This window comes from Nonlabens ponticola, assembly GCF_003966335.1.
Lineage (GTDB): Bacteria > Bacteroidota > Bacteroidia > Flavobacteriales > Flavobacteriaceae > Nonlabens > Nonlabens ponticola.
In genome coordinates, this window is the sequence record NZ_CP034549.1 from 2545344 (window position 1) to 2603014 (window position 57671).

Below are 57671 nucleotides of genomic sequence, written 5' to 3' on the forward strand. Positions count from 1 at the left end.
CGTATGCCTTTTTTACTGTCTGGCTCGTTGCTTTTAAATGATTGGTCTAAATAGGTTGCCATTACCACACCATCATCAGTCGCAATACCGAAAAGGGCAATAAAACCGACCCACACGGCCACACTTAAATTGATGGTTTTCATATTGAACAAGTCCCGTAGGTTCTCGCCAAAAAAGCTGAAATTGAAAAACCAATCTTGACCGTATAACCAAATCATTATAAAGCCACCTGCAAAGGCTACGGCGATTGCTGTAAAAACCATAAGCGACGTAGAAACCGACTTGAACTGGAAATACAAAATCAAGAAAATGACCAGCAAACAAAGTGGCACAACCACCGATAACGTTTTTTCTGCCCGTAATTGATTTTCGTACGTTCCTGTAAATCGGTAACTGATGCCTTGTGGCACGACCAAATCGCCATTATCGATTTTCTGTTGAATGAGTGCTTGTGCATTTTCCACCACATCGACTTCGGCAAAGTCATCAAGCTTATCAAACAGCACGTAGCCAATCAAGAAGGTGTCTTCACTTTTAATGACCTGTGGACCTTGCTCATATCGTATATCTACCAATTCGCCCAAAGGCACCGGACTTCCAGTTGATACAGGAACATAGATACTTTTTAAGTCTTCTGGATTTGCACGCAATTCCCGTGGATAGCGTACACGCACACCATAGCGCTCACGGCCTTCTACGGTTTGGGTAAGTGGCATACCGCCCACAGCAACCTGAAGCACTTCCTGAACATACATAATAGAGATTCCGTAGCGTGCCAGCTGGTCTCGTTTAATATCAATCAGCAAATAAGGTTTACCCACAATTCGGTCTGCAAAAACGGCTTGTTCTTTTACACCTTCGGCTTGCTTTAAAATATCTTCCAATTGCAGTCCAAAGTTTTCTATGGTTTTTAAATCTGGCCCTTTCACTTTTATTCCCATAGGTGCACGCATTCCTGTTTGTAGCATCACGAGTCGCGTCTCGATGGGTTGTAGCTTGGGCGCAGAAGTCACGCCTGGGAATTTGGTCACTTTTACGATTTCATTCCAGATATCATCGGGACTGCTTATTTCTGGTCGCCAGTTTCGATAATATTCCCCATCGTTATCTTTAATCAAATCATTTCGTGTTGCACTTGTTTTGAGTTGTGACGCTTCATAATTTGCATCATCATCGATTTCATTATTGGGGTTAATAATGAACTTGTCATTTTTCAGAACAAATAGACCATCATCGTTCACACGGTAGCGTTGTCTCTCGCCATTCTCATTTCGCATATATTCAGACTTATACTGAATGACATTTTCATACATCGAGAGTGGTGCAGGGTCGAGGGCAGATTCTGTCCTTCCTGCTTTTCCCACAACAGTTTCAATTTCAGGGATGCTTGCCACGGCCATATCCAGCTGTTGCAAGACACGCTTGTTCTCTTCGACACCAGCGTGTGGTAAGGATGTAGGCATTAATAAGAATGAACCTTCATTAAGTGCTGGCATAAATTCCTTCCCTGTGTTACGCATTATGACCACACCTAAAATCAGCACCGTGGTTGGAACAATTAAAAACAGGTATCGGTTTTGCAGTGCCCAGCGTAAAATGCTGTCATAGTATCTTCGGAAAACTGTAAACACACCAAGCAGTCCAAAGCAGATAATCGCTACAAAAATCAAATTCATTAGAATGCTGCGGTCAAAGCCAAGTGGTCGCCAGTATTCGGCTAACAGCACGACGATAGCAATACAGGAAATGATGATATTTACTACATTTTGATTGATGTTGAGCCTGTAGCCAGCAATGGTATGGTTGTATTCCTTTTTCGCTTTAAGCGAAAAGAATAAACCACTACATCCAAAAGCTATCAAAATCAACCCAAGCCAGTAACCAAATACAAGTGCAGTGATGCCGAGTGCGATTAAAAGACCATTCAAAAGCAGTTTAGATCGCTGGCGAACGTTTGTTTTTCTGAAAAGGAAAGCGGCAAATGGCGGTATTAAAAACAGCGCGATTACAAGCGATGCAGAAAGTGCCATTGTCTTTGTAAAAGCCAATGGTCTGAAGAGTTTCCCTTCGGCACCTATCATCGTAAACACAGGTAGGAAACTGATAATCGTCGTGAGCACAGCGGTTAAAATTGCCCCAGAGACTTCCGCAGTAGCGTTGTAGATGATTTCGTTTGTAGTGTATTCTATTCCGCTTTCGCGAAAGCGTAATTTTTTATCTTCCAGATGCCGAATCATATTTTCGGCGAGTATGACGCCCACGTCCACCATTGTACCGATAGCAATGGCAATTCCTGACAAGGCAACAATGTTAGCATCTACATTAAAGAGCTTCATTGTTATGAAAACCATTAAAACGGCAACAGGCAACAAGCCAGAAATTAAAATGGATGCACGTAGGTTAAACACCATTACAATGATGACCAAAATAGTTATCAGGATTTCAAGTGTAAGGGCTTCATTGAGCGTGTGAAGTGTTTCCTGAATAAGTTGCGTGCGGTCGTAAAAGGGAACGATAGTTACTTGTGAAGTACGACCATCTGCCAAGGTTTTTGTGGGTAGTCCGGATGATAATTCGGCTATTTGATCTTTTACATTATTGATGACTTCCAATGGGTTAGCACCGTAACGGGCTACCACGACACCGCCTACCACTTCGGCACCTTCTTTATCCAAAATACCACGTCGCGTTTGTGGTCCCAGATGAACATTTGCAATGTCTTTGATTCGTATAGAAGTAAAATTTTCAGAAGCGACCACCGCGTTTTCAATGTCTGCGACTGATTTCACATACCCCAAGCCACGAACCAGGTATTCGGCTTGATTAATTTCCAACGTCTGTGCACCGATGTCTTGATTGCTTTCCTTAACCGCTTTTACAATTTCACTTAAGCCGATGTTGTACTGCCGCATTTTTTCAGGGTCAACATCCACTTGGTATTCTTGAACATACCCACCAATGGATGCCACTTCGGAAACACCGCTTGCCGAAGACAAACCATATTTTACGTAGTAATCCTGTATGCTTCGTAATTCCTGTAGATCCCAACCGCCAGTTACGTTGCCATCTTTATCACGACCTTCCAGCGTGTACCAAAAAATTTGACCTAATCCCGTAGCATCCGGACCCAATGCAGGGTTTACACCATCGGGCAATAAGTTTGCGGGAAGGGAATTGAGTTTTTCGAGAATACGGCTACGTGACCAATAGAATTCTACATCTTCTTCAAAAATGATATAGATACTTGAAAAACCGAACATTGAAGAGCTTCGGATGGTCTTGACCCCAGGAATTCCCAACAATGAAGTTGTAAGTGGATAGGTAATCTGGTCTTCGATATCCTGCGGTGAACGCCCTTGCCACTTTGTGAAAACGATTTGCTGGTTTTCGCCAATATCTGGTATGGCATCCACTGCTACAGGATCAGTCGGTAAAATACCTGTTTCCCAATTGAAGGGTGCGTTGACAATGCCCCAACCTACAAATAGGGCAAGAAAAAGAACAGCAACAAGTTTATTTTCTATGAGAAATTTAATCGCCTTATTAAGCATACGATATGATTATTAAACAGTTATAGAAATATGCTTTTGTTTGCTCTCAGTAAAGATGAGAACCAACAAAATTTGCCCAAAACGAATGTATCGCTGGGCTTTTCCAGTTGCAATTAGATTGCTACTGGTACTGTTTAATAAATCAAATTAAGAATGTCTGGTGCAATACCTGTAAATCCTGCCTTATAAAAGGTGGCTGGTGATTTGCAAAGGAAACTTCTGTGGATTGAGTTCCTTGAAATAAATTGATGTATGTGTAAGTAAATGAGGCGACAAATATTTGTTGCTCGTAAGAAAGTTGGGTGAAATTTTGTTTGAGGTCATCTTGGCCTTCGATGATAATTTGTTGATCTGAGCAACAAGATTTCTCAGACAGCATTGGATTCTCACAACTTTTAGCTGGTTGGGCATTCTCCATTCCGCAGGTTTTTAACTGCTGCACAAATGAATAATCAACAAGTGTCTCTCCGCAAAAATGCATTTCAACAGCAAACGACATCGTAGTCATAAGGACTACGGCTGCCATAAAAAGCGCCATTGATTTGTTGAAGAGTGATTTCATTTGATACAAAAATACAGAAAATTCATTTGGATAATTACCGTATGAAGTATTTTACACTCTTAGCTACTTCATTATATGCAACTCCAAAGCGTTAAGAATAGCCGGCAACGTCAGACCTATGTTTGCAGAAACGGCTTCCAAAATTAGTAGCTATAACACCAGCCCTAAAAACGAAAAAAACCTACCGATGAGGACATCATTAACGAACTGGTAAAAATGGGTCGCACAGAAAATATTGGTCGATCTACCTTTCGTGATCTAGGTGTGAAAGTGGCGCTAGGTTGGGAAACAATTATCGGTAAATATCGTGTGACCAGGACGAGTGTGTTTAGGTATCGGTATGAGATTGAAAGGATATAGGTTTGTGTGGATCTTTTGGTATTGAGATGGACTGTTTAGTTTGTTTTAAAACCTGATGAATCATTAATATTCCAAACATCCATATAAGACCAGTTTGAAGCTCTTGATAGCCGATAAGATCTTCAATCTGGTTTTCTTCAGTTAGGTCTATATGTGTTATGAGTTTCTTAATCTTTTTAGGACTAATCAAGTTGGGCTGATAGCCTTCTTTTCCCAAAGCCATTTTAAACTCTTCGGCGGTTCGTTCATAATTCTTGTTGTGAAGTACTTCCGAGAGCATTTCTTTTTTCGCTGCTTGCATTCGGCCCCATTTTCCTTCTCCTTGCCAGTACTCTAAAATTTTATAGGTTTCTAAAAGTGTGAAACTTCTACGTCCCACCAAATCATTTTCAATGAAGTATGTAGAGAAGCGTTCATTGAAAGTAGTACGCGAATGAAGTCCGGTAATCTGGTAGAGCATTTTTTTAGGAATACGCTCTGGAAATAAGGGTTGGAAACCAGCAATTATTTGCTCGTTTTTAATTTCTTCGGAAGGAGTTTCCCATAAGTCAATAATCGAACTATAATGAGAAATGTAGATCATAAAACGCCTGAACGATTTAAAATTATAGCTTATCAAACAAGCTGCAATAAACCACCAAGGTACGCTACCATTGTACCTTTCGTGAAATCTATCTATTTTAAAATCTTCTTCTGTCATAGTTAATATATGGTCGCAATCTATTACAGATTGCGACCATTACATTTTTACTTCTTTCCTTTAGAACCAGAATTTCCAGAGTTACCTGAACTTGTTCGAGGTGGATTGTTTCCTCTACCTTTTCCGGATGCGTTTCCTGTTTTACTTGGTCCATTTACTGGTGTGTTTGACTTTGCCATAATTTTGGGTTTTTATATTAATAATGGCTCAAATATATATTGGGTCTTTTGAGTGTATTGTAAACTTTGGACGATAGGGTTTTATGCTATTTCCTTTAAAAAATAATCTCTCAAAATTTCCTTAAATTTTGGAGAGTTTATACCATTCGCTTTCTCCAATATTTTCTGTTTATTAAAATATTCGATACCATACTTTTTCGTTTTGACCTTAGCGTTTGCAAGTTTTTTTTCGGCGGCTTCTGTAAAACCACCAGTACTCCAGATCTCAAACGTGAGTGATTTTTCTGGATAAACATTCATAGCCCATTTTCTTATAATCACAATTTTATTAGAAATATAGTCCTCGATATAATCTATATCAACTGGGTAATTATAGCCTTTACATTCAACGATTTTTACTTCATTTTCAAAAACTGCCAATACATCTATTTCCTTTGATTGGTTGGTTTCTTGTAATGTCACTCTTTTGCTTATATCTAAATTACGGCAATACTTACTATAGTAATATCCAACAGCAAGTTCAAAAAGATCTCCTCTTAAATTGTTGGTTTTTCCATCTACTAGTTTGGTCAATTTCTCCATCAAATTGATGTATTGTTCTGGATCTTTTTTTAGAATAGCTCCAGCATTAGTTACTATATTGATTAGAGATTTTAATAATTCACTATATTCATTTCCAAACAGTTCCCTTATGGAAGCTATCAGCACACCATTACTTTTTAGCTTATTAAGAGCCTTGGTCTTTATACCATCAACAATTATCACAGGAAAAAGATCTAGAACTGGATTTGAAGCTTTTATAGCTGCTATTTTTCTTAGAAAGAAACTAACCGTTTCTTCATTGGTATCATTACCTAACAAAATGTCTGCAATTAAAAAGCCTGGGTTTTTGACATTACCCTTGTATCTGGTTAGTCCATCAATATATGTTGGTGCCGAAAATGCAAATTGAAAACCACCAACAACATTATTATTTTTACCCTTTTTAAAGGATGTCAAGCCTATGTTTTTACTCCATATTTCAAATCTCTGTAAAACAATAGCTTTAGAAAGTTCAATTGCTTTTATATGACTTAAATTAGGATTATGTTTTCCACCAAGCAGCGCATTTAAGCCTAAAGTTTCGTCATCATATTTTCTAACAAAATCATTTTTCAAGAGAAGCTCAATAAGAGTGTCAAATTTCATATGACCATCAATGCGACTTATTGGACTTATAGAATAATTTGCTAATTCCTTCATATTTACAAGCCCGTGATGAAATTTTATCGCCGTGATTATAGCACCTATTCTTTTAGCATCAGACATTATAGCTGCTAGTAAACCATCGTAATATTCTTCGGTCTGATAGTCATCGGAGTGATAAATGAAAGACTTTTTATCACTAAAAATACCTTTCAATTTATGAATTGGACTTTTAAAACGTTCGATTCTCTTTCTAGCCGCTTCCTCAGTAATACCGTACTTTTTTGACATTATACGAGATAAATCTCCCGATAATATTCCGCCGTTTTTTCTAATATGTGTTACTATTTTTGTCACACCACGCTATTTATATAATACTAACTGTCTTCAGCCTTGTCATTTTTTTTTATTTCAATGACGTCCCAAATATTTCGGTCGATTTCTTTTAAGTTTTTGTCAAATCTTGATTTCTCGACCGCAAAAGCTAATAAATGGGTTGGCCTCGAAAACCCAACATACATCATCTTTAAAGTTTGATTTAGTTTAGCGGTGGCGGCCACGGTTAATCCTTTTGATGATACATCAATAGGAACACCGAAAAATTGGTCTTTAACTCTTTCGGATTCATACTTTCCATTCCAAAAAGTTTCTAGATAAAGACTTGCAGTATGAGTTTGCCCCTTAATATTATGTACCGTACCAACTTTGATTTGAAAACCATCGTGATCATAATAGTTTTTAAATTCGTTTAGTTCTTCTTCATCTTTATGAACTGAAGGTGTAGTGATAAATGTATTGGAATTGTTAATTTCAGATCCAAACCAAGAAAGTAGATTTGGTATGAAATCTCTTATTTCAGCTAGAGTATCATTTATGTTTGATTCAGCAAGATAAATACTCCAATTGTAAATTTTATTCTTAAAACCATCATATTCATTGAGGTGCATCTTTTTGATTGTGTGAATTAGACGGTATGGCGTCATATATCTATTATGTTCATCTTTTAAATTTTCAAGTCGAAAGACTTTAGTTAAACAGCTCAATATAGCAGAACGACCAGTCTTTAGAGAACCATTGTGTTTTGGTAAATAAAGTAAATAGTCTTCTAAAGTTTCAAACTCTAATTTACTTTTGGATGTATTACTTTTTAAGCTTGGGAGATAGGTGTTTAGACAAAGCTTATGGTCTTTATCTGTCTCTTTCCGCCATCCAAAAGCGTGGTAGTTTTGTGTAGAGATTGGTAGATATCCTTTTTCTTGATATTCACTTATCGTTTTAGAAAATCTAGGTATTACTTGATGAGCCTCTGTGACCTCAAATACGTACATTATTGGCTTTATATCAATTACACTATCGTCATCGTTATTTCCGCGACCTTCGACTTCTGTTGGTGTTGAAGACAAATTTTGTACAATACTAGCAACGCGAGGACTTAATCTATGACTTCCTTTAAAAAACAACTTATCCAATCTTTGATTCCAAATTTTTTCCGTGCTGATGTCTCCAGAGAAAATACATTGATTTAAATCACCCAGGCGTTGCAATTTTGAAGTACAGCTATGACCTGTGAATAATTTTTCTATCAAACTTATTTGGTGCAGCTCCATATCCTGCATTTCATCTACAAATACATACTGGAATCTTTGTTGTATTAATCGATCATAATCCTTTATTTCATCCAATAGCACATCAGCAAGAAAATAAGCGTCATCGTAGCAAAGCATTCCAGTCTCTAAGGTTTTTTCCTTTGTAATCTTTAACCATTCAGTGATCCTCTCAATTTCAAAAGGCGTGAACTTTACTCTTCTTGGATTTGGTGTTTTTACCTCTAGTAACTTGCCATTCATTTTGTGAACCATCACATAACCGCTTTTACTTTTTTGGAAACGGTAATTATATAATACGTTAAAAACGTTGTTGTAATAAATAGCATTATTCTTTTCTTGTCTTGAAAAGCCTTCTTTTCCGTAGTTGAAAAATTTTAATATTGTTTCATTGTAAATATCATTATCAATACGAGCAGGTTTTTGTTTGTATTTTAAAAGGTATGCAGGGATGGCTAAAAATGTGTCAACAAAACTTTGAATGGTACCAACAAAATTGGGATGAGAAAATAACTTAGGGCAAAGATGACCTATTCTATCTTTTATTTCATCTACAGCGGCATTTGTATGTGATATTACTAATATTCCCTTATTATCAAAAAGTGGTAGTTTTTTCTCTAAAATCAATAGCTTGGCGAGTAGAGCTGTAGTTTTTCCACTACCAGGAACAGCTTGAAGATCAATCGTAGTTAAGTTTTTTATAAAATCCGTACGCTCTTCATCAAAAGACCGGCCATTCTTAAGAAGTATTTCTTCCGCATAATTTATATCTTCCTCTCTAATATTAATCATTGCAAGCGTATTTTATGGCATCAATTAGATATTTAATGCTCTGGTCGGTTTCATCAATAGGTAAAACGCTATTTTTTTCAATACTAGCAGCAACCTCATAGGCTATTTGAGTTTTATGTAAACCTTTATTAATTAATTTTTTTCCTAATTCCTGTTCTATATTTCCTTCATCTATTTGTGGGTGTGATTTCTTGAATGCTTGAAAAAAGAGTTTTGATAATGAAGTAGATTTTGAAAGAGCATATTCTAGAGTCCAATCTACGGCGACGAATGTTTTTACATTTTGAAAATTGAATTTCTGGACTATCTCCTCTCTTTTCATTGTAGATCTTTGCTTGATATCGTCTACATCTTCTTTAGTATATGTTTTTACAATTTCACCTTCTTCATTCTTATCAACATCTAACTTATAAGCTCTGACATCGACATCTGTAATTACTGCGACTGGAATATCAATCTTAGTGGTATCATTTTCTCGAAGGTAAATTCTAGAATATTGTTGAAATGCAGTATTGCCAACATTAACAATGGATACACCTGCTTCCGTCAGATTTTTCGAGATATGGCCTTGCTCTTTGAGACGTTGAGCAATTGCCGGAATAAGTATTTCTTCAGACCAACCTTCAACCATAATAATACCATTAGCAAAAAATAAATTTGCCTTTGTAGCATCTAAGAACCTTTCTAAAAATGAGTAGTCTTCTTTTTTTAATTTTGTATGATTTGGGCCTAATGGGAATGCTGAATCGTTTGAGCAAATAATTAGGTTTTCTAATTTGATTTTTGATCCTAAATTGGGGCTATGAGTAGAGAGAATAAGCTGAATTTGTTTTTGCTTTTGTAATGCCTCAATTATTTGCATCTGAGCTTGTGGATGCAAGTGCGCTTCGAGCTCCTCTATAAGACCTAATCTCAATCCTGACCAATCTCTTTTTTGTAGATGAAGCAATTCAGAAGCCATAAAAAGACGATTTAATGTGCCGAGTCCTGGATTTACTTCATCTTTTATAGACAGTTCTAATTTTTCAAGTATTGTCTTGAGATTATTACCTTTTACACCAAAAGCTGACTCCTTAGAATCATCATAAAAGGATTTAATATAACTGTCAATATCTGTTTTAAGTTCTTTACCTTTCAAATCTTCCTTTGGTAAATCTTCATCATCATTGTTTTTGCCTAAAAAGTATTTTTCTACAGAATTATTAAAATCTTTAAAGAGACCTACAAGTAAGTGATCTAAATCCTTATTCTTAAAAGCTTCGTGTGCCTGAAGAATTTGAGTAAGTCTAGAATTTTTTCTCGGCACCAATTCAGATTTCGCATCTCGCAGTGGTCTGAGATATGTGGTTTTGAGGTAATCTTTTGCTTCTGCATTTAACTGAAAGCCTACTGGGTCTATCCCAGCTTTCACATCTGCTGGAAAAATTCTATTACTTACTATATTCCTCCTTACCTCTAGTATTAACCGTAAATAACATCTCTTTTTACCATCAGCATCTTCAATCCATCCCAGCCATTCCGTAAAGTGTTTTGCTTCTTCAATCTCAAGATTCTCAAATACTATTTCTATTCTTAAATGTTCCGTGTTCAAAAAGAAATCGTCTTGGTCTATTTTATACCAATCATAACTGTGTGTTTTTAAAACAATTTTGATAGCATCGATTATTGCAGATTTTCCTGAATCGTTTTTGCCTACTAAGACATTTATGCCTTCTGTAAAATCGAGATTAAGATTTGGTTTTGCCAAATCGATCTTTTCAGAACTACCAAATTTTCTAAAATTCCAAAGCTTTAAATTTTTTAAATACATATGCTATAATTTACTCTCCAAAAATGTAATCATAAACAGATTTGCTGTCCAATGGACCAGCAAGACCATTCATACCTCTAGGCTTTGGCGCTAGTTTAAAAATGTATACCCATTTAGAAGCGATATTTGCTCCTTGTGGCTGCTTCATATTAAGTGTCCCTTTGTCAGAAAAGAAAGCTTCAACTTCATTAGCTTTCATCATCGTTCCTGCATTAATACATTTCCAATGAAGTATTTTTCCATTTCTGACCGAATGTTCTGCTTTGCGACGTTTTTCGTTATTTGTAATGCCTGCGTACCAACCATTAAACCGTGGGTTTTTACTGCCCATAGTATTTTTTACAAACTTGGTTAGTTCGCTTTTAATTGCTCTTGTTTCCATATTTAAGTTACATCTAAGATTTTGAAGTTGAGTTTTTTAGAAAAATAGAGTTCGTCGAAATAACCTTGTAAATAAGGATCTGGAACCAAATAGGCGTCACTTTCACACAGCTCTTTAAATTTTTGTGGATTTTTTAGAAACATTGCGCAAACATCAAGTTCATCTCTAGATAAAAGACGACCGTGAAGGAGTTCTCTAAATTCTAAATAGTCAATAAATTTCTTGAATCTATTATTATATTCTGCACCCAACGTCTTCAGAAATATTTCTAAATCATCTATGCAAACAGACCAAGGGTAAAAGTCTTCGCTGCTTTTTTTGTTAAGTAAAAGACCTAAATCTATTTGTAATGAAGCAAACCTCTCAGACGTAACAACTATTGTAAAGACATCAATGATTTGCGACGTATTTAAAACTTCGCTGTGATTTTTACTCTTTATAGTTATTGCCTCATCATTTAGAATTGCTTGTTCTACCTCAAAACATTGTTCATACCCTTTTTGAATACAATAATCAAAGTCTGACCTTATTCTCTCTGTAGCTTTTTTAGTGTTTCTCCACGGTTCTCTGCTACGAGAGGCTTTACACTCAATTACAAATGCTATTCTGTTTACTATGTATAGCAAATCCTTTTCAGCGGGATTGCTATTAATATAATAGTTGTTGTATGAAGTGACATTTTTTGCTTTACTGAAAAATCTGTCAAATATGTTTTGAGTTTGAGACTCTAAAATAACCTTTCCTCTTCTTAAATTAAGTTGCTCTTTTTCCTTTTCTGTTTCAGTAAGAACTTGATAGAGCAGTTTGTAAACCGCATTAGGTAATTGCTTTTGAAATACATTCAAAAATGTTTTGTTATTAATTTTTATGATTGGTTTATGCTCTAATGGGTTGGGTTGTGAGTAAAATAAGTTATCAAATGAATCATTAATATCTATGGATAATAATTTACAGAAAACATCTACATCCTTCTTATTGAAAGACTTGTAGTAGTCATCTTTTGTAAATAATAAACAGCTGTGCGGATTCTCAAAAAAATCTAGAAAATTATCTTGTAATTCTAAAGGAAGTTGAGACAGACTTTCTTCAAATTTTCCAGCTTGAGCGTTTTGCACAAAATCTTTCATTCTTGGATCAAAGAGAAAACTTTTTGATGCAATGGCTTTTCTTTGATAATCATCCTCTGAAAACTCACAGAGTGCCATTAATGTTTTTAAGTCAATTCCTAGTCTTTCTTTTATTTTATCTTGATAGGGTTTAAATAAGCGAATTACTTTATTAAGTTCTTGTTCTCTATAATCAAGTACACCATTTTGAAAATAATCTTTAAAAGCAAGTTCGTGGATCAGCATTTCTGACCTATCTTCTTTTGATACAGTCGTATCAAATCTTGAATAATCCCACAAATAGAAACTAACAATTTCGAGCAAAATTTCTCCAACTTTTTGAAGTATTTTATCATTCTCTTCGGAATAATAGAAGTCCTCAGATCCTACTTCATCAGAGGAAAGTCTCAGCATAATAAGATAAATTGAATCCTTGTACTTAGACTTGAATTTTTCAGAAAAGCTCAATTGATTTCGTTCTGGATGATGACGCACGAAGTCTGCAAAGAAGCATACAAAGCTTTCTTTGGTATATCTTGAAATTATCTGTTGAATTTCAATTGATTTCTGTTCTATATCGACTCCCTTCATTTGCTCCATTACCCATTCTCCACAATCCTAATCTCCTCATCACTCAATCCATACAACTGATACACCATTGCATCTATTTGTTGTTCTAGGGTGTTGATTTGTGATTGTAGGTCTTGTGCTTTTTTCTTGTTTTGTTCAAACAGGTCTAACCATTCAAACTCGTCTGTTTTGGTAAGTACGGCAACCGGTGCTTGACCTTCTTTATCTCGCAATTTGTTAGTGGCTTTAATCGCTTTGTTCAGTTCTTTTATAAACTCCCCAAAATCTAAATCTTGCCAGTTTTCGAGTTTGCGTGATGTTTTAAGTAACTGAAATTTTACAAAAAGGTATTTTACAAATTTTACTTTCAAAGAATTAAGCTCTGGTTGTAGTTTTTGAAGTTTTAAGCCATATTGCGAAATGTCATTTCTTTGAGTAAAATCCGTACCTGGCAAAGGAAAAGCACCTAATTTATCCAAACTAATTTTTGCAAATACTTTTCCTTTGATATCGTGTAACAGTCTATAGAAGATTGTAGCTACCTGAGAATTTAAAATGGTAAGTAAGAAATCTAATGAATATTCCTCATTATTCTCATAAATACCGTGAACTAGAGTATCAAAATAATAATTGTTATTGTCTTTTGCTGCGATAAATCTATCTCCTGTTTTTCTGACTACAATTTTCTCATTTTCAAATAATTCAGGTGTTCTTAAAGCAAAGTCTATTCGAGTTTGCTTTTTCATTCCTTTCTTACTCTGGATATCATCTAAGTTCAAGTTATCAGCAATGTTGTAATCATAATTAACAAATTGTCCGCCCCATTGGATAGAATTTGTATTTAACTCTTTTCCCCAAATAATCGGTTTGTGATTATCGGAAAGCTTTTCATCTGTAATAAGTATTTGTTTAATATTACCAGGATTGAGACCGTTTTTTAAGGTGTAAAACTCTCTTATCGTTTTAAGGGTATGGAGTTTTTTTACTATCAAGTTTGCACCTTCGGCAATCGGCGATATTTCAAAGTGAGGAACTGAAAGAAAAAACTCTTGAGAAATATCATTTACTAACGCCGTTTGACCATCGTAATCAAAATATTTGTCAGCCGAAATCAACTTCATCTCATTAGAAATATTGGGATTATCAACGATTTCATATTTAAGTATTAGACTACCGCCAACTTCTGCATCAGGGAAGATCTTCTCAGAAATCATAAAGACCTCGTGTATTTTTGACTTAGTGAGAAGGTATTCGCGAATATCTTTGAAATAAGTGTTGAATAAGAGTGATTTTGGAATTATGAATTGAATTAAACCCTTCTCAAATATTTGAAACATTCGCTCTATGAACAAAATATAGAGGTTAATCTTATAGCTTGTTAAAGGGTAATTCTTTTTGTAATAAGCCTCTTCACCGTCAGACAAGAAAATTCCATAAGGCGGATTCCCAATCACAACATCAAAACCTCCGTTTGCAAACACTTTCGCGAAAGCGGTCTCCCAGTTAAAAGCTTTATCTCCCGCTATGGTTTTACTGTCTATTAAACTATTACCACATTTTATATTACTGCTCAAATCGTTGAGCTTACGGCGTGGTTGTGCGGTGCGTAGCCAGAGTGAAAGCTTCGCAATCTCTACAGACTCCTCGTTTAGATCTACGCCATAAATATTGTTCTCTAGTATGGTGTTTTCTATATCTGGAAACTGTAAGCCACCACCTAGAATTTTGGTCTTAAGCTCGTCTATGTACTGATGTTCTTTGATGAGAAAATCCAGCGCCTGGTTAAGAAATGCACCAGAGCCACAAGCAGGATCACAAATAGTAATCTGTAGCAACCAGTCACGGTAGGTGTCTAGCGTTTCAACTAGCTTTTGTATGGTCTTGTCGTTTCGCTTCTTTCTTCCGGTACCACGGCCTTTAAAATACTCTTCTTCTTTAAAACCAAGTTCGGTTTTTCTATCATCGCATAGTTTACCTACGGTATTTTCTACAATGTATTTTGTGATGTACTTAGGCGTGTAAAAAACACCATCCTTCTTACGCTTGCTTTTCTGTTTGTCAAAGTTGCCACCTTCTATTTCGGCATTAATGCTTTCAATCTCGTTGAGAGAATTTTCAAAAATATGACCAAGGATATTGACATCTACTTGGCTTTCAAAATCGTAAGTCGCCAGTTTTTTAGTGTGATTGTAAAGTAAATCATCATCGATAATCACACGATCCAGTATAGAATCTGGTTTAAAGAGACCACCATTGTAGGCAAAAATCTCTTTGTTTTCTGCATCGCCCTTACGGCCTTTATCCAGGTAGTTAAAGTGCTTTTTAAAACGATCGTACAACGGCTCATCTACATCCAGCTTGCGTATGGTGTCCCATTCTGCAAGTCGTTTTATGGTATAATTGGGTTGTAAGAGTCCGCGATCTTCTGCAAAAAAGATAAAGAGAAAGCGATCTATAAGTTTCTGCGACTTTTTAAAAAGCGTGAGCTTTACATTTTTCTCCAGGCGTTCAAGATCTGACTGGTGTTCTGCATTATCTGTAATACCAGTCTCTTCCTGTAACGCGACTTTTAAGACTTTACCGTTTTTCTTGACCAGATCACGGTATAGCTCACGTTTAAAAAGCGAATAATCTTTATAAAACTCTTTGGTAATTTCTTCTTCTTTAATAAGAGAATCCTGCTTTATTTGAAGCGGTAATTCCTTGAGCAAATTGTCTTTGTACAAACACAAATACAACAATCCAAAGTCATCTCGTGTAAGGTTAAACAAGTCAAAGTCCAGTAACTCTGTAGTGTCATCTATGTAAAAACGTAGTTTTTCAAAATTAGACGTGATGACAAACCTGCATCCTTTGTGATTTACCTTATAATCAAAAGCCTGACGTCTTATGCTTTCCAGATCCTTTGTATTTGTCCCTTTAAGTTCTACAACGGCTACTGTTTTTTCTTCTGTGATAATGGCACCGTCTGCCTTGCGATTATTTTTCTCGTTTTTGTATTCTGTAGTTAGGTTGTATTTTGGCTTAGGATTAATGGTATAATCAAGCACGTTTACAAAGAGTTCTGTAAGAAAAGTAGCCTGTATTTGCTCCTCGTTACTCTTGTCTATATTTTGCTGTATCTCAAGGTTGAGAAAGAATTTAGTGTACTTGCGATATGCCTTATCTACTGCGTTTGTGTCCTGTTGTGCGAGATATTTTTTGAGTACAGATGTCTGGAATAATGCCATGAAGATTACTAGGTAAAAGTATTCCTCTAAAGTAATGAAGAATAATTCTTTCCAGACAGGTTTGTTTTATTCTGCTTTCGCGAAAGTGTAAATAACTGAGGTTGTATATACCTTAAAGCTTTTGTCGTATCCTAATGGCAAGTGATAGGAGGTTCTGTTTTTGATACAATTGATATTATCAATCAATGAGAATCCTCGTTAGTTCATCTAGTAGGTCATCTAGCTTTTGTTTTTCAATTCCCGATAAATAATTTAATGCATTTAATTTTTTCATCAATTGATTAAGATTTATACCTATCCTATGTAGCTCAACTTGTTGATAAGGTGCTATCATCTGAGTCACATTGAGCTTTTTGTTTTTCATACAGTCCAGTAAAAAACGTCTAATGAATCTACCATCGTATTGCGTTTTCATACTATACATTTCGCAATATTTAATAACAAAGTCCTTTTCAATTTTCGTGAGATATAGATTTATTTGATGATCTCTTTTCATGTCTGGATTATCAATCTCTGGACGTCCTCCTTTTTTTTTGGCCATAATTCTGATCTAAGAATATTTCATTTTTACCAATTAATCTAGTTTTAATTTTTCGAGTTTACGATGAAAAACAAGGCTATTTCATTTTTGATGAAATAGGTTTTTCACTTGTAAATTTGCTGACTAGCTAATTTTGCAATGTGCAAAACACACCTTGCTATTCCTCTTCCATTTTATTTTTGTTCATTTTATTTCTTGATCGTTTTTTTTCAATTTCTGGATGGTTTTTAATTCTTGAGGTTTTATAGCTCAATTATTATATTTTTATAATGTTATAATTCTATATCTCTATATTTTTATATCTCTATAATCTTATAATGCTATAATTCTATAATCTTATATTTTTATATCTCTATAATCTTATAATGCTATAATGCTATAATGCTATAATGTTATAATGTTATAATTACAGAACTCTATAGCGCTGTGATTCTATAATCATATTCTTCTACTATACTTCCTTCGTTTTTTTATGAAAATTTTTAGCATGTAGAGTTATTCCAAAAACTGATTTTGGAATAAACCTCTTATAAGATGACAAGCATCAGAAGATACCTTACACGACTTGTTAAACATCGGAGGAACTAAGGGGTCCAGTCAGTAAGATTGAATCACGTCCTTCCGAACATATTGTTACCTTTAATTAAAGTGGGATAGAAAATTATATGTTTTCATATAAGATTTCTCCATTTGTCAAAACTTGAGCTTTTAGCATTTTAAGATAAGCTGCGGATGTTTTTATAAGTGAATTTGAAATCCAAAAAGGATTACGACAAAAATATTAGTAATAGCACGTCTAATTGAGATGATTTAAGTCAAAGGTGTTGGCTCGAATTATAATCGATCTTAATTTGATAAGCCTTACTAAATTGATTTACCAACCAATAAATGTAATTGATGGGACAAAAGTTTAGAAGCGGGAATATTGTCAAACACCCACTGCATATATTTTACTCGATCGTCACGTTTTTTTTCTTCTGTTAATCCACTCTTTATAAGCAAGAATGACGTCAGCAACGTAGGTTGCATCAAAGTGTCCAAAATGATCAACTTTCCTATCAAATGTTCTCCATCTTGCATGTTGTAGGGCGTAGTGAAATTCCTCAAGACTTAATGTTGAATGATTATATAGCATCATATCGTTTATATCCGTCACTTGAGATCGAGTTGGTCTATTTTTTAGTCTTAAAACATTTGCATTTAATTTTATTATCACTGATACGCCGTAGTTTCTTTTGACGTCATTTAAATCTTTTATTTTATCGAATGTGCTTTTCAATTCTTTAAACTTATTAGGCCTCAGTTTAGAAATTCGTTTTAATTTCTTGAGAAAAGCTTCGCTCGCGCGATTGGACTGATTTTCGGTTGACATAACTGTTTTTTAGTGTTTTGAAAAGAGTTCTATAAATTGCTCATATGATCTGAGTACTGGTTCCCTTTCCTTTAAGAAATGGATGAAATCATTCAGTTTTTGCTGGAAATTTTTGGGTGTTATATCGTTTCTAAGATCATTTACTATCTCATACCGCTCTGACTCATTTGTTACCAGTTTATTCCTATACATTTTCAGAGTAGTTTCAAAATCAAGAGCATCATCTATTTTATTTTTATTTTTTTCCTTTTTTGTGATATACTATCATCTATTATACTCTCTTTGTTAGAAGAGTCTTTCAAAGACTTTATAAAGTCCTTATCAAAATTTGGTTCTTCAAGCGCATCTTCGGAAAATTCTTCTGTATAGATTTTAATAATTTCTGCGTTAGAATACTTCCTTAATTCATTCTTTTCATAACCCCTATATCTGACCAAGGCACTCCGGTATCCACTTATTTGAGAATTTATTATTGTTTGATCATAACCAGACATCAACTTGGCTAAACGTTTACAAATAATTATGGTGTCATTTTCAAACTCAAACAAGCCAAAATCTTCGATGACTTTTCTAACCAGATCATGATTGGGTAGATGTAAAGTATAGGCAATCACTTCATAAGTAGAGTTTAATTTATATTCATCAGCATCCCTCATCATTTCAAGTATCATGATGTAAACACCATATCCTTCTACTCCTAATTTCATTCTCATTGCTGCGATGAGCGGTTCGTTTCTTGTGTTGGAGTAATGAGGAAACCAATAGGCGTCCTTTTTTTGATTCTTCATTGTATTGAATTTATAGGTATAAGTGACATTGTATTCACACATCAATCTGAAAAGATTTTGATCAAGTGCATCACAGCGACAAGTAGAATGTCATCTTTTGTATTTCTTGGATTTGATCTCCGACATCGCCTTATCAAAATCCTCGTTTTTAACAAAGACTCTGTCTCCAATTTTGAAAGCTTTTAATTTTCCTGACTTAATATAATTCCGTAGAGTTCCTACACATACAGGATTAGCTGCTGCTAGTTGTTGAAGGGATTTATGTTCAGGTTGTTCTTTTTTGCTAAGAGTAATTTGGATTTTGGCATCAACTATTTCCTCTATCCTAGTAAATAATTGTTCCGCAGAAAGATTTTCAATTCTTAGTTCTTTAATCTGAATGGTATGTTTTGACATGGCATCTAATTTTTGATACCGCAATTTTACCACGCATTAGCAAATGCTTAGTTTGTGAATGTCTTAGAGGTTTTTCTTAGAAGTCTTAGATATCTGTACTCTTTACGAAAAACTATTGGCCTTTACGATCATTTCGCTTCTTATTTGTTCAATACGATGAAACTTCTTAATGATCGTTCGATCGTCATATTCATCTAGATGGCTTATCGTGTTTTTATTATCTAACGCTTCACGAATTTTGTTATACTCTTGATACAAGCTTGTATTTGGCTCCTTATTATAATGCTTTAAAAGTCTCTTCTGAAGATCCGTATAGTTTCTATAATTGGACTTAATAGCATAGTTATATTGTAGGTAAAAATACATTGCCAGTTCTGACACAGTCAGTTTGTATTGAGTAAGAACTTTGAATTCGGTCCACTGGGTTTTCTCTTGATCAGCGAGTTCTTTGAGAATTTTTTCGTCTGCTAAATCAGAATAAAGATGTGGATCTTTCTTGACATGTAGATTTACATAGTTTTTAGCTATCTCTCGTAGACCGTATTGATTTTTCAAGACAAATGCCCATGCAGCATAATTAAGACCATGGTAGTATCCGTCTCTGGTTGCATATTCAGATGTATCGTCAATGCTCCCAATAGTGAAGGGATTTTTTTGTAGATCTTTCGAAGCACTTTTATCAGATATAGGGCCACTCAAATCTTCCCACCTATTTACGGTATAATCCCAAAGATTTTTCATTTTTTGAGATTCAGTCAAGGCCATCAAGAATATTTTGTCAAGCTCGTGATCAATAAACTTATGCACCCCATGCTCAAAACCAGCGCTATATTTTTGGTGGTATTTTTCAAAAGATTCAAAATCATTATTCAAGGCTTGACATACATAATGAAAAAAGCTTGTCTTATAAGGAACACCCTTTATTTGAATACCATATGAAAGAGTTTCTGTCTTTAAAAACTGTGTATTCCGGTATGAAAATATTTCAAATCTCATTTGAGCTGCTTGGTAAACTCTAAATACACATGGATCTTGATAGTTAATTACTCGACCAAAATGATTTCGAGAAGCATCCTCACTTTCAATAGAGTTAATAGCGATTTGAAAATGATCCACGTTCGAAGGAACTTCATATTCATCAGGCATGCCTGCATAAATATTCAGTATTTGATTTTGATATAGTAAATCTAAATTCACTTCTAGGCTTTCTTTAAAACATTAAAATCTATATTAAAAACCTGATCTACAGCTTCCTTCTTTTCATCATTATCAACTTGGTAATAAGTGTTCAAGGTTTTCATATCTAAATGACCAGTTATTTTACTGATAAGTTTATCACTCTTCCCTTCTCTTTTCATCATGGTAATAAAAGTTCGTCGCGCAGTATGAGAACTAACCCGTTGCCAAAACCTCATTGCCTTCCTGGTGACAGTTTTTCCACTTACAGAGACTTTTTCAACTTTCTGTGTAAACCCAGCGTCAAGAAATACTGTCTTGATATATTCATTATGATTCTGATTTGCTACGAGTGGTAAATTATAATCATACTTTTTTAGAATAAACCTAGCGATTTTACTTAATGGAATTTCACGTACTTTTTTTTCTGAGCCTTTTTCTTCTTTCAGATAAAGAGTATCATCTGACACGCTACTCTTCGAAATAAATTTCAATTCTCCGAATCGACATCCCGTGACGCATGAAAATATAAATACATCTCTCACACGTTCTAAAGACTTGCTTTTACACTTGGAATGTAGCAGTTGTTCAATATCCTTCTTAGTAAGTGCTATCTGGTTCGTTATGACTTGTTTTTTTCTTTTGAAAGCTTTAAACTCATCATTATAGGTTATTCTATTCTTGTAAGCCCAGAGCATGAAGGTCTTAAAAAGTCCTAGATTCCTAGAAAACGTATTATTAATGTGTCCTTTATCTGACAAGCAATAATCAGTGAATTCTGACATAAAAGTCGAATTTATGTTATTGAAGTTCAGCTTGTAATTTCGTTTCGCCTGAAAATCTAATAACAAAGTTTTCATGTAACCATATCGTTTGATTGTAGAATCTGACCAATCCTTATTTTTGGTTTTTTCTGAAATAAATCTGTCATAAGCATTAAAAAAGTCATTGCTCCCCTTAATTGTTTTTTTGAACTTGAGATCTAGAGCGTCTTTAAGAACACTGGAATTAAATTGAATGTGCATAAGCTTTGATGCGGTCAACGACTCATGAAAACATTCGGAGTAGCGACCAAGTTGTGTACGTATGGATCTAACTCCTGGAGTTTTGCTGTTGAGAATTGGGGATTTGCTTTTCTGGTCCCAATCCTTAGGGTGAATCACTTCTCCAGTTGAATAAACAAATTTCTTCTGCTCTTCCTTAAAGGAACAAGAAAATAAAATCAGCGTTTCTTTATTTGACTTAGGTTTCTTGAGATAAAAGGTATGCGTCATGGGGCGATTTTGATTGGTTGACTAATTGGTTGACAAATATCGTTCTACTCCTTGACATTTCAAAGTGCCAAAATGTGGCGATTCTGGCTCATAACGCCGTTAATCAATCGCTCTTGTTGAAAAATGTAAAAAAATAAAATAAAAGGTTCAATAACCTTCTTCTCCGCAAATAAAGATGTCAAATGACACTTTAAAAGTCAAAACCCTTTAAACATTGTGTTTAGAGGGTTTTTTGTTTTTTGATATGCTTTCATAATACACATTGAGTTGCATAATCCAGTTACCCTATCAGTTACCCTTCATGACTTTGATTATTCAAGGGTAACCAATTCTTAGGGAATCATAGGGAATCCCTAGCTATACCTGGCGTTTACTGATAATTTTGAAAATAATTAAACAGTAACCTATGATTAAAACTTATTTCTACCTCAAAGCAGACAAGCAAAACAGTAAAGGTGAATCAGCTATATACGCTAAAATGAAGTTGCGTAAAAAAACCTCAACACTAAGCACTGGGAAGTATATTGATAAAGCCCGTTGGGAAGCTACTAACAAACTTAAAAATACCTTACGTGTAACCCGTGAGAAAAACTGTCAAACAACTTTAAAACTACTAGAATCTAAAATTGAATCGATTTATCTAGAATTGGTAAAGGTGGATGCAGATGTTACTCTAACCGATATAAAGAATCAGTTAAAGGGGAAACAGTCCAAAACCTATGACCTAGATGTCTTAGAACTTTTCCAGAAGCATAACGATTATTTTAAACGTAAATACGAAGCTGGTGAACGAACAAAGGCTTCTTTGCAGAAGTATAATAGGGCAAAAGACCTTATATCAAACTTCATATATGAAAAATACAGGAAAAAGCGATACAATGTCACCGACATTGACAGTGCATTTATTTATGAACTAGACGATTTTTTGAGACACGAATCGGTTTTCCAAAGTGTTACAGGCATCAGTCATAATTCAGTTGTGAAATATTTTCAATGCTTTAAAACCATGTGTAAATACGGCATCAAAAGAAACATCATCGACCGAAATCCCTTTATTGTTTACGACGAAAAACTTATTATAAGAGATGCTGTTTTCCTGACGCAGGATGAGCTAAAACGAATAGAAGATAAAACGTTTAGCACTGAACGTCTTAATCGAGTAAAGGATATATTTCTTTTTTCTTGTTATACCAGTTATGCACCTATTGACGTTGATAATTTAACCATAAAGAACCTCATTAAGGATAACCAAGGTACATTATGGATTAAGACAAATAGAGCTAAAACAGCGATAAAATCTAATGTACCCGTTTTACCACCAGTAAAACGGATTCTTGACAAATATTCTCATCTCGAAGGTGAGAAACTACTACCATCAATAAGCAATCAGAAGATTAATGAGTATTTAAAGGAAATAGCCGTATTGTGCAAAATAGATAAGAAACTTACTCATTATGTTGCTAGACATACCTTTGCTACAACCGTAACTTTGGGTAATGGTGTAGCCATTGAAAACGTTTCTTCAATGATGGGGCATTCAAAAATCACTATGACACAACACTATGCAAAGGTTCTTGATAGTAGTGTGAAAAATGATATGGAGAAGCTAAAATTAAAGCTTGCATAGTTTTTTATCTTTATAGACTTGAACATTCTTAGATTTTATGAAGGAAGTAAGAAAATTATCAGAAATAAACGCAGTCTTAGAAGAGACTATAAAATTGGAAATCACGTATAACGCTTCAATTCAAAATTTTACGTATAACGACTATTGGGTAAACGAGATTCAGCGCTCATATTTTGATAATAGAATTGCAAAACTTGATAAAAAAATAGACAAAGTAATTGACCTTAATGAAAAAGGACATATCGCATATATACAAGGAGTTAATCAAACCATTAAAACCAAATTGGTAGAACTGTACGAGCTAAAATTAGATGACCTAAAAGACATAGATTATCAAAAACAAGGCTGGGATGTTTACTTGACTTATCCGCAAAATCCACCGAAAAATAGTAGCATAGAATTATGGGAACAAATACCTGAATCAGGTTCAGATGACCGACAAGAGTATATTTTACAGATAGTCGGTTCTTTTTACAATTTCGGTTATGATGCCGTTAATAGCATGAGCCAGAGTAACATGAACGACTTGCTTCTTGACAAATATGATTTACAGCAGATGGATTTACAACTTTCTTATGCAAAAGCACATTTAGTATTTATATTAAAATTACATGGTCAAATACTAAAATCACTTCACCAAAAATTTCAGGATATCCTAAACCTATTTAATAAGTTGTCAAAATTTGAAAATGGTGATTTTACTTTAGGTAACGAAATCAAGAAAAAACAAGGGAAACTGTATTACAAAGGAGCAAAATATGAACTCGCCTTTTTGTTTAATTTCTTGTATGATTTTGGGTACATAACAGGAAGTACTAGAAGAAGTGATTCAAAAACATATATCAAACATTTTTTAGACGAAAGCGAAACTTATTTTTTTAAAGGTCAAGAACCTACAAAAATTCTTGCTATTGAAAAAGAGTTCGGGAGAATAGGTAATGGTGAAGGACACGTTGGTAAGGAAATTAAGTTTATAGAAAAATTAATTGATAAACTATATGAACGTTTAGAAAAGCTCAAAGGTTAATCGAATCTAGGGAATGTTAGGGACAACCTAGCTATACCTAGTTTAAACCAGAATATTTGCATCATAACAATTAATAAAAATATATTATGATGACAGAAGAATCAAAAATTTCAATTATTCCATTTGGAGAGCTAAGAAAGCTCTTCTTACCGCTTCACGACAAGTTGTCCCAACTTGAAACCAAACTTGATAAGACAAGCTCTAATCAAGTAAAAAAGTACTATCGTAATAAAGATTTGAAGTTACTGTTTGGTATATCTCAAAATACCATTATCAAGTATAGAAACAATGGCAATATACCATTCACTACGATTGGTGATGTTTACCTATATCCTGTTGAGGAAATTGATAAAGTCTTATCTAAAAATTGGGTTGAGTAATGTCATTAAAATTCTTTTTACCGCAAAGATTACTAGAACGATTACACGATAGGCTAAACGATATTCAACCTAGCAGAAATCAAATTAATTCGTTGGATGAAGACTTGAAACCATTAAACTATAAAATAGAAAAATTCTATTGGTTATTGGCGATACTATTTGACCCAAAAGGAAACGGCCTTAAAGAAGTGATGATTAAAGGTTTTACATTTGTGCCTCTATCATCAGAATATTTAACTAATATTATTGGAAATGACTACGCATTTTATATTAGATATTTACAAAATCAAGGTTTTATTTTAAGTGATAATACTTACTTACGTGGTAAATGTAAATATTATCATTTATACAGTTCGTATATAAATTACAATAGTAAGAATATATCCTATTGTTATATAGATGAGGTTAACAACATTAGTGAAACTCCTATAAACATTAGAGTTATAGGTGATAGTAAAAAGGGGAAAGAAAGTAATTGTATTGAAGTTACTATTACTCCAAATTCTAGTTTGTACGAAAGCAAAAAAAAGAAGTATGACTTACAAACTGATAGGAAAAAGAAGTTAGCAAAACATGTTAAAAACGATATGTGGAAGCATTATACAAAAACAATGGTTCTCGATATTGAGCAAGCAGAAAAATATTGTTTTGATTTTCAAAGAAATTGCACCGAAATATTAGAAAATAAATATCGAGAAGGTAGGATTGACCGTGATAAACTTATAAATGCAAAAGCAATACTTCAAAACAAATACCTAAACAGGATTTCGTCTGTAAGTAATTTGAAGAACCCAAAAAAAGACAAATCGTGGTTGTACAGTAGGAAAGGTAAGAGCAGAAGGTTGAATACAAATCTGACGATGATGGCAAGTGACCTAAGACCTTTCATAATTGGCTATGAAAATATGTCATATTTAGACCTTTCTAACTCCCAACCTGTACTTTTTAACGTAACGCTTCAATCATTAAAAGAAACGGCATCAGGTAGTCTGAAAATGGAAATTGACAGGTACTTTCAAATTACTATAGAAGGTAGATGGTATGAAGAATTATGTGACATTTTTAAATGCAATAGAAAAACAGCAAAACAGTATTGGATGCTTATAGCTTACTCAAAAAATAACGAATGTCGACGCCTTAAAAATAAGTTTAGAAACAGTTTTCCAGAAGTATATTCAATTATAGAACAACAGAAAAAAGATAATTACACAAAATTTTCCATCGGCTTACAAAAAATCGAAAGCCAAATTTTTATCGATGTCATTTGCAAACGATTAGTGGAAAATGACATTCTACCATTATCCATTCACGATGGAGTATTAGTGGATAGAAATTATACAGAAAAAACGTATAAGATAATGACCGATGCTTTATGTGAATACATTGGAGCTATTCCAGTTATTGATATAAACGGTGTAAAACGTTACCCTAAAATTGCAGGTTAATAATATTACAATCTAAAATTTTAGTATTCATTTATTTTTCTCTTAGATGTTGAATAGTTAAAACGGAGATATTAATATTAAAAAAGGTATCATAATACCTTTTGCAGGTCGAGTTTACCCGTACGCTAAATGACCGAAAAAAATTATTTGGAACATAGAGGGCGTGCAATTGGAACATTTAAGTAACAAATAGTAAGAAGGGTGATGACTGGAGACTGTTTTAATTTAAACCGCTAGCCTCATTGGAGAGCTCAAACACTCCACCTCGAATAGTAAGGGTAATTGGATATTCCTCTTGAGGTAGTGACACTCCATCACTAATTAGTAATCAGAATAGTCTGCTACCTCATTATAGTTTACGCTTAAATAATTTTCGAGTTGCTCCTTGAGCAAAGGCATAAATTGTATGGTGGTTTCGTTTACTTCTTACTTAATCTGTAGGTTTAGTTATTATAGTTTCTTTTTGGTGCAAAGTCCTTAACTATACAATTGTGAATCTTCCATTTCCCGTTTGATTTTGATAATAAGGACGGTTGGTTCTTATATTTTTTTTTCAGTTCAAGTAATCTGTACCTGACGGTTCTCTCGCTTATATTAAAGAACTCCATTATCTCAGTACTGGTGTAATAGGTTTTAGATTTTATCATATTTTGAATGCTTTATGATAAATAGTAGGCACCTGCATAAAACACAAACTAATTATTCTTTTTTTAAGATACTTTTTAAAACAACTCATTTAATGAGATATACCTTCTATTTTTATTCCATATAAATCCCCCATTATATGAATCGTATTAAACTCGTACTCCAAGAAAAAGGAGTTATACAAACATGGTTAGCTATCAAGCTGGATAAGAGCTATAATATGGTGAATAGTTATGTAGCTAACAGAAGACAGCCCAGCGTTGAGGTTTTGTATAAAATCGCTGATTTGTTAGACGTTAGTGTAAAAGATTTATTAACTGACAACTAATATTAAATGCAACTAATCAATAATCAGGACTCCTTATTACTGGATGTTCTTAAGAGCAAAATTAACGCTCAATCCAATATTTCCATAAGCTGTAACTATTTTACCTCATTTGCTTTATTTGAGCTGATTGATGTTCTCAAAAGTGCATCTAAAGTTGAGGTCTTGTTGGACTTTCAACCAGAGAAGGAAGAGGAATTCAAGTTTATTCAAAGCGATTCAGAGAAAAAATTGAACCTGAAACTAGATAGAAAGAACCGAATTACTCAGGTTCTAAAACTCCTTGCAGATAAGATTCAGATACGTAAAGGTGGTACTGGAAACCAAAACCTTGTAATCGTTGAAAACGAAAATATATCGACTTGTTATTTACTAACTCCTTTGAATTTGGATTCTGTAAGCCTAGGCGTATTACCCTCAGAGCTACCTGTATTCATAAATTCTTTTGACGACCCTAACAACCAGTATTTGGGTTTATTCCAAAATTCATGGAACAACAGCAGCTTATCGCTCAATGATACCATAATAGCAAAACTAGAAAAAGGCACCCGTGATTATACGGGTGAAGAAATCTACAAATACTGCATCCGTGAGATATTTCAATACTCTACCATAAATGAAAGAGCTGATGAAAAACTTCAAAAAGTAGGTTTCAAAGATTCTAAAATATGGAGCCTGCTATACAATTTTCAGAAGGATGCTGTAATAGGGGCAATTGAGAAAATTGAAACATATGGTGGTTGTATTATAGCAGATTCGGTAGGTCTTGGAAAGACATTTGAAGGACTGGCGGTGATGAAATATTACCAGTTACGAAATGATAGAATATTAGTTTTAGCCCCTAAAAAACTACGCGAAAACTGGACAGTCTACCAGATGAATGATAAGAGAAATATCCTTGCTCAAGACCGTTTGAACTATGATGTTCTCAATCACACTGATTTATCCCGTAATAAAGGTAAGTCTGGAGACATAGACCTTGAAATGATTAATTGGGGAAATTATGACTTAGTCGTTATAGATGAATCCCACAACTTCAGGAACAACCCTACAAAGAGAGGAATGACAAGGTACAAGCGTTTGATGAATGATGTTATCAAGTCAAATATTAGAACTAAGGTTCTTATGTTATCTGCCACGCCTGTCAATAATAAAATGAATGACCTGAAGAATCAAATCGCCTTCATTACAGAAGGTGATGATGAAGCTTTCATGTCCCATGGGATAGATAGCATCAGTCAGGTGATGAAGGATTCCCAACGCCGATTTACGCAATGGTTTAGAGATGGTGACCCTGATGACTTGAATGTAAACTCCTTAATGGAAAGTCTTGATGGGGCTTATTTTAGAATTCTGGATATGCTCACCATCGCAAGGTCTAGAAAGCATATTGAAAAATATTATGACACCACTAATATTGGGAAGTTCCCTAACAGACTTAAACCTGATACGGTTCATCCTGAGATAGATACTCACGGAAAATTCAAAAATATTGGACAAGTGTACGATGAGATTAGTACGCTTACACTTGCCTCTTATACACCTCTCGGATATGTTAGAGCAGACAAGCGTGACTATTATGAACAGAAGTATGATATGCAAACGCACACAGGTAGTGTTTTTAAGCAAGTAGACCGTGAGCAGAGTTTGATATATCTTATGAGAGTAAATCTATTAAAACGTCTAGAAAGCTCTATATACTCCTTTAAATTAACCACAAAAAAGCTTATTGAATTAGTAGACAGCAATCTTAAACAGCTTAGAGAACATCAAAATGGTGAAGTGGACTACGACCTCAACATTACTGATATAGATTTAGATGACACAGAACTGGATGACCTTCTTATAGGCGGTAAAACTAAAGTGCTAATTCAAGATATTGATACGATACGCTGGAGACAGGACTTAGAACATGATAAACATATTCTGACTCAATTATTGGGTAGCATCAAGCTTATAGATGTGGAACGTGATGCAAAGCTCAAAGAATTGAAAGACCGCTTATCTATAAAAATTGATAATCAACCGTACAATACGGGTAACAAAAAAGCTATCATTTTTACAGCGTTTGCTGACACAGCAAATTACTTGTATGATGAACTTAGCGACTGGCTCAAGACAGAAAAAGGACTTCATACAGCTTTAGTAACTGGCTCAGGTACGAACAAAACTAATATGCCAAAGTGTAGAAGTGACTTGAGTTCTATCCTAACTAACTTTTCCCCTCGTTCAAAGAACAGGAAAGATATTTTTCCTGATGAGAAAAATGAAATTGATATTCTATTTTGTACAGACTGTATTTCAGAAGGTCAAAACCTTCAAGATTGCGATTATCTGGTAAACTATGATATACATTGGAATCCAGTACGCATCATTCAACGTTTTGGACGTATCGACCGTATCGGTTCTATTAATGAAAATATACAGTTGGTGAACTTCTTCCCTTCCATGGAATTAGACCAGTTTATTGATTTGGTAGCTCGTGTACAGGGTCGTATGGTGATGCTTGATGTAAGCGCCACTGGTGAAGACAATGTAATAAGCAAATCAAATCGAGAGATGCAGGATTTGGATTATCGCAAGCGACAACTCAAACAATTACAAAACCAAGTGCTAGACCTTGAAGATATTGATGGTAATATTTCTATTACCGATATGACCTTCAATGATTTTAAAATTGATTTAGAGAAAAGCTCAGACAGACAGCTTTCCGACCTCAACGACATTCCACCTGCTTCTTATGCTGTTGTAAAGTCAAACCTCAACGAGATTAAGGATGGTGTAATATTCTGTTTAAAAGATACCAGTGCTGACTTCAAGGAAAAGCTCAAGAACAATATTTTGTATCCTTACTTTCTGGTATACCTCAGCATGGATGGTAAGACTATCGTAACAGCGTCGCAGACTAAGAAAGCCTTAGACTACTTCCGCAAATTATGTATGGGGCAAAATCAGGTATTACCAGATTTGGTTGCTCAATTTGAAAGGGATATTAGAGGGAATAGAAAGGTTTCCGCTTTCGCGAAAGCGTTACAAACAGCAATCATTGAGGTATCTGGCATACAAGAGGAATTAGGGCTGGACTCTCTCGCAACTCGCGGTGCGGTCAACTTGATGAGTAAAAGCATCAATAAGGAAGACACCCTAGAGTTAATAAGTTATCTAGTCATTAAAGAATGAGTTACAGGTACAACGACATATTTCAAATTCCCGAACGTAGTCTGGTACAACAACGATTGACCAAAGCCTATTTTTTAAGACAGATGGGATTGACTAGCGCTGAAAAGAAGCTAATCAATAACAATATTGAGTCGATGGAAGTCCTTGCGCAATTGATTCCAGAAAAAAGTAATATACCAGCTGTTGTAAACGACATTGATAGTTTTGAACAAGTGTTGGTGATTATATGTACAGTATCAACAAACGAACTGGATAAACTTGCTGAAAAGTGTATTCATTTTATACAAAAATACATTTCACATCAGGTCGTATTGATAATAGAAGATGATTTTCATTTTATACTCAATGCAGCAGATAAGCGCATTAATCAAGCGGACAACTCAAAGCTAACCATTGAACGGTATTTTAATACTAGTAAATTATCAAAGCTGTATAAAAATGAGCATGGTGAATCATTCTTTGAGGGATTGAATTTTTCAAACCTAGATAAGAAGAATCTAGAATTACTGTACAAAAGCTATATACAAGCCATTGTTCAATATCAAGCTGCAAGTATAACGGGAACATACCAAAAACGAAGTAACGCTCGTACGGCTCAAGATATGGAGCACCTAGCTCAAATAGAACAGTTAGAGAGAGACATCCTATCATTTGCAGGTCAAATAAAAAAAGAATCACAGCTAAACGAGAAAGTGCGATTAAACATGAAAATACAAGAGAAAAGAAATCAAATAAAAGACCTAAAGCATCTACTGAATGAACATTAGCAAAGAGAGTCTCATAAAATTATTCAATACTGGAACGAATCAATATGTAATTCCGTTTTTTCAAAGACCTTATGTTTGGAAAAAAGAGGACTGTGAAAATCTTTATGAGGATTTAGAGAATACGTTAAGAATCAATAAGGAAAAGGTTATCTCTGAGCACCATAAAGAACATTTTATAGGTACAATCATTACTAAAAATAGCCCTGCCAGTACACAGATGACCGCTCAATATGATTTGGTCGACGGTCAACAGCGTATGACTACTTTTTCACTGCTAATCAAAGCTCTAGCAAATAACGTTGATTTGTCCGAAGAAAATGCAGGTCACCTGTATGAAAACCTTAATGGCTCACTATTCTTTAAGGATGCTTACGGTAAAATACACAACAGAATTATCCACAATAGACTAGACAAAAAGGCATTTGATTTGATTATGGGGTCAGATGGAACAACTGATAAAGAAATTAGAGACATTAATAATAAAATAGTTGACACCTACATTTACTTTAGACAGAAATACAGTGGTCTAACTAATGACGAGCTTTTAGAAAGAAATTTCACCCTTTTACACCGTTTTCCTGCAATCAACATGGTACTTGAACAACACGATGATGAGCAGGAGATTTTTGATACCATTAATTCCCTGGGAGTGAAATTAACCACCTCAGAGTTATTGAAGAACCACATTTTTAGTGATAAACGGTCTCAAGAATTGTACACTGAATACTGGGAAGATATTTTTGAAGCAGATGAAGAAACTGTGGCATTTTGGAACGCGAAAAAGACAGCGGGTAGAGTATATCGTGAGAATATTGATGTGCTACTGTATTGCTATTTGCTTATTGAGAAAGAAAAGGATGTTTCTTTAGAGCATTTATTTAAAGACTATAAAGAATGGCTTTCGACAAAATCCTTTGAAGAAAAACAAGAATTTCTGAAAACTCTAAAAAATTATGCAGATGTTTATTTCAATTTGCCATCGGGTACTGAGTTAAACAATATGAGATTTAGTGATAATGAAAAACGATTTTTTCACGTCATTGAAAATTTGAATATTACAACTATATACCCTTTAGTACTCTATTTATATAACAACATTGAGGATGAGGCAGAACGTGAAAAATGCTTCCTTTTGCTAGAAAGTTACCTCGTTAGAAGGGCAGTTTGTAAGCTAACCACAAAAAATTATAACAACTTATTTATATCACTAATCAGACAACTAAAGAACGGAGATAGCGAACAAGCTATTTCTACAAGGTTGAACGATATTCTACAAGGATACTCTGAAGATACGGCTAGATTCCCAAGTGACGAGGATTTTAGAAACGGTTTTCACAATACAAAATTGAGTAACCAACAAGCAAGAGAAATTCTATTTTTAATTTCTTTATATCAAATAAATACTGTTTTACATGACTTGACGACATTAAGTTGTAATGCCTTTTCAACCGAACATATTATGCCTAAAAAATGGTCAGAAAACTGGTTCAAAGATTTGACCCCTGAAGAAAGTTTTGAAAGAAATAGAAAACTACTCACTTTAGGAAATCTGACCATCATTACCAAAAATCTTAATAGTAAACTTCGTAATTCAGCGTGGGAAAACAAACGTAGTATTCTCAACCAGTATTCAAGTTTACCTATAACAACTAATTACACTTCATCTGAGCATTGGGATGAAGAAACCATATCAAATAGAGCAAATGACCTAACTGATTTAGCTCTTGTAATCTGGAAAAAGCACTAATAAAATGGAGAAAATAACCAAAGACCATAGCCTTTCTCAAAGCGAGAACCTCGTAGAAAGCAATATAGATAAGTTAAAGGCATTATTTCCAGAGATAGTCACCGAAGGGAAAATTGATTTCAAAGTACTACAAGAAGTATTAGGAAACGAGCTAGAAGAAGGCGAAGAATATTACCGCTTTACTTGGGCTGGGAAAGCAAACGCAAGAAGAGAAGCCCAGAAACCAAGTACAGGAACCTTACGACCAGCACCAGAAGAAAGCGTAGATTGGGACACTACTCAAAACCTTTACATTGAAGGCGATAACCTAGAAGTGCTAAAACTACTACAGAAAGGATACGCTGGTAAGGTGAAAATGATTTACATAGACCCACCATATAACACGGGTAAGGACTTTGTGTATAAAGACAATTACAAAGACAACCTACGTAATTACCAAGAAGTTACAGGGCAAATAGATGATGAAGGCAACAAACTAAGTACCAACAGCGATAGTGATGGACGTTTCCATTCCAACTGGCTCAATATGATGTATCCTCGTTTGCGTTTAGCTAGAAATTTACTAAGTGAGTCAGGTCTTTTATTTGTGTCTATTGATGATAATGAAAGCTCTAATCTGAAAAAATTATTGGACGAGGTTTTTGGTGAAGATAATTTTATAAACCGTATTAGCTGGAGAAGAAGACATAATCAACCAAATGATAAGACGAAAATGGTTGGTATTGTATCTGAAAGTATTTTTATTTTCGGTAAAAAAAGCTCTAATCTCAAATATGGAGAAAGTTTTTATGGTTTGCCATTATCTGAAAAAAGAGCTTCAGATTTTACCAATCCAGATTCAGACCCAAATGGAAAATGGACTTCTAATCCTTGGAAGGCAGCAGTAGGAAGAGGCGGAAGTTCTTATGTGATAAACACTCCTTCTGGGGAAAAACTTGATAATACTTGGTATGGTAATGAAGAAACTTTTAAGAAACATTTAGATGATAAAAGAGTTCATTGGACTGATAATGGAAGTGGTTTCCCAAGAATAAAAATCTATCTAAAAGAAAAAATGAAAGATGGTCAATTAGCTCATAATTTCTGGGGTCATAAAGAATTTGGGTCTAATCAAGATGCATCAAACGAGTTGTCGGAACTATTTAGTCTAAAAGGTTTATTTGACAATCCAAAACCAGTTAAACTTTTAACTCAAATTCTATCTATTTCCTCATCTGATGATGATTTAATATTAGATTTTTTCTCAGGTTCTGCATCAACAGCTCATTCCATTTTTGAGTCTAATATTTTACATTCTGCTAAAAGACAATTTATCCAAGTTCAGTTGCCTGAAGAAATAGACGAAAAAGAACCTGCGTATAAAGCAGGTTATAGAAGGATTTCCGATTTAGGGAAAGAACGCATTCGTAGAGCAGCCAAAAAAATAGCGGAAGAATACCCAGAAAAAGCCAAAGAATTAGACTTAGGCTTTAAAGTTTTTAAACTCGATACCAGTAACATAAAGGGTTGGGATGGTAATCCAGATAACCTAGACGATAGTCTTTTTGATGCACAGGATAATATAAAAACAGACCGTACAGAGCACGATGTACTCTATGAGATACTACTTAAATATGGTCTAGACCTTACACTACCTATTGAAGAGAAAGAGATAGCAGGTAAAACAGTTTTTAGTGTAGGTTATGGTGCTTTATTTATTTGTCTAGCAGATACCATTACCAGTAAAGTAGCGGAAGGTATTGGTAAATGGAAGTCAGCATTGCAACCAGAAGTATGTAGAGTTGTTTTTAAAGACTCAGGTTTTACAGATGTTGAGAAAACCAATAGTGTACAGATTTTAAAACGTTTTGGTATAACAGAAATAAAAAGTATCTAAGTCTATGAAGATTCAATTTGACAGTAGCTTAGATTACCAAAGAGATGCTATGAAAGCCATTACAGGGATATTTCAAGGTCAAGAAATATGTGAGGCTAACTTTACCGTGTACTCACCAGAATTCTTAGCAAAACAGCAAAATATCGCCTTCAATGAGATAGGATATGGTAACCGTTTAACGCTTACCGAAGGTAATCTAGTAGAGAACGTTCAAAACCTTCAATTAGCAAATGGTTTAAAGCCTAGTGAACGTAGCGAGATAGACAGAAACCATTTAGATTTTACCATAGAGATGGAAACAGGTACAGGTAAAACCTATGTGTATTTGCGTTCTATTATGGAGTTATACACCAAATATGGTTTTTCAAAACATATTATCGTAGTACCATCAATTCCTATCAAAGAAGGTGTGTATAAATCACTTCAAATCACTGAAGACCATTTCAAGCAATTATATGATAACCTCAACTACAATTTCTTTATATATGACAGTAGTAAACTGAATGAAGTGCGAGACTTTTCTACCAATGATGGTTTATCCATTATGGTCATTAACATTGATGCGTTTCGCAAAAGCTTTGAAAATCCAGAAGATGCTAAAAAGAAGGCAAACATCATTCATCGTTATAACGATAAGTTAGGATACAAGCCTTTAGACCTCATCAAAAACACAAATCCAGTAGTGTTTATCGATGAACCTCAAAGTACAATGAGTACACCACTGGCTAAAAAGGCTGTGCAAGGTTTAAATCCGTTGGCTATTCTTCGTTATTCAGCGACACATAAAGAGAAGGTGAATTTAATGTACAAGCTGGATGCAGTAGATGCCTATGACAAAAAGCTGGTAAAGCAAATAGAAGTAGGTTCTATACAGACTGAAGGTATGAATAATCAAGCGTACATACGTTTATTAGAAGTTCGCTCAAGGCGAAATACAATAGAAGCTCGTGTTGAGGTAGATGTAATGCAAGGTGGAAGCATTCAACGAGTCAAAAAATGGGTAAAGCAAAACCAAGACCTAGAAGAACTTACAGGACGTATTGAATATGAAGGCTACATCATCAAAGATATTTACGTAGCCGATGAATACATCGATTTTACAAGTCGTGATGGAGAATTAAAGGTTGGTGAAGCTATTGGTAGTGTAGATGATAAACAAATTAAGACCGCTTTGATAAGTAAAACAATCGAAGCACATTTGGATAAGGAATTAGTGCTCAATCCGCAAGGAATAAAGGTGCTCAGTTTATTCTTTATTGATTCCGTAGGTAAATATCGAGTGTATGATGAAGAAGGAAATGCCTCTCTAGGGGAATACGCAGAAATTTTTGAAAAGGAATACCAAAAGCTCATCAAGAAAACCAAGTATGCAAGCCTGTTTGGAGAAATGAAAGATGTTGAAGTAGATGCTTCAGAAGTTCACAATGGTTATTTTTCTATTGATAAGAAAAGTAAAGCGAGTAACAAAAAAGAGAAGTTTGAATACTTCAAGGATACCACTGGTAAAGTGAATGCAGATGAGTATACCTATAATCTTATTATGCGTGATAAGGAAAAGTTACTGAGTTTTGATTCTAAGTTGCGTTTTATCTTTTCGCACTCAGCATTAAAAGAAGGATGGGATAATCCTAATGTGTTCCAGATATGTACGTTGAAGGATGCTGGTAATTCAGACATTAGAAGAAGACAGGAAATTGGTCGAGGTTTACGATTATGCGTAAACCAAGATGGAGAACGTGTATATGGCTTTGAAACCAATACATTAACCGTAATGGCTACAGAATCTTATGTGGATTTTGTAGATAACCTTCAGAAGGAAATTGAAGCCGATACAGGAATTAAATTCGGAATTCTGGAATCACACAGTTTTAATAATGTCGTTATGAGTATCGATGGTGATGAGGTAGAATATTTAGGTCAAGAAAAATCAGAACAACTTTATGACTTCCTCATCCTAAAAGGATACATCGATATGAGAGGTAAAGTACAAGATTTACTGCGTATTGCTATAAAAGATGATGCAGTAGAACTTCCTGAAGAATTTACTGAAAGTGAACACGTAGAAAATCAAATCTTAAGTAATTTAAAAGCAGCAGCTGGAAAACTTCAGATTAAGAATCAGGACGATAAGAAGAAAGTACGAGTAAACAAACGAGTACTTAACAGTCCAGAATTCAAAGAACTTTGGGAGCGAGTAAAGTATAAGACTACATTCTCAGTAGATTTTGATTCAGATAGCTTAGTGAAGGAGTGTATTAGAGCTCTAGACGATAGATTAAAGATTACTAGAGGGAAGCTTCATTATACTAAAGTTAAGGTCGCTATGAGTATCGGAGGACTTCAAGTCAATGAAGACCCAACTACTTATTTTGAGAATGTTAAAGACGAAGTTGAGGTATTGCCAGATATTGTAGGATACCTTCAAAATGAAACTCAATTAACACGCAAGTCTATTGTTAAGATACTCACAGAAACCAATAAGTTGGGCTACTTTAAAATAAATCCGCAAAAGTTTATTGAAGGTTGCATTGATATCATTAATGAGCAAATGCGTTTACATATTGTAGATGGTATTCAATACAAAAAGATAGGAGATTCTGAATATTACAGTCAGGAACTTTTTGAAAACGAAGAGCTTTTCGGTTACTTAAAAAGCAACCTCAGCGAAAGCGAAAAATCACCTTATGATTACGTAGTCTATGATTCAACCGTAGAGTCAAAACTAGCCAATGATTTTGAGAATAGTGATAATATTCCGGTATACGCAAAACTCCCAAACTGGTTTAAAATTGACACACCATTAGGAACCTACAATCCAGATTGGGCTATCCTCTGGAAAGATGGCGATGATGAGAAGCTATACTTTGTGGTAGAATCCAAAGGAACAACCCTATTCGGTGATTTAAGACCTAAAGAACAAGGTAAAATAGATTGTGGTAAAAAGCATTTCAAAGCTTTAGATACAGAAATGATTGTAGCTGCAAGTATGGAGGATGTAACTAATCAGGCTTTGATGGCGTAATTTGAAACTATGGAAAAACCAGTAAAAGAAATTAAGGAGAATTATGCTAAGTATGAGGAGTTATTAGTGAACACTAAGAACACCTCAACAAAAGTTATAGTTCTTGATGAAATTAAAGGAAATCACAAAAATACCAGAGTTAAAAAAGTGGATGTGGAGCACACTTCCATTCCTGAAACATTGGAATTGATTGTGGAATCTAAGATTGAAAATAAAAAAGATTTTAAATTCAAACTTAGAGCACCTGAATATACTGGCATACCATTTTTTAGATTCGATTCTGATGGTGTAGCACATTACAATCGAATGCCAGATGTAGAATTACCAAAACAAAAAGTTGATACACCTCATTTTCATAAGTATGATGATGGAGGTAGAAACATAGCATACAAAACCGAATCATTAAAAAAAGAGACTGAAAAAGAAGCTTTATTGAATGATATTAGTTTGTGTATGGCTCATTATTGTGATGAGTCTCAGACTTTTTACAATACTGATAAATATGTCGAAATCGTCCAGACTCCACCTACTGAAATGGATTTCGATAGTAATAATGATAACCCAACCGAAGGCGTAGAATATGACTAATCTAGAAAAAATAGTAATGAATGTTCGTCAATGCTTTGACCAATTATGGTCTTTCAAGCTTAGGGGAACAGACACCATAGAAATAAGTACACCATACTCAACTACCACAAGCAAGTTCGTTTCCATATATGTTACTGAAAGAGGTGGTAAGTTTATAGTTTCAGATGGAGGGCTTCTTAACAGTGAAGCGTACGAATCTGAAATTGACTATGAGAACCAATGTCTTCTAAAAATATTATATCATTTTGAGGCGTTTTATGAAGTAAAAAGAACTCAGGATAAAAAAGGCGTAAAGCATTATTACATGACTACTCAGAAAGAAAACCTCATTCCGAATATGGTTTATGAAATGGCTCAGTTTGTTTCTATGTGCGCCTCAGCTGCAACAGTTCAATTTGAAGACCCAAAAGAAATAGAAGAAAGGAATAGTTTTAGGACTAAAGCAACTTCTTATATCAGTAGTAACTTCAAGAAGTATGAGCCTAAATTCAGAGCACCTTTAGATAAGGAGGAATTTCGTTCAGTAAGATTTAGTGTATTAATGGAGAGACGAAATAGATTAAACCTTATTAGCTATGTAACAGGTTCTACCGCTGCTAATTTCAGAAATAGCATTGCGAGAGCCAATATGAATTTTGAGATAGCCAGCGCATCTAAATACAATGACTACATTGATAATAAAATAGTACTCGTAAATAATACCGCAGATGGTTTTGTGCTCAAACAGATAGGGAAGCAACTTAACATTTTGGAAGAACATACAGGTCAGGAAGCTGTTCAATGGTCTGAACGTGAGAAGTTATTAGCAGTTTTAAATTAGATTTTATGACACTTAAATCCATTGAAATACGAAATGTAAAAGGAATTGAACACAAGAAATTTGATTTAGATATTGTAGCAAATAAACCCAGCCTTCTTGTAGCTCCCAATGGTTTTGGAAAGAGTTCATTTACTTGTGGATTTAGTTCAATGAATAACGCTCGTATTGTTTTAAAAGATGAGGATAGATTTCGTGGAGATAACAATAATCATCCAATAATAAACATTGTTTATGAAAAAGAAGCTGGTAATATACTGAGCTTGTCAGCTACTCACGAATCAAATACTATCAAAGATGAATTTGATTATTTTACTATAAAAAGTACTTTAAAAGCTAAAGGTTCAGCGTCATTTTATGGTGGAGGTGCTACAGCAAGAATGATTATTGAGACAGTTGTGCTTATTGACACAATACCTCCAAATAGAAACTTTAATAATTATACAGTAACCGAATTGAGGCAAAGATTTGGAGGATGTGGTAGAGTTTTACCAAATCCAAATGTGGTTTTTGCCAATAGATTATTGGTAGAAAGACTTTCAGAAAACTATACAACTTTATCAAGAGGTTTTGGTCAGCAGGTAACCAATCGCATCCAGTTGATTATTGATGAAGTGAATGAACAGAATGGTACTGCTGCTCAATTAAAGAATTGGATAAACGCAAATTGTATTGAAAGACTCAGGGAAATTAATCACCTATCAACATTAGCAGAAATAATCGGAAATTTTGATATTGGTCAGGATAGTGAAGTAGATAACTTTTTATTAGCAATCCAAGTTATTTGGATTTACAATAGGGATGTAGATGCGTTTAAAGCTGCTTGTAAGTATAGTAATTATAGAATGGCGAAAGATGAATTTGATATGAACCTTAGCCATTTTGATTCAACTTGGAAAAATATACGCACAACTCAAGAACAAGGAAGGTTGTTGTTAAAGTTCCCCAGAGCTAATGAAATATCCAATGGGCAGCGTGATATATTATCATTCATAGCTATGCTGTTTAAGGCTAAAATCAAGCTTCGGAAAAATGCTAGTATTCTAATTATAGATGAGGTTTTCGATTATTTAGATGATGCTAATTTAGTTGCAGCTCAATATTACGTCACCAATTTTATTAAGGAGTATAAAGATAAAGGGAGGAAAATATATCCATTGATATTAACTCATTTAAATCCGCTCTATTTTAAAAACTATACTTTCAGTAATCAAAAAACTTATTATTTGGATAAATCATCAATGCAAGTTATTGATAGTATGAGGCGATTAATTGTTAATCGTAATGATGTCAATATTGCAGATGTAGTTTCTTCAAGACTATTGCATTATCACCCAGAAGCTCCTGATAAAAGAGAAGAATTTAGAAACTTGAATATACGTGAGCTTTGGGGTGTTGGAACTACATTTAGAGATTTCACATTTGAGCAAGTACAAAATTATATAGAAAATAATGCCTATGACCCTTTTGCAGTATGCTGCGGAGTTCGTGTAAAAGTAGAAATGCTTACTTATGCTAAAATTGATGATGATAATAATAGAACCGAATTTTTGACAACAAAGAAAACAAGACCAAAATTAGATTTCGCAAAATCAATAGGTATTATATCACCTGAACCCTATTACCTTTTAGCAGTAATTTATAATGAAGGGATGCATTGGAAAAATAATGTTGATAATGTTTCACCAATCGCTTCCAAACTTGAAAATCTCACGATTAAGAAAATTATTTCTGACCTTTTCCAAGCTTAAAACTACAATTTAGTTCTGTTTTTCTTTCAAATTAATTTTATAACAAATCGCTAACTAATGTTTGCAATTTGTTATAAAAACCTGGTTATTTGTACTTTACAATATTTGAAAGGCAAAAAATCAGAATTATGGAAATCGCAAAAATAATTTTAGGACAAATTAAATATCTAGATAAAATGGCACTTATGGCTTGGGGAGCTAGAAACTTTGTAGCACTACCAAAGTCAAAAGAATTTCAAGGTGGTTTACGATTCAAAGTAAATGGTCTTAAACATCAAGGTTGGGTTACTATAGAGCTTACATATTTAGATGAGTACACGGTAACTTTTATTAATGAAGATGTTGAGGTGGTGAAAGTTCGTCACGGTGTTTATTGTGATATGCTTGTAGATGTAATAGACTACATTGAGGGTAAAGAAGCGGCTTAATGAAACAGTTCGTAGCATATTACAGAGTCAGTACGCAAAAGCAAGGGAAATCTGGGCTTGGTCTTCAAGCTCAGAAAAATGCTGTACTTCATCATACTGGAAGCAAAGGTGAAATCATAGGTGAGTTCACCGAAGTTGAAACAGGAACTCGTAAAAAGAAGCGCAAAGAAATCTATAAAGCTATTGATTTAGCTAAAAAAGAAAAAGCTACTCTAGTCGTTGCCAAGTTAGATAGACTTTCGAGAGATGTAGAGTTTACATCGGCTCTCTTTAATGGAGGTATTGATTTTGTTTGTTGTGACAATCCAGAAGCCAATAAACTTACGATTCAATTACTGTCGGTAATTGCAGAACACGAAGCATCGGTCATTTCAACTAGGATTAAAGATGCTCTAAGGGTTAAAAAGGAAAAAATTGCCAGAGGTGACTACACTAATAAGGATGGTTCTCAAATGAAAATGGTAAATGGCAAAGTTCGTTTAGGTAACCCGAACGGCTTTGGTGAGTACCAAAAATTAGGAGTTGAGAAGATTAAAGAGAACGCTAGGAACAATAAGGCTAACATACAAGCCAAAGACATCATTTGTTCTGCTCGTAAAGAGGGCTTAACCTACCAACAAATAGCCGATAAATTAAATAAATTACAATATACAACTAGAACAGGAAAGCAGTTTCACGCCACACAGGTACAAAGATTACATAAAAGGTGTATTTAGATATAACACTTCTATATTTATGAATCTATTTCACCATTCATCACCTGCCTTTACCAAAAGGTATTTGGACATCCGACAAGAGGAGTTGGATGATATTTACATGAGCCTTTAGTACAACTCTATTTGGATGACTGGACATGATAAAACCAAGTCCAGTCATGCATATTAATAATGCAAAGTCTCGCCTATTCGCTACCTACATACCAATTAGACTGTTCTTCGGCTAGAAACAATTCAGCCAGTCTATTTTCGCGTTGTAGGAGTAATAATTCGGCTCGCAATGCTTCATAACGATAATCAGCGTTTTCTTCATATTGAATCCTGATATAGTTTACTAGCAATTCTCTAGTAAAAGGTGTTAAACCTAAATCCATGTACTCTAAATTCTCATTCATAATAGTATTGTTTTAAATTATTATGATGCAAAGAGAACTGTTTAATCTAGGTATAGCTAGGGATTCCCTTGCATTCCCTAGAACTTTGGGAATATTGAGTCTAAACCGTAACTTGCGGAGTATAACAGTGAATTTAGGTTAAGTTACCCTATGGGTTACCCTGTAAAACTGAACCTTTGTAGAGTGCTGTAAACAAGATGTTTAAAGATATTGAGGAAGAACCTTCTTCTCCGCTTAAAGCAAAGCTCGATTTTCAGTAGAAAATCGAGCTTTTGTATTTTAGAAACATCAAGAATTACCGGTTCTTGTAAGTGGATAGAACACAAAAGCCCAGAGATCGCTTGAGCCTGACAAGGCTTGATTGTCACGAGCGTGTGAAACTAGCATCACGCAAGTATTACTTTCTTCTCCACAATGAAAACCCGCAACAAGAGTTGCGGGTTTTGTGTTTAACACGATTACTTGTTCAACACTAGTGTTTAATGACGCAATTGAACGCCAGAGTCATATAACGATCTAAAGTGTTGCGTTCTATAAAAAATTCAACAGCAAGATTGAAATAAGGTCATTCCTTCTCCCAAAAACCCTCGATTTCCTCCAGCGTTTTGCCTTTAGTCTCTGGTAGGAATTTGTAGGTCACAAAAACGATGATGAGAATAAACAGAATAAACAAGAAATAAGGCAGTGAACCGTTCCAGAAGCTGCCATTATTGACCTCGCTACCCATAACAATAGGAAAGGATTGAGACACCGCATAGTTGGCGGCCCATTGCGCGGCAACGGCGACCGACATCGCAACGCTGCGAATATTATTAGGGAACATCTCTGACAACACCACCCAAACCACTGGTCCCATTGACAATGCAAAAGAACCTATAAATACGAGAACACCAATCAAGGAAACTAATCCTACAGCTTGTTGTTGCAAACTAACACCTAACATTAAGAAACCAGCAATCATCCCAAAGGAACCAATATAGATCAGCGGTTTTCTACCCAATTTATCTACTGTAAACATGGCGATAAACGTGAATACTAGATTGACAAATGCTAGCAATATTTGCTGCGCCAGCACATCATCTTTACCAAAACCTAAGGCCTTTTCAAAAATATCAGCGCCGTAATATAATACTGCATTTATCCCTGTAAATTGTTGGAGTACAGACAGTACCGTTCCTATGGCGATGATCCCTAAGATTCCAGCAGACCAGTAATTTATTTTTTCTTTTTTGGTCGATTTATTGATTGATTTTTTGATCTCTTGTAATTCTACAACTGCTAACTCGCTGGGATGGATTTTTTCAAGAATTTGCAATGCATCGTCGTCGTCACCTTTTAGAGTAAGCCATCGCGGGCTTTTTGGTATAAAGAATAACAGGACAAGAAACAACAAACTAGGAATCAACTCTGACCAAAACATGCGTCGCCAGCCTATCGCGATGTTTTCCAGCTCAGATAAGTTTTGCCCGATAAAGTAGGTCGCTAGAAATACTACAAAAAAGCCTATTACAATCGCCAGCTGATAATAAGTTACCATGCGGCCTCGTATGTTTCCAGGTGCAATTTCTGCGATGTACATGGGTGCGTTCATCGATGCGATCCCTATTCCCAATCCACCGATGATTCTAAAAACTACCAGCATTGAGACTGTTTGCGGTAAAAATTCTGGCAACCCAGACCCTAGCGCCGATACTGAAAACAAAATTGCAGACACTATCAGCGATATTTTTCTGCCGTATCGCGTGCTCATAGGTCCGGCGATCACAGCACCTGCAAAACAGCCCAACAAGGCACTGCCCACTACCCAACCTTTCATGGTGTCGCTTAACTCAAAGAATTTGCTCAAGAAAAATTGCGCACCATTGATGACGCCTGTATCATAGCCAAATAAAAAGCCACCTATAGCGGTGACCGCAGCGATAAATAATAAATAGGATTTGTTGGACATGGCTAGTATGGTTTGTTTTAGTTACGCTTTCGCGAAAGCGTAAATCTAATCATCTATTGCTTTATCCTTAGCACACCAGAGCTGGTCTGGTAAACATCGCCTGTCTCCAGACCAGCAGTGGTGGCTGCTGCATCTGTATCTGCTATAGGTAGATTTGAAAAGTTGATTTCAGTTGCTTTGATCTTGCCTTCAACAACAAGTTTTTCATCGATTGCGGCAGTTCCTGTATTGATCCCGACATTACCTCGATCATCAATACGCATTCTTAATCTATTATTTACTGTGCCATCTAGAGAGGTATGAAAATCAATCCTGCCAGGCATGTCACCTGCACCGGTTAGATTATTTGCCATGGAACCCATGCGTATAGCTGCAGCATTTCTATAACTACTACCATCATAACCTTGGGCTTCCATATTATAAAAATTGAAATTAGACTTTCCAGAAACTGGTAAAGGATTTGCTTGCGTGCCAGCGGCACTTCTTATGTGAAATGTGGTAATGTTAGAACCGTAAGAATGAGCATCAAAGTCTGCATCACCACTAAAATTATCATCACCGTGAATCTCAAGTGCCTCGCTAGGCGTGGCAGTTCCTATACCAACATTACCATTTTTTAAAATTGTAAGTGCATTGTTTCTAGTGGTCACCTCACCTACTCTAAAACCATTACCTACGGTAAATAGCCTATCATTCCCTTCATAGGTGGTCGTCGATGTTGGCGTATAATTTGAATTGTAATTTCCTAGTACAGTCTCCACATATGATTTAGCGATCAATCCATTTCCTATCGTGGTTGCATTAACACCACTAGCATTATTAAATGATCCTATGGCTAGTGCATTATTTCCAGAGGCAACATTCGTAAATCCTTGAGCAAAAGAGTATTCTCCAATGGCATCATTCAAACGTCCTTGAGTAAACGATCCTATACCACTGCTTTCATTGGTATTTCCCATGGCAACCGCATTGTCTGCAGCTGCATCATTTGCAATTCCAATGGCAAAAGAATGCTCACCACTTGCTGTATTGGCGCGTCCCATGATCGTGGAATATCTACCAGAGGCTTCACCCAAGTAGCCAAAAGCAGTACTTGACTCACCGCTAGCGAGCGTGCTGCGACCCAATGCAAGCGCATAAGTTCCAGTAGCTCTGGTCAAGCGCCCCATGGCTACAGAACTAGTGCCGCTGGCTGTAGGATTTAAACCAAAGGCAATACTGGTTGTTCCCACATTTACTGCGTCAAAAGTGTCTCCTGTTGCTTGTCCGGCTCTAAAAGCTGCCTTTGACTTATCAAAAAAGAAACGCTTATCATCATCTGTGGTAGAAGTATCGTTGTCTAATTGATCTGACCCAAAAGCAAAATCATCATTCTTTAAGCTGGTAGTATTGTGAACCACACCAGACTGGCTTATAAACTCATTTGACTCTGCAAAAATGAGCTGTATCCATTGTGTACCATCATAATACCAAAACCCAGAAGGATCTTCAGTCTGATAAACTAATAAACCGGTAGCTGGTGTGCTTATCGCTTCACGTTGGGTTTCAGTCATTCTTGGCGCAAGCAATCCTTGACTATCAGATGAGATATCCAGAATAGCAGATGCATCAGGATTAGTCGTGTTGATACCTACTTGAGAGAATGCACAGTGAGAAATCAATAGTGCCACTAATATTAGAAAACGCATGTATCTTGAAGTTAGAAACAACTAATCTACTCTGCAAATGATCAGTAATTGATATTTGTCTTCAATAAATCTTTAATAATCCGATGAAAAACCGATAGTTGATAATTGTTAATTAAAATCGACACCAATGCCTTTGTTAATCAAGGTTTTGCTTGGATTTCATTTATCATATGTTAATCACTTAATGTTAATTTTAAAAACTATTACGCTTTCGCGAAAGCAAAACCAAACTAATATCCTGCGCCTATAAAAACGCTAATCTTAGAATTAAGAATAGAATAACCATCGGAATATCGCTAGCCAAAGTCTAGGTAGTACTTTTATAAAAAGTAAGTTTTTTTATCCAAAACTATATGACCAACAAAGCCGTGTATATCACCACCATAGAATCCAATAGTGGAAAATCCATTGTCTCGCTAGGATTGATGAAATTATTACTGAGTAAGACTGCTAAGGTTGGTTACTTCAGGCCTATCATAGATGATCTGGCTGCTGGCGCGTCTGATAATCATATACAGACTATTGTGAGCCATTTTAATCTTGATCTGGAATTCACCGAAACCTATGCCTACCAACGTAGTGAGGTCATGCGTCTCAAAAACCAAAATCGTGAAGACAAAATAATCACGCGCATCATCGAGAAATATAAGGCGATTGAGGAGCGTTTTGACTATGTCCTTATTGAAGGAACAAGCTTTACCGGTGAAGGCGCGCTTATTGAATTTGACGTCAATTTACTGATTGCAAAAAATCTAGGGGTACCAGCCATTATTCTTGCGAGTGCCACTGGAAAAACGACCGAAGAATTGGTCGGTGCCTTGCAACTGGCCTACGACTCGTTTCATGATAAAGGTGTTGAAGTGCTGTCTCTTATTGCCAATAAGGTGCAAGCAAATGACGCGGATGACGTTATTAAAAAGCTCAAGTATCATTTACCCAATGACGTCATCATCAATGCCATACCGCTCAACCCTATTCTGGCCAATCCGTCGATCAAGGAAATCGTTGAGGCGCTTGATGCCACGGTACTTTTTGGCAAGGATTACCTCAATAATCAGGCTGGATATTTTAGTGTTGGTGCAATGCAGTTACGCAACTATTTGACGCATCTTAAAGAAAATGGCTTGGTCATCACGCCAGGCGATCGAGCAGACATTATACTGGGTGCTTTACAGGCAAATATTTCGGCAAATTACCCTGCAATCTCAGGAATTGTATTGACTGGTGGTCTGCGACCTGAGGAATCTATCATCAAACTCATAGAAGGACTGGTAGATGTTGTCCCGATACTATCCGTGCAAGGCGGCACCTATGCAGTGACCAATCATATAGGTGACATAAAATCACAGATATATGCAGAGAATACGCAGAAAATCACAACGTCCATATCAGACTTTGAGCAGCATGTCAATGTAGATGCGTTGCTGGAGCGGTTGATCACCTTTAAGACAGATGCCATAACGCCGCGTATGTTTCAATACAACCTGCTTAAGAAGGCAACGGCGCACAAAAAACACATCGTCCTGCCAGAAGGTATGGATGAGCGCATCTTGCGCGCTACCAAGCAGCTTACCGATATTAATGCTGTAGACATCACGCTACTGGGTGATAAAAAACAGATCGCCGACAAGGTGGCACTGATGGATCTACAGCTGGATCTCAGTAAGATATCTATTATCGATCCTGTGAAGAGCGATGATTTTGAAGCTTTCGCGAAAGCGTTATACGAACTAAGAAAGCACAAAAATGTAAACCTTGCAATGGCACGAGATCTCATGGAAGATGTCTCTTACTACGGCACCATGATGGTATTTCAAGGAAAAGCAGACGGCATGGTATCGGGTGCGGTTCACACCACGCAACATACCATAAGGCCTGCCTTGCAATTCATCAAGACGCGACCTGGCGCCAGCATCGTTTCATCGGTATTTTTTATGTGTCTTGAAGATCGCGTGTCCGTTTATGGTGACTGTGCCATCAATCCTAATCCTACTGCATCACAACTTGCGGAAATCGCCATATCGAGTGCTGCGACTAGTAGAGCTTTTGACATTGATCCAAAAATCGCCATGCTTTCATACTCTTCTGGATCATCAGGCGTGGGCGAAGATGTAGAGCGTGTACGCGAGGCAACCCAGTTGGTAAAACAACAAGCACCAGACCTTAAGGTCGAAGGACCAATCCAATACGACGCTGCGGTTGATTTGAAAGTAGGAAAAGCCAAAATGCCTGAAAGCGAGGTCGCAGGACAGGCAAACGTGTTTATTTTCCCTGATTTAAATACTGGAAACAATACCTACAAAGCGGTGCAACGCGAGACAAAAGCTCTTGCCATAGGTCCAATTATTCAAGGATTGAACAAGCCAGTCAATGACCTAAGTCGTGGATGTACAGTAGATGATATTTTTAATACCGTGATTGTGACATCCATTCAAGCACAGGACGATTCCTTTTAATTCCTACTCATGAAAATTCTCGTACTCAACGCTGGTAGCTCATCGATAAAGTTTCAATTACTGGATATGACAGATACAACAGTTATCGCCAGTGGAATAGTAGAACGCATTGGGCAAACTGATGCGATCACTTCTTTTGAAATAGGAAAGAATGAGCATCGCTCAGTTATGGCTATTGCAAATCATAAAGAAGCTTTACAACAGGTGGTTCATCTTTTATTGGATCCTGAAAAAGGCGTGGTAGGTAATGTGGACGACATCACAGCGGTAGGTCATCGTGTCGTTCATGGCGGCAATGAGTTTACTGACACAACATTAATTGATGAAAACGTAAAACATAAAATCGGCGAATTTGCCTCACTGGCACCGCTTCATAATCCACATAATCTGGAAGGTATTGAGGTGGCGACATCGCTCTTTCCCAACGCAAGACAAGTAGCGGTTTTTGACACGGCATTTCATCAAACGATTCCTGTAAAAGCAAGCAAGTACGCATTGCCAAGTGAGTTGTTTGATGAACATCATATTCAGCTATATGGTTTTCATGGTACGAGCCATAAATATGTATCTCAACAAGCCATTGATTACCTCAAGTTGAAAAAATCAAAAATTATCTCGATTCATTTAGGTAATGGTTGCAGCATGACGGCCATTGAGAATGGAAAGAGTATTGATCATAGTCTAGGTTTTGCGCCATCTAATGGTTTGATTATGGGCTCACGTAGTGGCGATATTGATCATGCTATTATCTTTCATCTGGTCAACAAACTAGGGTATCAGTTGGAAGATGTGGAGCGAATGATCAGCAAAGAAAGTGGTATGCTAGGATTAACAGGTTTCAGTGATTTGCGTGAGATCCAGCAGGCCGCGAGCGATGGCGATAAAAATTGCCAACTAGCCTTAGAAATGAATGCCTACCGCATCAAGAAATACATAGGATCTTACACTGCTGCCATGAATGGGGTTGATGTAATCATTTTCACTGCAGGAATCGGTGAGAATTCAAGCTTGCTGCGAGCGATGGTTTGTGCAGATATGAATTATTTGGGAATCTCAATGGATGCAAAAGCCAATAAGCAGCGATCTGATGAGCTTTTTGAGATTCAAAGTGGTATTTCTCAAGTCAAGATTCTCGTTATTCCAACCAATGAGGAATTGGAAATTGCAAATCAAGTAAAGACTTTATTAGAGCAATAATATTCTTTGAATCTAAAATTTATTTTTTTGACGCCTACAAGTGTGCATCGATTGAAACTACTTAAGAAATTGTGACCAAATATTTATATTGCTTGAAATAACAAAACTTCAACTTTTGAAACTCAAATACAGTCGAGTAGCCTTTTTCACATTTGTCTACCTCATCACCTTTCTTTGGTCAAACGCTCAATCCTTTAGCGGCACCATTTTTTCTGAAAGGAACATTATTGCAAAGAATGATCAGGTAAATATCGATTCGATTCAAAATTCAAGGCTGGGCAGTTATTCACAATATAAGATCACAGATGGCTATTATAAATCAACTTATCTTGATCAGGATACAATCCCTACATATTCTTATACCTTTTTCAAAGAGGATTTCAAAATGTATGACGATCAATCCAACCGCGATTTCATCACTTATAGAGATGCGAGAGAATCAATATCATCACCCAAGCTCAAAATCTACAGAGATAGCGTCAAACAAATACTAGGATATAATTGCTATAAAATTGTGAAGTACTATGATAAGTTCACAGTGACCAGTTATGTAGCACCTTCCTTGAGTGTGTCCTTTAAATCATTTAAAGGACATAAGCTATCTGGCTGGTACACTACCTTAAAGAAGACTCAAGGCGCGATGGTTCTACAAAGCACAACAGAATATGAAGATTACATAGAGACAAGTACTGCAACTCAAGTGATTGAACAGCAATTATCTAAAAGAGATTTTACTCTACCTGACGATAAGCCTATCGCCCACAAATTTGAGCAGGTAAGTGAAAGTCCGGAACTATTACCAATTACAGAAGCGCAAAAATGGTTGTATCTCAAATTATTAGAGAAGAGCAAAGCGCAATTGAAATCAGGTGAATCTTACAAATCCGTGGTAAGCATCATGATTGATAACAGTGGTGATGTAGTGGACATGAATAAAATTGAGCTGGGCAAACCAGCACTGGACGACCTAGCTGTCGAGATCATGAAAAAATGTAAGTTTAAATTTAAACCTGCAGTGAAAGATGGTGCACCAGTCAATTACTTCTCTTATTTTCCAATAACGTTTAGTTCTAGTAATTTTTCGAATAATTAGTTTGCCGCAATATTTAATGAGCTAAAAGTTGACAGGCCTAATGCTAGATCTTAAAAAGACGCTATTAAGGTTTCTTTACACGTTAAAGCATGTTAATCAAAAGATAGATACGGCATATACATCCTATCTTGAAAATAAAAATCATGAAAGCACAAGAAGGAAAATCAGAAAAAGAAGTACGCAAGGCATCTATTGAAAAGAAAATGGCTCACGATGCTGAAGCCAAAGAAGAACTCAAAAAAGGTTCTGGTGGTTATGGCTCTCGTGATTACAAAAATAATGCTGAGGAAGAATAGTTACCTTATCTGCAAAACATCAAATCCCAACGTATGACGTTGGGATTTTTGTTTATCCAGCATTTTCAAAGGCTTGTAACGCTTGCTGATAATGATTCTCTAATTGTTCAAGTGTTATATAACCTCTCGCGATAGGCGCAGCACTATTTTCTTGTAAAAGAAATACGGTAGGAAATCCAGTGACTTGTAATTGAGAGCTGATAGCAAAGTCTTGTTTCGCCTTTTCTAGGTACTTATCGTCAGTCATTTTTTGTTCAAACTCCTTGGCATCAATGCCAACGACTTCTGCTAACTCTACATAGGTCTGCGTTTCTAACGGCTTTTTGCCATGATAGTAAATGGCCTTTTGTATATCTGACGCAAAGGACAGTTGCTGTTCCGGTTTGTATTCTCTAAAAATTGTCATCGCAATGGCTGCTGGTAAACTGGTGAAAATTGCACTGCCATCAGCTAGCGTACCATCTAGAAAATCTTTACCAAATTTTACTCCAGATCGTTGCTCTACATCCTTGTATGCAGTAGAGATGTAAGCCGCGACCTCACCTATGGGTCCTACTCGATCGCCCGTGATCATGCCACCAGAAATGACCTCGCATTCAAGACCTTTATCTTTCACAAACTGCTCAATTACAGGTGAGAAACCGTAGCACCAACCGCATAGGGCGTCATATATGTATAGTAATTTCATGTGTTTGTGTGTTATATTTTTAGCTCAGTTTTTCCTAGTTGGCTTTGAAATTAAACCATCTATAGATAAGATTAAAGGCATTAGATATAACAAATAAGTATTACCTGCTTGTACCTGTGCTCTGGTATTTTATTTCTTTAATTAGAATGAGTTTCAGTCTGCTATGAGGAAAGGTTTTAGTTATACCGCACTTTGGTCCTGTAAGATCCTTTGCCTTCTGATAGGCACTTATATTCTCAAGCTTGATTTGATAAGCACTTTACATATAAAAAAATACTTATGCCTTGTTTCCTTTGCTTGCTCACTATCTCGCTTTCGCGAAAGCGTAATTATTAAAACATCGCTCAACATGAGCAACTGACTACTATTCTTGAGCCTTAATGCAAAGATCAACTCGTAATGCTTACCCTACTTAAAAGATTCATTAAAGGCTACTTATCCCAATACTTATGGAAGAATTCCTCTTGATAGGTTTTGGAGAGTTTGAGTCGATGATCCTTGATTTGAATCATGCCTTTCTCAATCTTCTCAATGCCATCAGGATTGACGGCAATACTGCGATTGATGCGTGCCAGTCTATTTTCAGGAAACATTTCTATCAAGGCCTGTAGCGATGATCGTACAACGACGGTCTCATCAATTAAGTGCAACTCTACATAGACATGATCTGCCTGGACATAGCACAAATGAGCTAAATCTATTTGATACACACTCGAACCTATCGTGAATGAGAAAAGCGTTGACTCATCGCTCTCGTTGGCAAAATAGATATCAATATTTGCCGTGAGTGTTGCCTGGTCTATCGGTTTTGCTAAATAGCCAATGGGTTTAACCTGCTTTAATTTACTCAATGTCGCAGGATCTGTGTAACTGGTAAGAAAAATAAATGGGATATGATAATTCTTCTTAATCGTTGCGGCGAGGTCAATGCCGTTTTTCTCATCAGATAAATTGACGTCCAACAACACTAGGTCTACTTTATTTTCTTCTAATGTCTCTAGGGCTTCCTCATAATCAATAGCGATCATGACATCAGTATAACCATGCTTGCGCAGCATTTTCTCTATACCATTGGCAATCATCACCTCATCCTCTACTATCAAAATACTCTTCATCACCTAAAACTTTTTTTCTTGAGACGTATCACAAAAGAGGATTGTTCTCGCTGCACTTTTCCCTTCAATTGTCTAGCCATACTGCGCACTATAAATAGTCCTAGATGATCTTCTGACTGTTTCTCCAAAAACTCGACACCATTATCGCGGTAAGTCAATACCACGTACTCCTCAAAATCTGTGACGGTGACATGGATCTTGAGTTTATTGTCAATGGGCTGGGCGTGTTTTAAAGAATTGGTTATAAGCTCATTCATAATGATGCCTAAAGGTAAGGCAGTTTGAGCATTGACTTCAAAATCCTCAAAATCCGTACTGGACTGTACTTTCTTATTGCTCATTTGCAATAAGGCATCTATCATGTCGTCTAGATAGGATTTTATTTTAACGGTATCACCAGAGGCAACATCAGTACGATGAATCAACCGCTCGTGAACGATGGACATGGCTTGTATCCTATTGTTCAATCCTGTTAAGTTGCGTGTTGTCTCTTGTTGGGTTGCCTCATCGATCTGGAAACCAATCAGGCTCTGAATGAAGGCAAGATTATTTTTAACGCGGTGATTGACTTCTTTAAGCAAAAAATCCTTGCGCTTAATTGTTTTAGAGAGGTCGAGATTGATAGCAGATATACTATCATTTTGTTCCTTTATTTTATTGTTCTTGCGATAAATCCAGAAAAGAAACAATCCTGTAAGCAATAAGAATATAATTAAGAAACCCAACAGCAGCAACAAACGATTAAAAGATCGATCTCTATCGTCTAATTGTTCCTGTAGTTTTTGATTCCGTAACACGGTTTCTTCTACCGCAAATTGATATTCTAATTCTTTAGTTCTAATGTCACGCGCGCGCTGTTTGTACTCGTCATCGCTTAACTTATAGAGCTTATAACTCTCTAAAGCCTGTTGCTGCATTCCTAATTGTTCCTCGATCTCACTCTGCTGTTTATAAACAGATGACATCACATAACTTTGACCAAAAGTGTATTCCTTATTAATGGAATCATTGTATGTGCGAGCCATCTCAACCTGATCATCCATCATGTATGAAGATGCCAATAGATAGTACATATTTCTTATTCCTTGCTCGTCTCCATGTCGTTTATATTCTTGTAAGCTTTTTGTAAAATATTCACGCATCTTCTGTACGGAATCTGATGGTGTTATAAGTCCTAATACCAATAAGGAGGTTGCGGTAACATTCTTGTAGTCAAACTGCTTTCCATAATTAAACGCTCCCATGGCCAGACGACGTGCCTCATTATGTCGGTCATTGACTCGATACCAGGATGCTGATCGGTATAGAAACTCACCATAATCTTCATTTCTATCCAACTCGCCGTTTTCATAGATACGTTCAACACGATTGAGATCTTTTTTACTTAGAACCATCTCCTCTTGAATCTCATACACTAGTGCTCGTTGAAGCAACACCTTAACCTGTTGTTCAGGCTCGATGGTCGATTTTTCTAATAGCTCAATCGAGAGTAAAATGGCCTCATCATAAAGCGCGACATCGACCAGCAATTTTAGCTTTAGGATTTTGAGATCTGTTTTGGCTAGCTGGAATGATTTATCCTGCAATAATGCATTGATACTATCAATGGCTATACTTCTATCAATGGTTAGAGACAAACTATCTATTACCTTGACTTGAGAAATCAGTGGATCTTCTGGTAATATGGCTGTTTTATCTTGACCTATTGCTTTAAAGCAAGACCACAATAGCAAAAAACTCAAAATCGTAGGAAAGACTTTCATCAATTCCAAATATAAGCCCAACTAGCATAAGTAATTAGTATGATTTAAAATGGGAAAAGATCACTCACGTTGTAAGAAATCAAGTAATTAAATACTTCAACAACGTTTGAATACGCTTTTAAGAACAAAAAACCATAGGTTAAGAACATATAAGTTATAGCACTCCTTATTTGCTTTACATTTATACCTCAATAAAGATTTAACTGAAAAGAGTTGAAGATTTTTGAAAATTCATTGCAGAGATGACATTTTCATTTTTAGGGTAGTAATAGTACGTAAGGGACCTTTAACGAGGTGTATTATTACAACATTTTTAGGGGTCTAGCATGCTAGACCCTTTTTTATGCCATAAAAAAAAGACCGCTCGATGGCGGTCTTTTTATTTATAATATAAATATCCTATTGAAGATCCTCTAGTTTCTTAACGGTGCTCAAACTGTTTTCAACTTGTTTCCATTGATTTTCAAGAATTGGAACAACTTCTGCCAGCAAGGTTTCTGATTTAAGGATTTCCTTGTATTCATCTACGCTAGCTTTTTCACCTCTAATACATTCCTCAAGGATGCTTTCCTCATTATCGCTTGAAAATGCTGCCTTGATATCCATCCATGATCTATGCAAATCGCCTGCAGTTGATCCTGTAGTTGATGGCTCTTCATTGAGTTGATGTAATTGTTGATGAAGCTCGGTAGCAAAATGGCTACGTTGTGCAGCGCGTTGTTTGAAATATTCTTTCAATCGATCATTATCTACTTTCTCAATGGCATGTTTGAAGCCTTTCTCGGCATCATAGCTTTTTTCTAGAAGCTCATTCAATTTTGATACGGTCGTATCGTGAATCAATTCATGTGCTTCTTCTCTTGTCGTTTTCATGTTTTTCTTTTCAAGATACTAGTAGATGAGCTGTTGAATTACCAATACTATTGTAATTCACAGCGGTTTAACATCGACTACTTTTAAAACGAATTAATTGGATTAATTCCTAATTGAATGTAGGAATATTTCCCAATAGCGTTTAAATTTGCACATGCCCTTATCAGAAAATCAGATATACTCTATTGTTGATGTAGAAACCACCGGCAAAGGTTTAGGCGGCAATCGCATTACAGAGATTTGCATCGTGCGCATGCAAGGAAATCGAGAGGTAGATAAATTTATCAGCCTAGTAAATCCAGACCAGCCTATTCCTAGCTATATCACACATTTAACTGGCATAGACGACCATACCGTCGCTGACGCACCTTTTTTTGAAGACATCGCAAGCCAAATACTAAATTTTCTATCAGATGCCATATTTGTCGCGCACAACGTGGGATTTGACTACAATGTAATTCGCAATGAATTCAAACGGTTGAATATAGAATGGAGCAGTAAAAGATTGTGTACTGTTCGGCTTTCGCGAAAGCTAATACCCAACCTTCCATCCTACAGTCTAGGAAGATTGTGCTCCTCATTGTCAATACCGCTAGATAATCGTCACCGCGCTGAAGGTGATACAGATGCCACAGTAATCCTGTTCCAACGACTGTTATCTCTTGATGAAGACGAGGACGTCATGGAATCATTTCTCAACGCACGCAGCAAGGAAAGCACCTTGCCACCTAACGTGCCCAAAGAGCAATTTGCAGCATTGCCATCATCGCCAGGAATTTATTTATTCAAGGATAAAGCCAATAAAGTGATTTATGTAGGTAAGGCTATTAATATCAAGAAACGAGTTCTCTCACATTTTTACACTAAAAAGAGTAAGTCCTATCTCATGGGACAAGAGATATATAATATTGATTATGAAGTAACGGGTAATGAACTCGTTGCGTTGCTACTCGAGGCCGACATGATACGCCACTACTATCCTAAGTTTAACAGCGCACAGAAAAAATCTCGTAAGACCTACCAAATCATTAGCTACAAAAACCAGCGTGGTGTCATACAACTGGCTATCGCTGTATCAAAATCCTTTGACTACAGTGTGATTACTTTCTACAATCGCGCACAAGCGGTAGAAAAGCTAGAGCAGTTATGTGAAGATTTCAACCTATGTCCCAGATATTGTTCCTTGCAAATGACTACTGGTCGTTGCACGCACTACAAATTACGTAATTGTGAAGGCATCTGTGATCACGAGGAAACAGTAGAGCATTACAATGTTAAAGTAGAAAAGGCTATTGAATCACTACACGAGGACAAGCCTACTTATATTATCAAGGAAAATGGCCGTAGCAAGGACGAGAATTGTTTTGTGCTTGTAAATGAAGGTAGGTATCAAGGCTACGGCTATGTCGCTAATGATATTGCAGTAAGCAGCGTGGATGTTTGTGAGACATATATTGAGCGCAAACAAACCAATTATCACACCAATCAAATACTCAATAGCTACATACGCAAGAAAGATCTTGCGGTCCCTAGAGTGGCGTGATGGGTGAAGAGATACAGGTTCTCTAGGTCTTCAACTTTTTCTTTCTAGCCGCTGGGAATAGAATGTTATTTAAAATCAACCGGTAACCTGGTGAGTTAGGGTGCAAACTCAATTCCGTAGGTGGATCTCCTACTCTGTGTTGATAATCTTCTGGATCATGGCCACCATAAAAAGTAAAGAATCCTTTACCGCGAATACCGTGAACGTATCGAGCTTCTCTATTGCTTTTATTTTCTCCTAGAACCAATACATTTTTCTTGACTTGATTGCGATCATAGCTGGTTGTTTGACCCATGAATCCTTTTACTAGACTGGTATGATTTTGATTGAGCATGGTTGGTATAGGATCCCATTTGGCACTAAAATCCATAAGGGAAAAATAATCCAGCTCCTTTTTGATCCTACGCTTACGTGTCATATCGATCGAGCTAAACTCATAGGTCATAGGCGAGCGTTCCAGTAAGAAGTCTGTAAAGGCAAACGTGCGTGTGTAATCAATCTTATTCTGGTAATCTGCTTGAGAAGGATCGCCGTCAAACATAGGTTCTGCTATATCAACACCTTCGGCAGCAAGAGCTATGTCAAAACTATCGGTTGCACTGCACATGGCAAACATGAAACCACCACCGATGACGTAATCACGTATCTTAAGAGCAACAGCTAGTTTTTCTTCGCTTACCTTGTTGTAACCTAGCTC

Annotated in this window: 45 protein-coding genes (2 of these 45 cut by a window edge); 20 read left to right on the top strand and 25 right to left on the bottom strand. The window is 35.8% G+C overall.

What is annotated here, in order from left to right:
- The 16 genes from EJ995_RS11585 to EJ995_RS11660 all read right to left on the bottom strand — a co-directional run.
- On the bottom strand, positions 1 to 3551 hold the 5' portion of the coding sequence (locus EJ995_RS11585) for an efflux RND transporter permease subunit (RefSeq protein ID WP_126448554.1). It extends 235 nt beyond the left edge of the window; the window shows 3551 of its 3786 coding nt (coding positions 1-3551); the start codon lies at positions 3549 to 3551; its stop codon lies beyond the left edge, outside the window.
- 142 nt (positions 3552 to 3693) lie between these two features.
- Complete coding sequence (locus EJ995_RS11590) at positions 3694 to 4113, bottom strand: HYC_CC_PP family protein (protein ID WP_241234642.1); 420 nt, start codon at positions 4111 to 4113, stop codon at positions 3694 to 3696.
- A 328-nt stretch (positions 4114 to 4441) separates the two neighbouring features.
- A complete protein-coding gene (locus EJ995_RS11600; RefSeq protein ID WP_126448555.1) occupies positions 4442 to 5173 on the bottom strand; it encodes a hypothetical protein in 732 nt (243 codons plus the stop codon).
- Positions 5174 to 5220: 47 nt separating this feature from the next.
- Positions 5221 to 5352, bottom strand: a complete 132-nt coding sequence (locus EJ995_RS13310; RefSeq protein WP_257895226.1) for a hypothetical protein — start codon at positions 5350 to 5352, stop codon at positions 5221 to 5223.
- Between the two features lie 81 nt (positions 5353 to 5433).
- Positions 5434 to 6894: a hypothetical protein gene (locus EJ995_RS11605; protein ID WP_126448556.1), complete on the bottom strand. Its 1461-nt coding sequence runs from the start codon at positions 6892 to 6894 to the stop codon at positions 5434 to 5436.
- Between the two features lie 20 nt (positions 6895 to 6914).
- A complete protein-coding gene (locus EJ995_RS11610) occupies positions 6915 to 8933 on the bottom strand; it encodes a UvrD-helicase domain-containing protein (protein WP_126448557.1) in 2019 nt (672 codons plus the stop codon).
- Positions 8926 to 10743, bottom strand: coding sequence for an ATP-dependent nuclease (locus EJ995_RS11615; protein ID WP_126448558.1), 1818 nt, complete (start codon positions 10741 to 10743; stop codon positions 8926 to 8928). Before EJ995_RS11615 ends, EJ995_RS11610 begins: the two co-directional genes overlap by 8 nt.
- Positions 10744 to 10753: 10 nt before the next feature.
- Positions 10754 to 11125 carry a hypothetical protein gene (locus EJ995_RS11620; RefSeq protein ID WP_126448559.1) on the bottom strand — a complete coding sequence of 124 codons (372 nt, stop codon included), beginning with the start codon at positions 11123 to 11125 and terminating at the stop codon, positions 10754 to 10756.
- Positions 11126 to 11127: 2 nt separating this feature from the next.
- Positions 11128 to 12822, bottom strand: coding sequence for a hypothetical protein (locus tag EJ995_RS11625; protein ID WP_164549913.1), 1695 nt, complete (start codon positions 12820 to 12822; stop codon positions 11128 to 11130).
- Between the two features lie 8 nt (positions 12823 to 12830).
- Positions 12831 to 16031, bottom strand: coding sequence for an Eco57I restriction-modification methylase domain-containing protein (locus tag EJ995_RS11630; RefSeq protein WP_126448561.1), 3201 nt, complete (start codon positions 16029 to 16031; stop codon positions 12831 to 12833).
- 178 nt (positions 16032 to 16209) lie between these two features.
- Positions 16210 to 16572: a plasmid mobilization relaxosome protein MobC gene (mobC, locus tag EJ995_RS11635; protein ID WP_126448562.1), complete on the bottom strand. Its 363-nt coding sequence runs from the start codon at positions 16570 to 16572 to the stop codon at positions 16210 to 16212.
- Positions 16573 to 17533: 961 nt separating this feature from the next.
- Positions 17534 to 17944, bottom strand: a complete 411-nt coding sequence (locus EJ995_RS11640; protein ID WP_126448563.1) for a hypothetical protein — start codon at positions 17942 to 17944, stop codon at positions 17534 to 17536.
- Positions 17945 to 18168: 224 nt separating this feature from the next.
- The gene (locus tag EJ995_RS11645) at positions 18169 to 18732 is read right to left on the bottom strand and encodes a Lin1244/Lin1753 domain-containing protein (protein ID WP_164549914.1); all 564 of its coding nucleotides are present in this window, start codon (positions 18730 to 18732) and stop codon (positions 18169 to 18171) included.
- 90 nt (positions 18733 to 18822) lie between these two features.
- Positions 18823 to 19128, bottom strand: coding sequence for a helix-turn-helix domain-containing protein (locus tag EJ995_RS11650; RefSeq protein WP_126448565.1), 306 nt, complete (start codon positions 19126 to 19128; stop codon positions 18823 to 18825).
- 102 nt (positions 19129 to 19230) lie between these two features.
- A complete protein-coding gene (locus tag EJ995_RS11655; RefSeq protein ID WP_126448566.1) occupies positions 19231 to 20325 on the bottom strand; it encodes a hypothetical protein in 1095 nt (364 codons plus the stop codon).
- 2 nt (positions 20326 to 20327) lie between these two features.
- Positions 20328 to 21578: a tyrosine-type recombinase/integrase gene (locus EJ995_RS11660; protein WP_126448567.1), complete on the bottom strand. Its 1251-nt coding sequence runs from the start codon at positions 21576 to 21578 to the stop codon at positions 20328 to 20330.
- Positions 21579 to 21984: 406 nt separating this feature from the next.
- Here EJ995_RS11660 and EJ995_RS11665 point away from each other — a divergent pair, with 406 nt between their 5' ends.
- The 4 genes from EJ995_RS11665 to EJ995_RS11680 all read left to right on the top strand — a co-directional run bounded on the left by EJ995_RS11665 (position 21985) and on the right by EJ995_RS11680 (position 26057).
- The gene (locus EJ995_RS11665; RefSeq protein WP_126448568.1) at positions 21985 to 23205 is read left to right on the top strand and encodes a site-specific integrase; all 1221 of its coding nucleotides are present in this window, start codon (positions 21985 to 21987) and stop codon (positions 23203 to 23205) included.
- A 37-nt stretch (positions 23206 to 23242) separates the two neighbouring features.
- A complete protein-coding gene (locus EJ995_RS11670) occupies positions 23243 to 24232 on the top strand; it encodes a hypothetical protein (protein WP_126448569.1) in 990 nt (329 codons plus the stop codon).
- 86 nt (positions 24233 to 24318) lie between these two features.
- Positions 24319 to 24612 (top strand): helix-turn-helix domain-containing protein, encoded by a 294-nt coding sequence (locus tag EJ995_RS11675; protein WP_126448570.1) that lies wholly within the window; start codon positions 24319 to 24321, stop codon positions 24610 to 24612.
- On the top strand, positions 24612 to 26057 hold the full coding sequence (locus EJ995_RS11680; RefSeq protein ID WP_126448571.1) for a hypothetical protein: 1446 nt from the start codon (positions 24612 to 24614) through the stop codon (positions 26055 to 26057). The genes EJ995_RS11675 and EJ995_RS11680 overlap by 1 nt, the downstream gene beginning before the upstream one ends.
- Before the next feature lie 443 nt (positions 26058 to 26500).
- On the opposite strand, the gene EJ995_RS13345 is transcribed toward EJ995_RS11680, so the two are convergent.
- On the bottom strand, positions 26501 to 26704 hold the full coding sequence (locus EJ995_RS13345) for a hypothetical protein (RefSeq protein WP_126448572.1): 204 nt from the start codon (positions 26702 to 26704) through the stop codon (positions 26501 to 26503).
- Positions 26705 to 26841: 137 nt separating this feature from the next.
- Here EJ995_RS13345 and EJ995_RS11690 point away from each other — a divergent pair, with 137 nt between their 5' ends.
- The 11 genes from EJ995_RS11690 to EJ995_RS11740 all read left to right on the top strand — a co-directional run bounded on the left by EJ995_RS11690 (position 26842) and on the right by EJ995_RS11740 (position 41919).
- Positions 26842 to 27030 (top strand): helix-turn-helix domain-containing protein, encoded by a 189-nt coding sequence (locus EJ995_RS11690; RefSeq protein WP_206482246.1) that lies wholly within the window; start codon positions 26842 to 26844, stop codon positions 27028 to 27030.
- A gap of 6 nt (positions 27031 to 27036) precedes the next feature.
- Positions 27037 to 30207 (top strand): helicase-related protein, encoded by a 3171-nt coding sequence (locus EJ995_RS11695; RefSeq protein WP_126448573.1) that lies wholly within the window; start codon positions 27037 to 27039, stop codon positions 30205 to 30207.
- Positions 30204 to 30974: a DUF4391 domain-containing protein gene (locus tag EJ995_RS11700; protein ID WP_126448574.1), complete on the top strand. Its 771-nt coding sequence runs from the start codon at positions 30204 to 30206 to the stop codon at positions 30972 to 30974. The genes EJ995_RS11695 and EJ995_RS11700 overlap by 4 nt, the downstream gene beginning before the upstream one ends.
- Positions 30964 to 32721: a DUF262 domain-containing protein gene (locus tag EJ995_RS11705; protein WP_126448575.1), complete on the top strand. Its 1758-nt coding sequence runs from the start codon at positions 30964 to 30966 to the stop codon at positions 32719 to 32721. The genes EJ995_RS11700 and EJ995_RS11705 overlap by 11 nt, the downstream gene beginning before the upstream one ends.
- A gap of 4 nt (positions 32722 to 32725) precedes the next feature.
- Positions 32726 to 34597 (top strand): site-specific DNA-methyltransferase, encoded by a 1872-nt coding sequence (locus EJ995_RS11710; RefSeq protein ID WP_126448576.1) that lies wholly within the window; start codon positions 32726 to 32728, stop codon positions 34595 to 34597.
- A 49-nt stretch (positions 34598 to 34646) separates the two neighbouring features.
- Positions 34647 to 37619 (top strand): type III restriction-modification system endonuclease, encoded by a 2973-nt coding sequence (locus tag EJ995_RS11715; protein WP_241234643.1) that lies wholly within the window; start codon positions 34647 to 34649, stop codon positions 37617 to 37619.
- Between the two features lie 9 nt (positions 37620 to 37628).
- Positions 37629 to 38207: a hypothetical protein gene (locus EJ995_RS11720; RefSeq protein WP_126448578.1), complete on the top strand. Its 579-nt coding sequence runs from the start codon at positions 37629 to 37631 to the stop codon at positions 38205 to 38207.
- Positions 38200 to 39027 (top strand): hypothetical protein, encoded by an 828-nt coding sequence (locus EJ995_RS11725; protein WP_126448579.1) that lies wholly within the window; start codon positions 38200 to 38202, stop codon positions 39025 to 39027. The genes EJ995_RS11720 and EJ995_RS11725 overlap by 8 nt, the downstream gene beginning before the upstream one ends.
- A 5-nt stretch (positions 39028 to 39032) precedes the next feature.
- A complete protein-coding gene (locus EJ995_RS11730; protein WP_126448580.1) occupies positions 39033 to 40775 on the top strand; it encodes a hypothetical protein in 1743 nt (580 codons plus the stop codon).
- Positions 40776 to 40903: 128 nt separating this feature from the next.
- Positions 40904 to 41203 (top strand): hypothetical protein, encoded by a 300-nt coding sequence (locus EJ995_RS11735; RefSeq protein WP_126448581.1) that lies wholly within the window; start codon positions 40904 to 40906, stop codon positions 41201 to 41203.
- Complete coding sequence (locus EJ995_RS11740) at positions 41203 to 41919, top strand: recombinase family protein (RefSeq protein ID WP_126448582.1); 717 nt, start codon at positions 41203 to 41205, stop codon at positions 41917 to 41919. The genes EJ995_RS11735 and EJ995_RS11740 overlap by 1 nt, the downstream gene beginning before the upstream one ends.
- A 185-nt stretch (positions 41920 to 42104) precedes the next feature.
- Here the strand turns inward: EJ995_RS11740 and EJ995_RS11745 are convergent, their stop codons facing one another.
- The 3 genes from EJ995_RS11745 to EJ995_RS11755 all read right to left on the bottom strand — a co-directional run bounded on the left by EJ995_RS11745 (position 42105) and on the right by EJ995_RS11755 (position 45950).
- A complete protein-coding gene (locus EJ995_RS11745; protein ID WP_126448583.1) occupies positions 42105 to 42314 on the bottom strand; it encodes a hypothetical protein in 210 nt (69 codons plus the stop codon).
- A gap of 565 nt (positions 42315 to 42879) precedes the next feature.
- Entirely contained in the window at positions 42880 to 44262 is a 1383-nt protein-coding gene (locus EJ995_RS11750) for a sugar porter family MFS transporter (protein WP_126448584.1), read from the bottom strand.
- Between the two features lie 53 nt (positions 44263 to 44315).
- Entirely contained in the window at positions 44316 to 45950 is a 1635-nt protein-coding gene (locus EJ995_RS11755; RefSeq protein ID WP_126448585.1) for a hypothetical protein, read from the bottom strand.
- Between the two features lie 353 nt (positions 45951 to 46303).
- Between EJ995_RS11755 and pta the strand changes: the two genes are divergently transcribed.
- From pta to EJ995_RS13175, 4 genes are all read left to right on the top strand, one after another.
- Entirely contained in the window at positions 46304 to 48406 is a 2103-nt protein-coding gene (pta, locus tag EJ995_RS11760) for a phosphate acetyltransferase (RefSeq protein WP_126448586.1), read from the top strand.
- A gap of 9 nt (positions 48407 to 48415) precedes the next feature.
- A complete protein-coding gene (locus EJ995_RS11765) occupies positions 48416 to 49603 on the top strand; it encodes an acetate/propionate family kinase (RefSeq protein WP_126448587.1) in 1188 nt (395 codons plus the stop codon).
- A 115-nt stretch (positions 49604 to 49718) separates the two neighbouring features.
- Positions 49719 to 50696: an energy transducer TonB gene (locus tag EJ995_RS11770; RefSeq protein WP_126448588.1), complete on the top strand. Its 978-nt coding sequence runs from the start codon at positions 49719 to 49721 to the stop codon at positions 50694 to 50696.
- Between the two features lie 143 nt (positions 50697 to 50839).
- The gene (locus EJ995_RS13175) at positions 50840 to 50992 is read left to right on the top strand and encodes a hypothetical protein (RefSeq protein WP_164549915.1); all 153 of its coding nucleotides are present in this window, start codon (positions 50840 to 50842) and stop codon (positions 50990 to 50992) included.
- Between the two features lie 52 nt (positions 50993 to 51044).
- Here EJ995_RS13175 and EJ995_RS11775 read toward each other — a convergent pair whose 3' ends face one another.
- The 4 genes from EJ995_RS11775 to EJ995_RS11790 all read right to left on the bottom strand — a co-directional run bounded on the left by EJ995_RS11775 (position 51045) and on the right by EJ995_RS11790 (position 55431).
- On the bottom strand, positions 51045 to 51680 hold the full coding sequence (locus EJ995_RS11775) for a DsbA family protein (protein ID WP_126448589.1): 636 nt from the start codon (positions 51678 to 51680) through the stop codon (positions 51045 to 51047).
- Positions 51681 to 52111: 431 nt separating this feature from the next.
- Positions 52112 to 52795 carry a response regulator gene (locus EJ995_RS11780; RefSeq protein WP_126448590.1) on the bottom strand — a complete coding sequence of 228 codons (684 nt, stop codon included), beginning with the start codon at positions 52793 to 52795 and terminating at the stop codon, positions 52112 to 52114.
- A complete protein-coding gene (locus tag EJ995_RS11785; protein ID WP_126448591.1) occupies positions 52795 to 54558 on the bottom strand; it encodes a sensor histidine kinase in 1764 nt (587 codons plus the stop codon). Before EJ995_RS11785 ends, EJ995_RS11780 begins: the two co-directional genes overlap by 1 nt.
- 399 nt (positions 54559 to 54957) lie before the next feature.
- Positions 54958 to 55431, bottom strand: a complete 474-nt coding sequence (locus EJ995_RS11790; protein WP_126448592.1) for a ferritin-like domain-containing protein — start codon at positions 55429 to 55431, stop codon at positions 54958 to 54960.
- Positions 55432 to 55585: 154 nt separating this feature from the next.
- Between EJ995_RS11790 and EJ995_RS11795 the strand changes: the two genes are divergently transcribed.
- Entirely contained in the window at positions 55586 to 56974 is a 1389-nt protein-coding gene (locus tag EJ995_RS11795) for an exonuclease domain-containing protein (protein WP_126448593.1), read from the top strand.
- Between the two features lie 22 nt (positions 56975 to 56996).
- Here the strand turns inward: EJ995_RS11795 and EJ995_RS11800 are convergent, their stop codons facing one another.
- Positions 56997 to 57671: the 3' portion of an asparagine synthetase B gene (locus tag EJ995_RS11800; RefSeq protein ID WP_126448945.1), read on the bottom strand. 537 nt of this gene lie beyond the right edge of the window; the window shows 675 of its 1212 coding nt (coding positions 538-1212); its start codon lies off the right edge, out of view — the gene reads right to left on this strand; its stop codon occupies positions 56997 to 56999.

What these genes read in the sequence shown, in the direction of transcription:
- EJ995_RS11630 (WP_126448561.1), bottom strand. Translation starts at nt 16,031, where the DNA reads ATGGCATTATTCCAGACATCTGTACTCAAAAAATATCTCGCACAACAG.
- EJ995_RS13345 (WP_126448572.1), bottom strand. Translation starts at nt 26,704, where the DNA reads ATGATAAAATCTAAAACCTATTACACCAGTACTGAGATAATGGAGTTC.
- EJ995_RS11645 (WP_164549914.1), bottom strand. Translation starts at nt 18,732, where the DNA reads ATGAAGAATCAAAAAAAGGACGCCTATTGGTTTCCTCATTACTCCAAC.
- EJ995_RS11665 (WP_126448568.1), top strand. Translation starts at nt 21,985, where the DNA reads ATGATTAAAACTTATTTCTACCTCAAAGCAGACAAGCAAAACAGTAAA.
- EJ995_RS11640 (WP_126448563.1), bottom strand. Translation starts at nt 17,944, where the DNA reads ATGTCAACCGAAAATCAGTCCAATCGCGCGAGCGAAGCTTTTCTCAAG.
- EJ995_RS11715 (WP_241234643.1), top strand. Translation starts at nt 34,647, where the DNA reads ATGAAAGCCATTACAGGGATATTTCAAGGTCAAGAAATATGTGAGGCT.
- EJ995_RS11730 (WP_126448580.1), top strand. Translation starts at nt 39,033, where the DNA reads ATGACACTTAAATCCATTGAAATACGAAATGTAAAAGGAATTGAACAC.
- EJ995_RS11745 (WP_126448583.1), bottom strand. Translation starts at nt 42,314, where the DNA reads ATGAATGAGAATTTAGAGTACATGGATTTAGGTTTAACACCTTTTACT.
- EJ995_RS11690 (WP_206482246.1), top strand. Translation starts at nt 26,842, where the DNA reads ATGAATCGTATTAAACTCGTACTCCAAGAAAAAGGAGTTATACAAACA.
- EJ995_RS11590 (WP_241234642.1), bottom strand. Translation starts at nt 4,113, where the DNA reads ATGAAATCACTCTTCAACAAATCAATGGCGCTTTTTATGGCAGCCGTA.
- mobC (WP_126448562.1), bottom strand. Translation starts at nt 16,572, where the DNA reads ATGGCCAAAAAAAAAGGAGGACGTCCAGAGATTGATAATCCAGACATG.
- EJ995_RS11740 (WP_126448582.1), top strand. Translation starts at nt 41,203, where the DNA reads ATGAAACAGTTCGTAGCATATTACAGAGTCAGTACGCAAAAGCAAGGG.
- pta (WP_126448586.1), top strand. Translation starts at nt 46,304, where the DNA reads ATGACCAACAAAGCCGTGTATATCACCACCATAGAATCCAATAGTGGA.
- EJ995_RS11610 (WP_126448557.1), bottom strand. Translation starts at nt 8,933, where the DNA reads ATGATTAATATTAGAGAGGAAGATATAAATTATGCGGAAGAAATACTT.
- EJ995_RS11785 (WP_126448591.1), bottom strand. Translation starts at nt 54,558, where the DNA reads ATGAAAGTCTTTCCTACGATTTTGAGTTTTTTGCTATTGTGGTCTTGC.
- EJ995_RS11780 (WP_126448590.1), bottom strand. Translation starts at nt 52,795, where the DNA reads ATGAAGAGTATTTTGATAGTAGAGGATGAGGTGATGATTGCCAATGGT.
- EJ995_RS11615 (WP_126448558.1), bottom strand. Translation starts at nt 10,743, where the DNA reads ATGTATTTAAAAAATTTAAAGCTTTGGAATTTTAGAAAATTTGGTAGT.
- EJ995_RS11755 (WP_126448585.1), bottom strand. Translation starts at nt 45,950, where the DNA reads ATGCGTTTTCTAATATTAGTGGCACTATTGATTTCTCACTGTGCATTC.
- EJ995_RS13310 (WP_257895226.1), bottom strand. Translation starts at nt 5,352, where the DNA reads ATGGCAAAGTCAAACACACCAGTAAATGGACCAAGTAAAACAGGAAAC.
- EJ995_RS11720 (WP_126448578.1), top strand. Translation starts at nt 37,629, where the DNA reads ATGGAAAAACCAGTAAAAGAAATTAAGGAGAATTATGCTAAGTATGAG.
- EJ995_RS11725 (WP_126448579.1), top strand. Translation starts at nt 38,200, where the DNA reads ATGACTAATCTAGAAAAAATAGTAATGAATGTTCGTCAATGCTTTGAC.
- EJ995_RS11625 (WP_164549913.1), bottom strand. Translation starts at nt 12,822, where the DNA reads ATGAAGGGAGTCGATATAGAACAGAAATCAATTGAAATTCAACAGATA.
- EJ995_RS11765 (WP_126448587.1), top strand. Translation starts at nt 48,416, where the DNA reads ATGAAAATTCTCGTACTCAACGCTGGTAGCTCATCGATAAAGTTTCAA.
- EJ995_RS11710 (WP_126448576.1), top strand. Translation starts at nt 32,726, where the DNA reads ATGGAGAAAATAACCAAAGACCATAGCCTTTCTCAAAGCGAGAACCTC.
- EJ995_RS11700 (WP_126448574.1), top strand. Translation starts at nt 30,204, where the DNA reads ATGAGTTACAGGTACAACGACATATTTCAAATTCCCGAACGTAGTCTG.
- EJ995_RS11660 (WP_126448567.1), bottom strand. Translation starts at nt 21,578, where the DNA reads ATGACGCATACCTTTTATCTCAAGAAACCTAAGTCAAATAAAGAAACG.
- EJ995_RS11790 (WP_126448592.1), bottom strand. Translation starts at nt 55,431, where the DNA reads ATGAAAACGACAAGAGAAGAAGCACATGAATTGATTCACGATACGACC.
- EJ995_RS11600 (WP_126448555.1), bottom strand. Translation starts at nt 5,173, where the DNA reads ATGACAGAAGAAGATTTTAAAATAGATAGATTTCACGAAAGGTACAAT.
- EJ995_RS11705 (WP_126448575.1), top strand. Translation starts at nt 30,964, where the DNA reads ATGAACATTAGCAAAGAGAGTCTCATAAAATTATTCAATACTGGAACG.
- EJ995_RS11680 (WP_126448571.1), top strand. Translation starts at nt 24,612, where the DNA reads ATGTCATTAAAATTCTTTTTACCGCAAAGATTACTAGAACGATTACAC.
- EJ995_RS11750 (WP_126448584.1), bottom strand. Translation starts at nt 44,262, where the DNA reads ATGTCCAACAAATCCTATTTATTATTTATCGCTGCGGTCACCGCTATA.
- EJ995_RS11695 (WP_126448573.1), top strand. Translation starts at nt 27,037, where the DNA reads ATGCAACTAATCAATAATCAGGACTCCTTATTACTGGATGTTCTTAAG.
- EJ995_RS11795 (WP_126448593.1), top strand. Translation starts at nt 55,586, where the DNA reads ATGCCCTTATCAGAAAATCAGATATACTCTATTGTTGATGTAGAAACC.
- EJ995_RS11620 (WP_126448559.1), bottom strand. Translation starts at nt 11,125, where the DNA reads ATGGAAACAAGAGCAATTAAAAGCGAACTAACCAAGTTTGTAAAAAAT.
- EJ995_RS11735 (WP_126448581.1), top strand. Translation starts at nt 40,904, where the DNA reads ATGGAAATCGCAAAAATAATTTTAGGACAAATTAAATATCTAGATAAA.
- EJ995_RS11650 (WP_126448565.1), bottom strand. Translation starts at nt 19,128, where the DNA reads ATGTCAAAACATACCATTCAGATTAAAGAACTAAGAATTGAAAATCTT.
- EJ995_RS11670 (WP_126448569.1), top strand. Translation starts at nt 23,243, where the DNA reads ATGAAGGAAGTAAGAAAATTATCAGAAATAAACGCAGTCTTAGAAGAG.
- EJ995_RS11775 (WP_126448589.1), bottom strand. Translation starts at nt 51,680, where the DNA reads ATGAAATTACTATACATATATGACGCCCTATGCGGTTGGTGCTACGGT.
- EJ995_RS11675 (WP_126448570.1), top strand. Translation starts at nt 24,319, where the DNA reads ATGATGACAGAAGAATCAAAAATTTCAATTATTCCATTTGGAGAGCTA.
- EJ995_RS13175 (WP_164549915.1), top strand. Translation starts at nt 50,840, where the DNA reads ATGAAAGCACAAGAAGGAAAATCAGAAAAAGAAGTACGCAAGGCATCT.